The 57,671-nt window shown below is 32.9% G+C and carries 50 protein-coding genes, 1 pseudogene and 1 riboswitch (1 of these 52 running past the window's edge); of the genes and pseudogenes, 23 read left to right on the top strand and 28 right to left on the bottom strand.

All coding sequences use genetic code 11. The features are described 5' to 3' along the window. Nucleotides 1-51, top strand: partial view of a DsbA family oxidoreductase gene (locus tag AST99_RS03810; RefSeq protein WP_057779327.1) — the end only. Its footprint begins 597 nt before the window's first position; 51 of the gene's 648 nt are visible here — the last part of the coding sequence; its start codon lies off the left edge, out of view; the stop codon is at nucleotides 49-51. A gap of 71 nt (nucleotides 52-122) precedes the next feature. Here AST99_RS03810 and AST99_RS03805 read toward each other — a convergent pair whose 3' ends face one another. The 5 genes from AST99_RS03805 to AST99_RS03785 all read right to left on the bottom strand — a co-directional run bounded on the left by AST99_RS03805 (nucleotide 123) and on the right by AST99_RS03785 (nucleotide 5,846). After that, a complete protein-coding gene (locus AST99_RS03805) occupies nucleotides 123-791 on the bottom strand; it encodes a hypothetical protein (protein WP_057779325.1) in 669 nt (222 codons plus the stop codon). A gap of 94 nt (nucleotides 792-885) precedes the next feature. Beyond that, nucleotides 886-1,302 carry a thiol-disulfide oxidoreductase DCC family protein gene (locus AST99_RS03800; protein ID WP_057779323.1) on the bottom strand — a complete coding sequence of 139 codons (417 nt, stop codon included), beginning with the start codon at nucleotides 1,300-1,302 and terminating at the stop codon, nucleotides 886-888. Nucleotides 1,303-1,323: 21 nt separating this feature from the next. Then, the gene (locus tag AST99_RS03795) at nucleotides 1,324-2,067 is read right to left on the bottom strand and encodes a DUF3575 domain-containing protein (protein WP_057779321.1); all 744 of its coding nucleotides are present in this window, start codon (nucleotides 2,065-2,067) and stop codon (nucleotides 1,324-1,326) included. Between the two features lie 57 nt (nucleotides 2,068-2,124). Continuing rightward, nucleotides 2,125-4,290: an endonuclease MutS2 gene (locus AST99_RS03790; RefSeq protein ID WP_057779320.1), complete on the bottom strand. Its 2,166-nt coding sequence runs from the start codon at nucleotides 4,288-4,290 to the stop codon at nucleotides 2,125-2,127. Between the two features lie 59 nt (nucleotides 4,291-4,349). Next, nucleotides 4,350-5,846: a YfcC family protein gene (locus tag AST99_RS03785; RefSeq protein WP_057779664.1), complete on the bottom strand. Its 1,497-nt coding sequence runs from the start codon at nucleotides 5,844-5,846 to the stop codon at nucleotides 4,350-4,352. 74 nt (nucleotides 5,847-5,920) lie between these two features. Here AST99_RS03785 and ung point away from each other — a divergent pair, with 74 nt between their 5' ends. Continuing rightward, on the top strand, nucleotides 5,921-6,586 hold the full coding sequence (gene ung / locus AST99_RS03780; protein WP_057779318.1) for a uracil-DNA glycosylase: 666 nt from the start codon (nucleotides 5,921-5,923) through the stop codon (nucleotides 6,584-6,586). Between the two features lie 268 nt (nucleotides 6,587-6,854). Here ung and AST99_RS03770 read toward each other — a convergent pair whose 3' ends face one another. From AST99_RS03770 to AST99_RS03755, 4 genes are read right to left on the bottom strand one after another with little or no spacing between them, the layout of a single operon-like run. After that, entirely contained in the window at nucleotides 6,855-7,727 is an 873-nt protein-coding gene (locus tag AST99_RS03770; RefSeq protein ID WP_057779314.1) for a nucleoside phosphorylase, read from the bottom strand. After that, nucleotides 7,717-8,658, bottom strand: a complete 942-nt coding sequence (locus tag AST99_RS03765; RefSeq protein WP_057779312.1) for a DUF1835 domain-containing protein — start codon at nucleotides 8,656-8,658, stop codon at nucleotides 7,717-7,719. Before AST99_RS03765 ends, AST99_RS03770 begins: the two co-directional genes overlap by 11 nt. Before the next feature lie 2 nt (nucleotides 8,659-8,660). Next, complete coding sequence (locus AST99_RS03760) at nucleotides 8,661-8,987, bottom strand: translation initiation factor (RefSeq protein WP_057779310.1); 327 nt, start codon at nucleotides 8,985-8,987, stop codon at nucleotides 8,661-8,663. A 15-nt stretch (nucleotides 8,988-9,002) separates the two neighbouring features. After that, a complete protein-coding gene (locus AST99_RS03755) occupies nucleotides 9,003-9,953 on the bottom strand; it encodes an isopenicillin N synthase family dioxygenase (protein WP_057779308.1) in 951 nt (316 codons plus the stop codon). Between the two features lie 238 nt (nucleotides 9,954-10,191). On the opposite strand from AST99_RS03755, the gene AST99_RS03750 reads away from it, so the two are divergent. From AST99_RS03750 to AST99_RS03740, 3 genes are all read left to right on the top strand, one after another. Further along, nucleotides 10,192-12,351 (top strand): S9 family peptidase, encoded by a 2,160-nt coding sequence (locus AST99_RS03750; protein ID WP_057779307.1) that lies wholly within the window; start codon nucleotides 10,192-10,194, stop codon nucleotides 12,349-12,351. Between the two features lie 184 nt (nucleotides 12,352-12,535). Next, the gene (locus AST99_RS03745; RefSeq protein ID WP_057779305.1) at nucleotides 12,536-13,237 is read left to right on the top strand and encodes a hypothetical protein; all 702 of its coding nucleotides are present in this window, start codon (nucleotides 12,536-12,538) and stop codon (nucleotides 13,235-13,237) included. Between the two features lie 204 nt (nucleotides 13,238-13,441). After that, nucleotides 13,442-13,894, top strand: coding sequence for a cold-shock protein (locus AST99_RS03740; RefSeq protein ID WP_057779303.1), 453 nt, complete (start codon nucleotides 13,442-13,444; stop codon nucleotides 13,892-13,894). Between the two features lie 35 nt (nucleotides 13,895-13,929). Here the strand turns inward: AST99_RS03740 and bamG are convergent, their stop codons facing one another. Both bamG and AST99_RS03730 read right to left on the bottom strand, forming a co-directional pair. Next, nucleotides 13,930-15,168, bottom strand: coding sequence for a BamG family beta-barrel-assembly machinery protein (bamG, locus tag AST99_RS03735; protein WP_069727800.1), 1,239 nt, complete (start codon nucleotides 15,166-15,168; stop codon nucleotides 13,930-13,932). Further along, entirely contained in the window at nucleotides 15,158-16,483 is a 1,326-nt protein-coding gene (locus AST99_RS03730) for a DUF4270 family protein (RefSeq protein ID WP_057779299.1), read from the bottom strand. Before AST99_RS03730 ends, bamG begins: the two co-directional genes overlap by 11 nt. A 279-nt stretch (nucleotides 16,484-16,762) precedes the next feature. Between AST99_RS03730 and AST99_RS03725 the strand changes: the two genes are divergently transcribed. From AST99_RS03725 to AST99_RS03710, 4 genes are all read left to right on the top strand, one after another. After that, entirely contained in the window at nucleotides 16,763-17,746 is a 984-nt protein-coding gene (locus AST99_RS03725) for a Kelch repeat-containing protein (protein ID WP_057779296.1), read from the top strand. Nucleotides 17,747-17,857: 111 nt separating this feature from the next. After that, the gene (locus tag AST99_RS03720) at nucleotides 17,858-18,190 is read left to right on the top strand and encodes a DUF4907 domain-containing protein (protein ID WP_057779294.1); all 333 of its coding nucleotides are present in this window, start codon (nucleotides 17,858-17,860) and stop codon (nucleotides 18,188-18,190) included. A gap of 12 nt (nucleotides 18,191-18,202) precedes the next feature. Next, nucleotides 18,203-19,246: a sensor histidine kinase gene (locus tag AST99_RS03715; protein WP_057779292.1), complete on the top strand. Its 1,044-nt coding sequence runs from the start codon at nucleotides 18,203-18,205 to the stop codon at nucleotides 19,244-19,246. Then, a complete protein-coding gene (locus tag AST99_RS03710; RefSeq protein WP_057779290.1) occupies nucleotides 19,243-19,977 on the top strand; it encodes a LytR/AlgR family response regulator transcription factor in 735 nt (244 codons plus the stop codon). Before AST99_RS03715 ends, AST99_RS03710 begins: the two co-directional genes overlap by 4 nt. Here the strand turns inward: AST99_RS03710 and AST99_RS03705 are convergent. From AST99_RS03705 to recQ, 4 genes are all read right to left on the bottom strand, one after another. Further along, entirely contained in the window at nucleotides 19,966-20,556 is a 591-nt protein-coding gene (locus AST99_RS03705; RefSeq protein WP_057779288.1) for a pseudouridine synthase, read from the bottom strand. The genes AST99_RS03710 and AST99_RS03705 overlap by 12 nt on opposite strands. Nucleotides 20,557-20,560: 4 nt before the next feature. After that, nucleotides 20,561-22,864: a type IA DNA topoisomerase gene (locus tag AST99_RS03700; RefSeq protein WP_057779286.1), complete on the bottom strand. Its 2,304-nt coding sequence runs from the start codon at nucleotides 22,862-22,864 to the stop codon at nucleotides 20,561-20,563. A 104-nt stretch (nucleotides 22,865-22,968) separates the two neighbouring features. Then, nucleotides 22,969-24,198, bottom strand: a complete 1,230-nt coding sequence (locus tag AST99_RS03695; RefSeq protein ID WP_057779284.1) for a porin family protein — start codon at nucleotides 24,196-24,198, stop codon at nucleotides 22,969-22,971. 57 nt (nucleotides 24,199-24,255) lie between these two features. Then, nucleotides 24,256-26,382, bottom strand: coding sequence for a DNA helicase RecQ (gene recQ, locus AST99_RS03690; RefSeq protein ID WP_057779282.1), 2,127 nt, complete (start codon nucleotides 26,380-26,382; stop codon nucleotides 24,256-24,258). A 122-nt stretch (nucleotides 26,383-26,504) separates the two neighbouring features. Further along, nucleotides 26,505-26,598, top strand: a riboswitch (TPP riboswitch). A gap of 77 nt (nucleotides 26,599-26,675) precedes the next feature. Between recQ and thiS the strand changes: the two genes are divergently transcribed. From thiS to moeB, 8 genes are all read left to right on the top strand, one after another. After that, nucleotides 26,676-26,879 (top strand): sulfur carrier protein ThiS, encoded by a 204-nt coding sequence (gene thiS, locus AST99_RS03685; RefSeq protein ID WP_057779280.1) that lies wholly within the window; start codon nucleotides 26,676-26,678, stop codon nucleotides 26,877-26,879. A 92-nt stretch (nucleotides 26,880-26,971) separates the two neighbouring features. After that, nucleotides 26,972-28,828, top strand: coding sequence for a phosphomethylpyrimidine synthase ThiC (gene thiC, locus AST99_RS03680; protein WP_057779662.1), 1,857 nt, complete (start codon nucleotides 26,972-26,974; stop codon nucleotides 28,826-28,828). A gap of 134 nt (nucleotides 28,829-28,962) precedes the next feature. Then, entirely contained in the window at nucleotides 28,963-29,547 is a 585-nt protein-coding gene (locus AST99_RS03675; RefSeq protein WP_057779277.1) for a thiamine phosphate synthase, read from the top strand. A 216-nt stretch (nucleotides 29,548-29,763) separates the two neighbouring features. Beyond that, complete coding sequence (locus AST99_RS03670; RefSeq protein WP_083495594.1) at nucleotides 29,764-30,546, top strand: hydroxymethylpyrimidine/phosphomethylpyrimidine kinase; 783 nt, start codon at nucleotides 29,764-29,766, stop codon at nucleotides 30,544-30,546. Further along, complete coding sequence (gene thiE / locus AST99_RS03665; protein WP_057779275.1) at nucleotides 30,543-31,202, top strand: thiamine phosphate synthase; 660 nt, start codon at nucleotides 30,543-30,545, stop codon at nucleotides 31,200-31,202. The genes AST99_RS03670 and thiE overlap by 4 nt, the downstream gene beginning before the upstream one ends. Further along, on the top strand, nucleotides 31,195-31,968 hold the full coding sequence (locus AST99_RS03660; protein ID WP_057779658.1) for a thiazole synthase: 774 nt from the start codon (nucleotides 31,195-31,197) through the stop codon (nucleotides 31,966-31,968). The genes thiE and AST99_RS03660 overlap by 8 nt, the downstream gene beginning before the upstream one ends. A 3-nt stretch (nucleotides 31,969-31,971) precedes the next feature. After that, nucleotides 31,972-33,084, top strand: coding sequence for a 2-iminoacetate synthase ThiH (thiH, locus tag AST99_RS03655; protein WP_057779273.1), 1,113 nt, complete (start codon nucleotides 31,972-31,974; stop codon nucleotides 33,082-33,084). A gap of 16 nt (nucleotides 33,085-33,100) precedes the next feature. After that, a complete protein-coding gene (moeB, locus tag AST99_RS03650; protein ID WP_057779271.1) occupies nucleotides 33,101-34,156 on the top strand; it encodes a HesA/MoeB/ThiF family protein in 1,056 nt (351 codons plus the stop codon). Nucleotides 34,157-34,225: 69 nt separating this feature from the next. On the opposite strand, the gene AST99_RS03645 is transcribed toward moeB, so the two are convergent. Further along, nucleotides 34,226-35,029, bottom strand: coding sequence for a DUF1853 family protein (locus tag AST99_RS03645; protein ID WP_057779270.1), 804 nt, complete (start codon nucleotides 35,027-35,029; stop codon nucleotides 34,226-34,228). A gap of 321 nt (nucleotides 35,030-35,350) precedes the next feature. Between AST99_RS03645 and AST99_RS03640 the strand changes: the two genes are divergently transcribed. After that, nucleotides 35,351-36,904: a DEAD/DEAH box helicase gene (locus AST99_RS03640; RefSeq protein WP_057779267.1), complete on the top strand. Its 1,554-nt coding sequence runs from the start codon at nucleotides 35,351-35,353 to the stop codon at nucleotides 36,902-36,904. Nucleotides 36,905-37,014: 110 nt separating this feature from the next. On the opposite strand, the gene rlmF is transcribed toward AST99_RS03640, so the two are convergent. Next, nucleotides 37,015-37,884, bottom strand: a complete 870-nt coding sequence (rlmF, locus tag AST99_RS03635) for a 23S rRNA (adenine(1618)-N(6))-methyltransferase RlmF (protein WP_057779656.1) — start codon at nucleotides 37,882-37,884, stop codon at nucleotides 37,015-37,017. A gap of 111 nt (nucleotides 37,885-37,995) precedes the next feature. Here rlmF and AST99_RS03630 point away from each other — a divergent pair, with 111 nt between their 5' ends. Continuing rightward, on the top strand, nucleotides 37,996-39,114 hold the full coding sequence (locus tag AST99_RS03630) for a DEAD/DEAH box helicase (RefSeq protein ID WP_057779265.1): 1,119 nt from the start codon (nucleotides 37,996-37,998) through the stop codon (nucleotides 39,112-39,114). A 1,400-nt stretch (nucleotides 39,115-40,514) separates the two neighbouring features. Here the strand turns inward: AST99_RS03630 and AST99_RS03625 are convergent. The 6 genes from AST99_RS03625 to AST99_RS03600 all read right to left on the bottom strand — a co-directional run bounded on the left by AST99_RS03625 (nucleotide 40,515) and on the right by AST99_RS03600 (nucleotide 45,409). After that, nucleotides 40,515-41,207: a type 1 glutamine amidotransferase domain-containing protein gene (locus tag AST99_RS03625; protein WP_057779263.1), complete on the bottom strand. Its 693-nt coding sequence runs from the start codon at nucleotides 41,205-41,207 to the stop codon at nucleotides 40,515-40,517. Between the two features lie 39 nt (nucleotides 41,208-41,246). Then, nucleotides 41,247-42,407: an iron-containing alcohol dehydrogenase gene (locus AST99_RS03620; RefSeq protein WP_057779257.1), complete on the bottom strand. Its 1,161-nt coding sequence runs from the start codon at nucleotides 42,405-42,407 to the stop codon at nucleotides 41,247-41,249. Between the two features lie 85 nt (nucleotides 42,408-42,492). Next, nucleotides 42,493-43,143, bottom strand: coding sequence for a peroxiredoxin-like family protein (locus AST99_RS03615; RefSeq protein ID WP_057779256.1), 651 nt, complete (start codon nucleotides 43,141-43,143; stop codon nucleotides 42,493-42,495). 15 nt (nucleotides 43,144-43,158) lie between these two features. After that, nucleotides 43,159-44,157, bottom strand: a complete 999-nt coding sequence (locus tag AST99_RS03610; protein ID WP_057779254.1) for an NADP-dependent oxidoreductase — start codon at nucleotides 44,155-44,157, stop codon at nucleotides 43,159-43,161. Nucleotides 44,158-44,168: 11 nt separating this feature from the next. After that, nucleotides 44,169-44,801 (bottom strand): nitroreductase family protein, encoded by a 633-nt coding sequence (locus tag AST99_RS03605; RefSeq protein WP_057779251.1) that lies wholly within the window; start codon nucleotides 44,799-44,801, stop codon nucleotides 44,169-44,171. A 29-nt stretch (nucleotides 44,802-44,830) separates the two neighbouring features. After that, nucleotides 44,831-45,409, bottom strand: coding sequence for a TetR/AcrR family transcriptional regulator (locus AST99_RS03600; protein ID WP_057779654.1), 579 nt, complete (start codon nucleotides 45,407-45,409; stop codon nucleotides 44,831-44,833). 160 nt (nucleotides 45,410-45,569) lie between these two features. Between AST99_RS03600 and AST99_RS03595 the strand changes: the two genes are divergently transcribed. Together AST99_RS03595 and AST99_RS03590 are read left to right on the top strand one after the other, a co-directional pair. Continuing rightward, entirely contained in the window at nucleotides 45,570-46,574 is a 1,005-nt protein-coding gene (locus tag AST99_RS03595) for a sugar kinase (RefSeq protein WP_057779249.1), read from the top strand. Between the two features lie 1,333 nt (nucleotides 46,575-47,907). Continuing rightward, nucleotides 47,908-48,753, top strand: coding sequence for a transglutaminase family protein (locus AST99_RS03590; RefSeq protein ID WP_057779652.1), 846 nt, complete (start codon nucleotides 47,908-47,910; stop codon nucleotides 48,751-48,753). A 290-nt stretch (nucleotides 48,754-49,043) separates the two neighbouring features. Here the strand turns inward: AST99_RS03590 and AST99_RS03585 are convergent, their stop codons facing one another. Further along, entirely contained in the window at nucleotides 49,044-52,289 is a 3,246-nt protein-coding gene (locus AST99_RS03585) for an NACHT domain-containing protein (protein WP_057779247.1), read from the bottom strand. 10 nt (nucleotides 52,290-52,299) lie between these two features. Then, nucleotides 52,300-53,334: a hypothetical protein gene (locus tag AST99_RS03580; RefSeq protein WP_057779244.1), complete on the bottom strand. Its 1,035-nt coding sequence runs from the start codon at nucleotides 53,332-53,334 to the stop codon at nucleotides 52,300-52,302. A gap of 556 nt (nucleotides 53,335-53,890) precedes the next feature. Between AST99_RS03580 and AST99_RS03575 the strand changes: the two genes are divergently transcribed. After that, nucleotides 53,891-54,529, top strand: coding sequence for a DUF6266 family protein (locus AST99_RS03575; protein ID WP_057779241.1), 639 nt, complete (start codon nucleotides 53,891-53,893; stop codon nucleotides 54,527-54,529). A 301-nt stretch (nucleotides 54,530-54,830) separates the two neighbouring features. Here the strand turns inward: AST99_RS03575 and AST99_RS18415 are convergent. Together AST99_RS18415 and AST99_RS03570 are read right to left on the bottom strand one after the other, a co-directional pair. Further along, a pseudogene (locus AST99_RS18415) lies at nucleotides 54,831-55,187 on the bottom strand (glycerate kinase); the annotation flags it as partial. 192 nt (nucleotides 55,188-55,379) lie between these two features. Then, nucleotides 55,380-56,024, bottom strand: coding sequence for a hypothetical protein (locus AST99_RS03570; protein WP_057779237.1), 645 nt, complete (start codon nucleotides 56,022-56,024; stop codon nucleotides 55,380-55,382). A gap of 147 nt (nucleotides 56,025-56,171) precedes the next feature. Between AST99_RS03570 and AST99_RS03565 the strand changes: the two genes are divergently transcribed. Beyond that, a complete protein-coding gene (locus AST99_RS03565; protein ID WP_057779231.1) occupies nucleotides 56,172-56,978 on the top strand; it encodes a hypothetical protein in 807 nt (268 codons plus the stop codon). Nucleotides 56,979-57,048: 70 nt separating this feature from the next. Here the strand turns inward: AST99_RS03565 and AST99_RS03560 are convergent. Further along, nucleotides 57,049-57,671 (bottom strand): ATP-grasp domain-containing protein (locus tag AST99_RS03560; protein ID WP_157486294.1); only part of this gene is annotated, 623 nt, incomplete at its 5' end.

Genomic DNA, 57,671 nt, shown 5'->3' with positions numbered 1-57,671 from the left:
CCTATAAGTGTGTTTAAGGATGTTTTAAAAGACATGTTGCAAACCACCTAGTAACAAACGTTATATAAATAAAAAAGCCTCATATTTAGTATGAGGCTTTTTTTATGAGTTTTTAAAAAGGCTTAATTTTTTAAAGCTTTCTTGATCTTTTTAGCATATTCAGCAGCGTTACTACTAATATTTGTAGGGTTTTCAAGACTAGATGTTACAACTGCTACAAGTTGTTTTCCATCTTCTTCGTCTAAATTATAAGCCACTGTTTCTATTACATACGTTTTAACAGTTGTAGTCGTAGATGTCATAGGCATATAGCTTCCAGTACTTACATATGTCATTGGGTGACTGTAGTAACCGTAAAATCCACCGTAGTAACCAGGATAAAAAGCACCATAAGAAGCACCAGCGTAATAACCACCATCTGTAGAAGTTCTAGTTGCTTCAGAGTAATCTTTTACAACACTTAAAACAATACCATCAAAACCTTCTCTTTTAATCGTCTCAACTAGAGTTTTAGTTTGAGCTTCATCTAATTTTCTATCAGGATCTATATTTGGTAATTTTTTAAAACTTTCTGTCGCTTTAAAATCACTATCACGTAATTGGTTTGCTATTTCTTCTTCAAAGGCAATACGTGCTTGTTTATTGTCTGTACGAGCAATGACTAAAATATTTTTTTCTTTTAAAGAAGGTGCGTTGTCTCCTTTCCAAGAGTCTAATACTTTAACACTAGAACAACTACTTAAAACTAAAGCTACTGCAAGTATTAAAAATGAATAATTTGATGTTTTCATAAACGTTTTAAATTAAATAATTTGATTTATTATAATATTCAAATGTATAAGGTTCTAAGTTTATTTAAAAGAAAAAACTTAGAATAGTTATGCTTTAAGTTAAGAATTTAACTTTTAAGGCTTTAGTTGGTATCATACAGGCTTCTTTCTTTCCATACCAACGGTATCTGTTTTTAGCAATAAAATCGTAAACATAATCTCTAATAAATTTTGGAATTATTAAAAACACACTTAGTAAATTTATTGGAAACTGTAACTGAGCTGCGATTCGCAATGCTGCAGTAGATTTTGTATATAACCTACGTTTAGGGGTAAATAATAAGATAGAATCTGTCTTCTCTGTGTCTATCTTAAAGGATGATATTATAGGTTTGGCTGTTTCGCCTTGAAGTGTGGTAAACAAAAAGACGTTTTTCTTATCGTGTTTAATGATAAACTGTACAGAACTATCGCATAAATTACATACACCGTCAAAGAGGACAAGTTTTTGATTTGCGTTAAGAGTAGTCATAATATTATCATTAAGTTTTAATTAAAATATATAGCCTATAGCAATACCATATCTAAACGACAAAGCTGAAAATTTTGAACTCCGATTTACTTTAGAAAACTTAAAATCTGAATTTATCAAATCTAATAATGTATAATCCTCTAAGGCAGTATTTAAATGGTCATAAAACGCGTCTGGTAAATCCTTTTCGTTCTTAAATTTAAATTTATAATGACCTGTTCCCGGACCAGCAATCATAAAATCAATATTAAAGTGTTTAGAAATAGGTAATTTATAACCAAACATTAATCCTACAGAGGATACTGTAGCACTCATATCAAATTCGAAAGTGTAGTGTTCACCTTCACGGCTTATATAATCGCCATCAAAATCACTATTGTAATTAGAATATTTTAGATAGGCCCCAAAATAAAAACCTGTTAAAGGTTTACGAGCTGTATTTTTGATATAATATCTGATTTCCGGAATGATTTGAAATCCGGTATAAAAAATTTCATCGGTTTTAATATAATCACCATTAAGCCCAGAAATTTTTACAAGACCTTCTTTGCCTTTATAACCAACGCCTAAATTTGCACTGATGTTTTTCCAGATATAACGTTCATAAGAAAATTGATAAACACCATTAATAACCTGTGGAATTTCAAATGAGATTTCATTTTTATAATTAGGATACATGGTATTGGTATCATAATTCACATCTTGAGCTTGTAAATTATAACAACATAACCCTAAGGTAATTAAGAAATAAAATGCAGTTTTCATAATTTAATAATATGTACTTAAATTACAAAATAAATTTATAACAAGTACCGTATAGATTTACTTTTTAGCTTCTACAAGTTCTAATTGATCTAAATTGACATTCGTTGTAAAAATGCCATAATTTACAATGGCTTTATTTTTTTCAATAATATCAATACTTCCCACAGCTTTCCCATCTATTAAACGCACACGATCTCCAATCTTTAAAGCAACTTTAGGTTTTGGTTTTTCTATCGCTTTTTGTTTTGCAATTTTCTTTTTCTGACGAATAACTTCAACTTTCTTTTCTGCTTCTTGTACTACTTTTTGTGTCTTCGCTTTCTGAACCTTTTTTTCTTTGGCTGTTACACGTTTACGTTTAGAATTTTCAATCTGAACCACTTTAAATACTTCATCTAACATGGCTTTCTTGCGCTTGTTTTCAAAATATTTTTCTGAAATATCATTAAGTTTCTGTCCTAAATAAATCAAACGCTGATTACTATCATATAACTCTTGATAGCTTTCAAGCTTACGTTGAATTTTTGTATTAATTTCTTCTAATTTTTCGGCCTCAGATAATTTTTTCTGCTCGTTTACTTTAAGCGAACGTTCTGTTTTTTCTAATTTATTACGTTCCTTTTGAAGTTTAGCAATTGTAGCATCAAAACGCACTTTACTGCCCTCAATTTTCTTTTTAGCTTTATTGATTAAACTGTAAGGAATACCGTTTTTCTGAGCAACCTCAAATGTAAACGAACTTCCGGCTTGCCCTAAAACCAATTTAAATATAGGCTCTAACGTTTTATTATTGAATTGCATATTGGCATTTTGCATATGTGGCAATTCGTTGGCTAGAATTTTAAGGTTGGAGTAGTGGGTTGTAATAATACCATAAGCCTCCCGTTCATAAAACTCTTCTAAAAACGTTTCTGCTAGTGCACCACCTAATTCAGGATCACTTCCGGTACCAAATTCATCTATTAAAAACAACGTTCTGCTATTACACTTTTTCAAGAAATAGTTCATTTGTTTTAATCGGTAACTATAGGTACTTAAATGATTTTCTATAGATTGATTATCTCCAATATCACTTAATACACGATCGAAAACATAGGTTTTACTACGTTCGTGTACAGGTATTAACATTCCACTTTGTAGCATCACTTGTAATAAACCAACCGTTTTTAAGGTGATACTTTTACCACCTGCATTAGGTCCTGAGATGACAATAATTCTATTGTCTTCATTTAACGTAATGGTTTGTGGGTAAGTAGTTTTATTCTTTTTAGTATTTGTTAAATATAATAATGGGTGATAGGCATCTCTTAAAAACATATGACGCTCTTCTGTGATTTCAGGAAGAATGGCATTTAAAGATTTTGCATATTGCGATTTTGCAGCAATAAGATCTATATTGATTAAAAAAGATTGATAATCTTGAAGTAAGGTGATAAACGGACGAATAAAATTGGTTAAATCTTTAAGAATTTTTACAATTTCTTCTTTTTCTTCAAACTGTAAATTGTGTAATTCGCGCGTATATTTTAAAGTAGCTTCTGGTTCTATAAATACAATACTTCCGGTTTTACTACTTCCCATTATAGAGCCTTTAACTTTACGTCTATACATGGCTTTAACGGCTAAAACACGTTTGTTTTCTACAACAGATTCACGAATATCATCCAGATAATCAAATCCCTGATACATATTTAAAGCGGAAGTAAAACTTTGATTGATCTGCCCTTTTAACTTGTTCATAGATTGCCTTAACTCGTACAATAAAGGGGAAGCATTATTTTTTATTTCGCCAAAACGATCTACAATAGCATTAATTTTTTCAATAATTACTTTTGTAATCTCTATATGTGAAGCACTCTGATATAGATTAGGATAATACTCCTCAAACTTTTTTAAAAAGACGATGATTTCGTTTGTTGTTTGAGAAATGGTCACAATCTTTTTGAGACTATGGACTTCTAAATAGGTGTTTTCAATTTTTAGAAGTTTTAATTCTTTAGTGATTTCATCAAACCCATGATTAGGTATACGGTTATCGTTATAAAAGGACGATACATATTCATGAGTTAATTGAAGCTCGTGTATGACGTCTTCTTTGTGTTTAAAAGGAGAAATTTCTAAAGCAGCCTGATGACCTAAAGCAGTGATACAATATTCACTAACTTGTTCTAAAACAGTTTGAAATTCTAAATCTTGTAAGGTTTTTTTATGAATGTTTATCATCCTAAATTTTGAGACTTTTAAAAAGAAGCAAATTTAAGGAAATAAATAGGTTATCGTGACTAAATATAGACTGAAATTGTTAATACTATCATGATGAAAATTAATAGCATTCCAAATAATGGCATAACAAAACGTAACCATTTATTGAAACCAATTTTTACTATGGCTAGAGAAGCTAAAATTAATCCTGTTGGATTTATAAAAGCAAATAATCCCATTCCAAATTGATAAGCATTAACTACTAAATCTCTGCCAATACCAACACCATCTGCTAAAGGCGCCATAATGGGCATGGTTAAAACTGCCATTCCTGAAGATGAAGGAATAAAAAACGATAATGCACTATAAATGTAGAGCATAGCATTAATAAATATCCCTTTGTTCATGCCTTCTGTTAGCGAACTTGCATAAAACAATAAAGAATCACTAATTAGGCCATCTTCCATTAAAACTGTTACACCACGAGCAATGCCAATAATAAAAGCTACACCTAATAAATCATTGGCTCCTTTTATAAAGGTATCTACAAAGACAGCTTCTTTAATACGTGCAATTATACCAATAATAACAGCGCCTACAAGGAACACGGTTGTCATTTCTAAAAACCACCAATCTAATTGAGACACCCCATAAATCATGACCACAAAACACATTAAAAACAGCACTAAAATAATTTTATATTTAAGTGTTAAACGTAGCGCATTATCTAAACTTGTTATCGGAAATTGATTTTCAATCTCTGTCTTCTGATCGTAAATAATAGATTTAGTAGGATCGGTTTTTACTTGTTGCGCATATCTAATAATATATATTAAACAAATAATTAAACCTAAACCCAAAACAACTAATCGTGTAGTAAGTCCTGTTGTCCAATTTATCCCAGCAGCATCAGATGCTATAATGGTACAAAACGGATTTACAGTTGAAGCTAACGTACCAATACATGATCCAATATAAATAGAGGCCAATGCCACCATAGCATCATATTTAGCCGCTAAAAATACAGGGATTAAAATAGGGTAGAAGGCTATGGTTTCTTCGGCCAGACCAAATGTTGTACCTCCAATAGCAATGAGTGATGTTATAACAATAATAAGAATATATTCTCGACCTTTTAAGGTTTGCGCTAAAGCAGAAATTCCCGCTTCAAATGCTCCACTAAAATTCATAATTCCAATAAATCCTCCTATAATTAATACAAAGAGTATAACGTCTATGGCTTCCATAATACCTTTAATAGGCGATTGAATAAAAGCCATGACACCTTGTGGTTGAGCATCTAAAGTATGGTATGTATTTGGTATGCTAATGGGTTTCCAAATATCTCCATTTTTAAATTTTTCTATCGGAATCTTAATATCAAAATGCTCTAAGGTTTCTTGAGTGGCCGCTAATTCTACGGTTTCAGTCTTTTTAACTTGTGTAAATGTATCTGAATCTTTGTTATAGCTTAATCTATCGTATTTACCGGCAGGAATAATATAAGTTAATAAAGCAACAACGGCTGCTATTAGAAGTAAAACAGTTAAAGCTGTTGGGAATTGAATGGCTTTCATAAAAGACATTTTTAATTTTTTATAAGTGGAAAGGTAACACTATTTTTACGTTTGAACTTTCAAGATTATAAATTATGCAGAAAAATATAAACCCAGATTGGCTTTCTCTTTTACAAGAAGAATTTGACAAACCTTACTTTATTGACTTATGGCGTTTTGTAGAAGAAGAATATGCTGCTCATGTATGTTATCCGCCAAAAATCGAAATTTTTAATGCGTTTAATGCTTGTGCTCTTAAAGATGTTAAAGTTGTTATTTTGGGGCAAGACCCATATCATGGTCCTGGACAAGCCAATGGTTTGTGTTTCTCTGTGGCAGATGGTATCTCACATCCGCCTTCACTGAAAAATATATTTAAAGAAATTGAATCGGATATAGGAAAATCTTATCCTGAAAGTGGAAACTTAGAACGTTGGGCTAAACAAGGTGTATTACTTTTAAATGCTACTTTAACGGTAAGGGAACATGAAGCCGGTAGTCATCAGAAAAAAGGTTGGGAAACATTCACAAACCGTGTCATATCTCTTATAAATTCTAAAACGGAAGGCGTTGTGTTTTTATTATGGGGTGGGTATGCAAAGCAAAAATCTAAATTAATAGATTCAGAAAAACATCACATTTTAACGTCCGGACATCCATCACCTTTAAGTGCGAATAGAGGATATTGGTTTGGTAATAAACATTTTAGTAAAACTAACTCCCTGTTGCAGCGTAATACACAGTCTCAGGTGAATTGGTAGCTGATTTTTCTGGAGTAATGTTTTTAACAGAATCTATTTTCTTTGTTTTTAAAACGGCACTTGTTTTATTACAACTGAAAATTAATAACAATACATTTATTATTATTAATCCGCATATAATTGTAGAAATGGTTAGTATCATGTATAAAGTAGTTGGGATAATAAAATTAAGAATTACTTTTTAAATGACCTAATTTTTAAATGTTAATTGATGTAATCGATTTAATTTTGAACGCTTTTAAATTCAAAAAATGAATAGAATTTTAAACTATAAGCTTAAAATTCTATTCAGTGTATATGAAATCAATCGTTCTACTAATAGTCCTGGATTTTCACTAAACTGTCCAGTAGCACGATTAGCGATAATGGCATTTAACGATAACGCATTATGACCTAAAAGTGCAGACAAGCCATAAATAGCTGCCGTTTCCATTTCAAAATTCACCACTTTTAATCCGTCATAATCAAAATCGTGTAAGCGGTCGTTAAGAATAGGATCTTCTGTAGTTAATCTCAATACTCTGCCTTGCGGACCATAAAAACCACTTGCTGTAGCTGTTACGCCAGAATTTGTCTCTTCAGAAGCAAAAATAGCTTCTAAAGTTTTACTATTTTGAATTAAAACGGGATGAGATTTATTTGAATTCCATTTTGTAAATGCTACAAAAGCATCTTCAAAAGGTTTATGTCTTATACGTTCAATATCATAAAAATGAAGCATTCCAGAAAAATCTAAGCCGTAAGCACTTAATGCAAAAGAATCTACAGGGACTTCTTTTTGCAAAGAACCAGACGTTCCTACACGAATAATATTTAACGATGTTAAGTCTGTTTTTAATGTACGTGTTTCAAAATCGATATTTACTAGGGCATCTAATTCGTTTAATACAATATCTATATTATCGCAACCAATTCCTGTAGATACCACACTAAGGCGTTTGCCTTTATATACGCCTGTTTCTGTTTTAAATTCTCTTTTTTGTATGGAGTATTCAACCGTATCAAAATGTTTAGAAATTTTACTCACACGATCTTGATCTCCAACCAATATAATGGTATTGGCAATATGTTCAGGTCTTAAATTTAAATGATAAACACTACCATCTGGATTTAAAATTAATTCAGAGTCTTTAATTGGCATAATCTGTAGCTTTTACTAGTTTATTTAATTTGGTATCAAAATTAAAGTCTTTTTTATGTACACCGCCATAAACCATTTGGTCAGAAATCTCTGCTTCATAATTTTTTTCATTATTTAGAGCTTTCAGTCCATCTTCATTTAACGCTAAATATTCATCAGTTTCTGAGAAAAACATAGACAGTCTATCAATAATACGTTCAAATTGTAAATCACCATAACCATAATAGCCTTGGTAATTTAAGGCATAGCCTAATAAATGATTTCTAGAATGAATTTCTCTGCAATTAATAATTTTAAGAATATTAAGTTCTAATTCACTTAAACCATTTAAAGAATTAGGAAAACGTTGCAAGTGTGCTTTTAAACAATTACTTAAATAATCGAAAGATGAGTGTTTAACAATATAAGGTTTTAATAAATTATGATCTTTGCCATTGTAAAGTTGCCATAAGGTTCTTGCTAAATCGATATCGTCTGCAGTTAATCTTACGCGAGCTTCATAATGATCTGTAAGTTGAGAAGAACTTAATTCTGAAAGGCCTTTTAAATCCTTTACACCATGAACACGACCACTACAGACTAAAAAAACAGGTAATTTAATTTTTTTCTGAACTAGTAAACTAATTACAGCAATGAGGTTAATATGACAAAATAAATCGTATTCAAACCACAGTATAATTTCGTTATAACACTCGGCACAATCTAGCTTATCTAAGTCTTGTTTAACTTTTATTATATCTGCCTCGATGTCGTAAAATTCTTGTAAGAACTGTTGCCTGACTTGAATAAATTTACTCGAGTTAATATCTTCTATAGTTGGACCTTCGCATAGCATTTCGTGCCATGTTAGAATATCGCCTTCAAATTCTAGTTCGTTTAGGTAGGTAGTAAGCGAGCTACCATTTGTAATGTGTAAAGTTTTAGCTCCCATAATTAACCTCCAACGCGTTTAACATTAAACCCTTTTTCTTTTAAGATTGCCATAATTTTATCACGGTAATCGCCTTGGATGATTATTTTATCGTCTTTAAAACTTCCCCCAACACTTAATTCTTTTTTAAGGTCTTTTGCCAGTGTTTTAAAATCTTCTGTAGCACCTGTATACCCTTCAAGTATCGTTATAGGTTTCCCTTTTCTCTTTTCGTATTTACAACTAATAGGATCGTCTTGAATCCATAAATTAGATTCGACATTAGTAGTATCTTGTGGTGTTTCTTCGTGTTCGGGAAACAGGTTTTTAAGTTGATCTTTTAAATCCATAGCAAGGACAATATATTACTTTTTTATTAAACCCAATTCTACTAAGCGTTCATGTAAAAATGCGCCTGCAGTAATATCTTCAAATTGTTTCGGATTTTCATCATCAATACACTTATCTAAAACATCTAATTTCATGTCACTTATAGGGTGCATAAAAAATGGAATTGAATAACGAGACGTGCCCCACAATTCTTTAGGTGGATTAATAACACGGTGAATGGTAGATTTTAATTTGTTATTGGTATGTCTAGATAACATATCTCCAACATTTATCATTAATTCGTCTGCTTGTGCAATGGCATCTATCCATTCGCCTTCATGGTTTTGTACTTGTAAGCCACGACCTTGAGCTCCCATTAATAAAGTAATTAAATTAATGTCTCCATGTGCTGCTGCACGAACAGCTTCTTTAGGTTCTGTATGGATAGGAGGATAGTGAATTGGACGTAAAATAGAATTACCATTTTTAATATAGCCATCAAAATAAGTTTCTTCTAGGCCTAAGTATAATGCTAATGCTCTTAATACATATTGTGCGGTTTTTTCAAGCATTTTAAAAGCTTCTTCACCAACAGCATTAAATTTTTCAAGTTCAGAAACCATCACATTATCTGGGTATTCCTGAGCTAATTTGTCATCGTCTTCTACATATTGTCCAAAGTGCCAAAATTCTTTTAAATCGCCTTCTTTTTTCCCTTTAGCATGTTCTTTTCCAAAAGAGGTATATCCACGTTGACCACCAATACCTTCAATTTCGTATTTCGCTTTTACATCTTCAGATAAATCAAAAAAGGATTTTACTTCAGAATATAAATCTGACACCAATTGCTCATCTAAAAAATGACCTTTTAAAGCTACAAAACCTATGTCTTCATAAGCTTTACCTATTTGGTCTACAAATTGTTGTTTCTTAATGGGATTATTAGAAATAAAATCGTTTAAATCTACACTAGGGATACTATTCATATATATCAGTTTTACTACGCTATTTCTACAAATGTACAAAAACAATAGTAGTATTTTAAAAACAATTTTGTGATGGTATTAGGATTACAGTACAACTAGAATCTCATTTACTTTTACATGTATTTAAATAGAACGCCATCTATTTTAAAGTATTCTTATTTTTAACTAATTAAAATAAAGCATACTATATTGTTTAACAAATAGTTATATTTAGTGTCTAACCAAAAAGTTAATTGCTATGAAACTGTATTTTAAACTCATTATTCCTCTTTTATTAGGCTTTATAAGTTGTAAAGAGGAAAGTAACATGCCGCCAGATCTGGCTCTAAAACCACCTATGGCGAGTATTAAACCCGATACTTTAATCACTCATGGCGATGTGCGTATAGATAATTATTTTTGGATGCGTTTGTCTGATAAACAGAAAAATGCAGATACTTTAGACCAGCAAACACAAGATGTTGTATCGTATTTAAATGCAGAAAACGACTATCTGAAAGCAGTAATGAGTGATACAGATTCCTTGCAGACTGTATTGTTTGAGGAAATTAAAAACAGGATTAAGAAAGATGATGCTTCTGTTCCCGTTACTAATAATGGCTATTCTTATTACACCCGCTATGAAGCCGGAAATGATTATGCTTATTATTGTAGAAAAAAACTAGGAGAAACTAAAGAAGACATTATTTTAAATGGTCCAGAATTATCAAAAGATCATGCGTATTTCGGACTTGGAAGTCAAGATGTAAGTATCAATAATGAATTAATGGCTTATGCTATAGATACAATTTCAAGACGGCAGTACACCATTTATTTTAAAGATTTAAAAACCGGTAAGCTGCTAAAAGATAAATTAGATAACACCACAGGAAGTGCAGTTTGGGCTAATGATAATAAAACAGTCTTCTACACCACTAAAGATCCTGAAACTTTACGCTCTAATAAAATATTTAAACATGTTTTAGGAACAACTCAAGCCGATGATGTTTTGGTTTACGAAGAAAAAGACGACACCTTTAGAAGTTTTGTTTTTAAATCGAAATCTAATGCTTACATATTTATAGGAAGCTTTCATACTTTATATACAGAATATCGATTTTTAGATGCCAATACACCAAATGATACGTGGAAGGTGGTGCAACCAAGAACAGAAAACTTAGAGTATTATGTCGATCATTATGCCAATCATTTTTACATTCGTACTAATGACGATGGCGCTAAAAACTTTAAATTGGTAGAAACGCCAATTCATGCCACAGAAAAATCGAATTGGGTAGATGTTATTCCACATCGAGACGACGTGCTTATTGAAGATTTCGATTTATTTAAAAATCATTTAGTTGTTAGCGAACGAAAAGCAGGTTTACCAACTATTAGAGTGATGAAGTGGAGTGGAGGCGAGCACTATATTTCCTTTAACGACCCAACATATTTAGCTTATACCACGTCTAATTTAGAGTTTGACACCAATATATTAAGATATGGGTATACATCTTTAACGACTCCTAATAGTACTTTCGATTATAATATGGATAGTAAGGAGCAGGTCTTATTAAAACAAGAAGAAGTATTGGACTCTAATTTTTCTCCAGATCATTATATTTCAGAACGGCTTTATGCTACAGCTACAGATGGTACACAAGTGCCGATTTCTATAGTCTATAAAAAAGGAATCACTAAAGATGGTTCTAATCCGTTGCTTTTGTATGCATACGGCTCTTACGGCTCTAATTCCGATCCGTATTTTAGTTCCAGTAACTTAAGTTTATTAGATCGTGGATTTGTATATGCTATTGCTCATGTTCGTGGCGGACAAGAATTAGGACGTGATTGGTATGAGGATGGAAAATTATTAAAAAAGAAAAATACATTTACAGATTTTATTAATTGTGGAGAATTTTTAATAGCCGAAGGTTTTACAAGTGCAGACCATTTATATGCCTATGGCGGAAGTGCTGGAGGTCTATTAATGGGTGCTATTGTGAATATGAAACCAGAGTTATGGAACGGTGTGATTGCTGCCGTACCATTTGTGGATATTGTATCTACCATGCTCGATGAAAGTATTCCCTTAACAACTTTTGAATTTGATGAGTGGGGAAATCCAAAAAATAAAACATATTACGATTATATGAAATCATATTCCCCTTACGATAATGTTGAAGCAAAAGCCTATCCAAACCTATTAATTACAACAGGATATTGGGATAGCCAAGTGCAATATTGGGAACCAGCAAAATGGATAGCAAAATTACGAGCACTTAAAACAGATGATAATCTATTAATTATGGACTGTAATATGGAGGTTGGTCATGGAGGTGCATCCGGACGTTTTGAACGCTTTAAACAAAAAGCACTTCAATTTGCATTTCTACTTAAAGCAGAAAATCAAACTTAATTGCGTTTACACATACAGTAGTAAATAGATATAATAATCGTATTAAAAGTCTGAATGTATGTTCAGACTTTTAATCTTTTAAGGCATTAGGTTTTAATTAACATTAAATATTAACACTTTTTAGGAATGATTGTTGTTAGGTTTAGAATTAAAAAATTATTTTTGGATAGATTAATTCACCCTAATGAAACACGTTTTTATACCTCTTACTTTTTTATGCATCTCAACATCTGTTTGGTCTCAGATAGATGACAAGCCACAATTATCTTTAAGCATACCTGCTATTGAGAGTGAAAATGGTAAAGCGACAGAAACAAATAGTTTAAACATTGAGCCATTAGAAGCTCCAACTGTAAACGAACTAGATGCTTCAAACAAAGTTAATGGGTTAACAGTCTCTAAACGTGATAATTTAAATGTAGAAGAAGAATTTTCTATGTTTAATAAGAAGAAATTTGCCAATCCTGCAGAATTATTTCAAGATAATTTATCTAAACAACTAGAAATGCCAAACACTGAAGCGGTGAATCCTAATGCCGTTGGTAGTTTAGTCGATCAGTATTTTGGAGATTTCGAAACAAAATCGGGGAAAGTCAATATCATTTATCGAGATCATCAAGCATTTGATGGTGATAGAGTGATGGTGTATGTTAACGACGATATTATTAAATCTAACGTTTTACTTACAAGTGGCTTTAGTGGTATTACCGTAGACTTGCAACCAGGACTAAATAAAATAGAGTTTCAAGCTTTAAACACAGGGAGTTCTGGACCAAATACAGCCGAATTTAGAATTTTAGATGACGATGGTAATTTCATTGCAGGAAACACTTGGAACTTAGCCAAAGGCGTAAAAGGTTCCATTATTATTGTAAAACAACAGTAATTTTTAGACTCTTCCAGACCGCTTTAACATACAAAAACTAATTTTTACTTAACTATTTAATAAAATAGTTTTTTGTCTTGTGTTAATCAAATCCAAATACTTACATTATATTTGTAAAAATATGATTTACTTTAATTTATTTTCTTTAAGTTAAAGTACTCATTTCAAATAACATAATCTTCAATTTAAAACAAGTAGTAATTTATGGCTAAGTCTCAACAGACGTACAATAAAATCGAAAAAGAAAAAGCACGTCAAAAAAAGCGTGAAGAAAAATTAAAGAAAAAAGAAGCTCGTAAGGCCGAATCTAAAGACAGTCAAGGTATTCAATTTGCCTATGTAGATCAATATGGTAATTTAACAGATACGCCACCAGATCCATCTGAAAAAATTAAAGTAGAAGCAGAAGATATCGTTTTAGGAATTCCTAAGAAGGATGATAGTGATATTGAAGAAGTAGATCCAATACGTAAAGGGAAGGTTTCCTTTTTTGATAGCTCTAAAGGCTTTGGATTTATTATTGATGCAGAAAATTCTGAAAAATATTTCTGTCACGTAAGCGGATTATTGGATACTATCATTGAAAATGATAAAGTTCAATTTGAATTAGAACGTGGAATGAAAGGAATGAATGCGGTGCGAGTTAAGAAAATTTAACCTTAACCGCATTCATTTATTTTTTATTATTATCTCTATTGTATCTTTCTCTTAACAAACCATTGCCCAGCTAAACTAATGTTTAGTGTAAGCATGTGATAATTTTCTTGAATAAGGCCATCATAAACTTGGCCTTTTTTGCCGTATGTATAGGCTACGTTAAGCATTGAAAACCCATCGTATCTTAACGGAATACCCAATCCTAAGTTAAGACCGTAATTATGAATTTTCTTATCGCTAATTTCTAGGTTACCTGAGTCGTAATTAAATCCAGCACGGTATTCTACTGTATTCCAAAATTTCAATTGATTTCCATTAGGGTCAAATTCTACTCCTAATCCAAAAATGTTTTGATCTACAAACGTTCCTAGTTGATCTGTTTGGTCTGTATCATTCCAAAACTTCTTAGTATAGTCTACAGAAACACTAACTTGTTCTTTAAATTTTGTTTGTACACCAAAGCCTACTTCTAAAGGCAATTTAAAATCGTCTAAGTCTTTTTCATATTCAATATCACTATCGTAAAATTGAGATACTGTACGGTTTTGAGTCCCGTCTAATAAGCTTGGAAAAGTAACCACGGTACCTACAGTAACATTACTTACGGGTTGGTATTGTATACCAGCTCCAAATTGAAATCCAGAATAGCTGTTCGTATCGTAAATAGTTAAGGTATTAGAACCTATATAGTCTATTTCATTTTCTATAATCTGACCAAATAATACAGATCCAGTAGCACCAACATTAAGATTGTCTAATAATTTATAACCGTAGTTTAATTTTAAGTTATTTAAACCTCCAGAACCTTCTATATTACTTATAAAATATCCAGTAGAACCTTCAATATCTGTTTCAATATTCGAAAGGCTATACCCAACACTAGTGTAAGGAATTAACGTAAGACTTACTCCAGATTTTTTTGTTACAGGAAAAGCAAATGCCATGTTGGAAAAGTTTGCTACATTTTTAGTGTCTTTATTTCCTCCTTCTATTTGTACACCATATTCCGATTTTAAGCCCACATCAAAGAAAAATGTTTTTAAAGGAATAGTCGCCATAGAAGCAGGGTTTAAGTTGTTTATAAACGTGCTTGAACTATTTGCTATACCTGTATTACCTAATCCTGAAGTTTTCCCTGTGTTAGACGTATTAAAAGTTCCCATTCCAAATAACGAATAAGGAGAACTTGATAATGAATTACTTTGTGAAAAAACAGCAGTAGATATAAAAAGGCAAAGTGCAGTTATTAATTTTGATATATTATTAATATTCATATTCATCGTCGTATAATGCATAGTTTAATTCTAATGTTGCTTTTAAATCCGATTCGTCTGAATCTTCTCCTTCTAAAATATATCTATCTACAGATTCATTGAATCCTTGACATGTAAATCCTAGAATTAAATTTTGTGGGTTTACTTCATTTAATTTTAAATCCAGAAAGTATTTTATAGATATGACATAGGTAACATAGTCATTATTTAATTCATCTTCTACCTGAAGTCCGTAAACAACACTTCCTGTATAATCTACCAGTTGTGTAGATGTATCATTAAACTGATCTATAATATATACATTCAACGAATCTCTTACAGATAAGTTGTCTGTATTAGAATTATGCTTTAAAGATATTCTCAAGTTCGCATCCATAATAGATCCAGAACCATTTAGCGTGTTTATGGTTTCTATATAAGGAATATCTACTCGAGTCGCTAAACCGCTACCGCCTTGTATGTAGGTAAGGTTATCTGTTTCTGTGCTTGAAATTTCGTCAGATTGATCGACTAAACTACTTAAATCTGGATTGGTTGTAGTTTGCGTTATGTTATGGAAACTCGCGGAAGAGTTAAACGTTAAGTCGTAATAATACTCATCGTCTTCAACCACATCTGGTATAGAATAATAAATACGTAATTTAGAATCTGTTGCAATTCCTAAAACAGCAGAGTTACTAGCATCAGATACTATAGAGATACCATAATATTTTTGAGTAAACTCGTCTGTATTATTAATTTCGTTATCCTGAATATCTTCAAAAATTTCTTTACCAAATGCATTGTTTAAGGTAAAGTGAATAGAATCTTCACGAATAGGAGTAGGTAAGAAGTCTATACTACCAATAGAAGTAGTCTCTGTTTTAAATGTTGTGGTATTATAAAAATAACTCGCATCATCGTCTGGAGTAATTTCTTCTAAAACCTTATACACATTAAATTTTTGTCTTGATAATGTATCGTTGTAATAATAATCTGTATAGTTTAATAGTAAAGCTACAGAGTCAAAAACAGCATCTTCATCAATATCAAAATCATCTGTGTAGAGTTCAAAATACGGTGTAGCTTCTATACGTCCTAAAATAGGATCTGTATAGGCTCCCATAATGTATCTGCTATTTCCTGTAATAGCTAAAGAGTCAAATTTATAAGTAGATGTTTCTACAGAAAATGTGTCTATGTAAAACACTTTTGTGCCATTATTAATCCAATCTTCACCTACATCAGAAACAGATGTGGTATCTGCTTCACAAGACGCTAAAAGGGTTATAAAACAACACGCGCAGAAGAGCGCTCTAAAAAAAATAGAATTCATATTTCAATTTTAAAATCTTGCGAACTTAACATCTTATAATTTAGATGTGAAAATTGTTAGACAAAACCCTATAATATATCTTCAAACTGTTACATTTACACTATTATATAGTATAACCCTATTCATCGAGTGTGAAACAGTGTTTGTATAGACAAATGCTTAGCCTATCTACTTTATTTTTTAGCACCTTGTATAGCGTGTAAATTTGAAGATCTAATTTAATACAAAGTTGACAACTAAAATTAAGTCGACAATAAATTATAATAAATGATTCTAAATATGATTAAAAATTCAACAAAAGTTTTAGTGTTGTGTGCACTAGCATTAAGTCTGTTTAACTGTTCTAGTGATGATGATAACGATAGAGGAAACTGGATAGAACGCTCTGTATTCGATGGTGTACCACGTAGTAATGTCGTTGGTTTTGTTATAGATGAATTAGGTTATATGGGTACTGGATACGACGGAGATGATTATTTAGTTGATTTCTGGCAATATAATATCGCTGGTGACTACTGGGTACAAAAAGCAGATTTCCCTGGTACAGAAAGAAGTTCTGCTACAGGATTTGCACTTGATGGTTTAGGTTACTTAGGTACTGGATATGATGGTGTAGACGAATTAACAGATTTCTGGTCTTACAATCCAGGTTCAAACTCTTGGACACAAAAAGCAGATTTCTTAGGAGGTGTGAGACAAGCAGCTATCGGATTCGGAATTAGCGGTACAGGTTATATTGGTACGGGTTACGATGGAGATAACGATAGAAAAGATTTTTACAAATACGATCCAACTTCAGATACTTGGTCTGAGTTAGTAGGATTTGGAGGTGAAAAACGTCGTTTTGGAACAACGTTCACAATTGGAGATAAAGTATACATCGGAACAGGTGTAAGTAATGGTTTATATAAAACTGATTTCTGGGAATTTGATCCTAGCACAGAAGTGTTTACTAGTAAATTAGACTTAGATGAAGAAGATGACTATAGCATTACAAGATCTAACGCTGTTGGATTTACTGTAGATGGTTTAGGATATATTGTTTCTGGATATAATGGTGGTGTTTTAAACAGTACTTGGGAATACGATCCAGGAACAGACGAGTGGGAAGACATTACAGGACTTGAAGGATATTCTCGTCAAGATGCTTTAGCATTCTCTACTGGTACAAGAGCTTTCGTCCTTTTAGGAAGAAGTGGAAGTTTATACTTAGATGATAACTATGAGTTGTTTCCTCAAGAGGATTACGACGACGAAGATTAATTATTGTTAACCTGTAATAATAAGGTTACTATTAATTGTTTGTTTTTTAATTTGTTTATTTTAAATCCCAAGATATAGTGATGCATATCTTGGGATTAAATTAATAATTATATGAAGAATGTTTTAAAATTTGCTTTCGGGATTGGTTTAATAGCTATTATAGTTGTTATATTTTTCCAAACAAATGAAAGTTCATCTTCAGATTATACTACACGAGTTTACCCTGTAAATTCTGGTTTTGGATACGAAATTAGCATTCACAATAAAGTTTTAATTAAACAGGATAATATTCCTGCTATCCAAAATGAAATTCCTTTTTGCAACGAAGACAATGCAAATACTATTGCCTCTTTAGTAGTTAGTAAACTTGAAAACAAGATTGCTCCTACAATTTCTAAAGCTGAATTAAAAGAAAATAAGATTATTTTAAATTGTTTAAATTAGCCATAATCCAGAATGAGTAAATCAATAAATCTATTGAGAAACTTAAAGAAAGAAGGCTTAATGCATATTGTAATATGGGCAATTTTTTTGTTTTTATTCTTTCTGCAAGTCTATTTTAATACAGGTAATTTCCCCATTACGTTTTTAAATTTCTTAGTGGTTGGGATTATAGTATTCTATGTAAACTATTTATTTTTAGTTCCTAAATTTCTGCTTAACAAAAAGAAATCATACTATTTAACTTCTGTAATTGCTTTAGTACTTTTTGGTGTAATTCTTTTAGAATTTATTCTTCCAAAACCGTCTACACTTCACCACTTAGCAGATCTAAATGGTTATGATAAGCCAAATTTTAAATTTTTTAGGTTTGGTTTACCTTTATTTTTCAACCTCATTTTAGTGGTTATTGGTACAGCCATTAAAATGTATTCTGAATGGGATAAGAATATACAACTTCAAAAAGAAATCGAATCTCAGAAATCTTCAGCAGAATTACATTTCTTAAAAAATCAATTGAGTCCGCACTTTCTATTTAATTCGTTAAATAGTATTTACTCCTTAACTAGCAAAAAATCTAACGATGCGCCAGAAGCCGTTATTACTCTTTCAGAGTTGATGCGTTATATGCTATATCAAGCAGATAATGATTTTGTGAAGCTTAGTGACGAATTAGATTATATTCAGAATTATTTAAAATTACAGCGATTAAGAATTGCTCGTAATCAAGATGTCACACTAAACATTAGAGGAAGTGTGTTACAACAAAAAATTAGACCTTTATTATTAATTTCGTTTATAGAAAATGCCTTTAAATACGGTACAGATTTTAAAGGAAATACATTTGTATGTATAGAAATTAATGTTAATGGTAACGATTTAAATTTTAAAAGTATTAACTTAATAGGCAATAGAAAACAAGATCCAGAAAACTCTGGCATCGGGTTGCAAAACACCAAAGAACGTTTACAATTGCTATATCCTAATCAACATAAACTAGAAATAGAAGAAGTCAGTAATCAATTTATAGTACATTTAAACTTAAATTTAACGGTATGAAATGTATAATTATAGATGATGAACCTTTAGCGATAGATATTGTTGAATCGTATTTAAATCAAATAGGTGGTATAGATATTATAGCCAAATGCACCAATCCTTTAGAAGCCATTACACAGCTTAATAAGCAACATGTAGACTTGGTCTTTTTGGATATTGAAATGCCAAACCTTAGCGGTATAGATTTAGTAAAATCTATTGAAAATTTACCTCAATTTATATTTACTACAGCTTACCCGCAATATGCCTTAGATGGTTTTAATTTAAATGCTACAGATTATTTAGTAAAACCCATCCCGTTTCATCGCTTTATAAAAGCGGTTGCACGTGCAAAAGAAAAGTATGAGTTATTAAATCTAAAACCCGCTATTGCTACACCTAATGCTGAAACAAACATTTTAAAACCAGAAAATGATTTTATTTTTGTGAAATCGGAATACGAGAATATAAAAATAAAGACTGAAGAAATTACTTATATTCAAGGTTTAAAAGATTATATTAAAATACATATTGAAGGTACCAATAAAGCTGTAATTACATTATTAAGCTTTAAAGATATGTTGGAAAAATTACCTCGAAACAATCATTTTTTACGTGTACATAAGTCCTTTATCGTAAATGTAAATGCTATAAGAGCATTACAAAAAACCAAGATTGTTCTTCAAAACGATATGAGAATTCCGATTGGAGAAACGTTTAAAAAAGAGGTTTTAGAACGTTTAGGTGTTTAAACCTAGTTCTGCTTTTATATCTAGTATTGGTAGAGATTCACCTGGTTCTAATCCGTTTAAATGAATATCTCCAACGCGAACACGAACTAAACGTAAAGTAGGAAACCCAACTGCAGCTGTCATTTTACGAACTTGCCTAAACTTACCTTCATTTAAAGTAATGGAAACCCAAGACGTAGGTCCATGTCTATCATCTCTTAATTTTTTGCCACGTTCCGGAAAATTAGGAATGGTATTTAACTTAAAAGCAGGACAGGGTTTGGTTATATATTTCTTCCCATTAATACCTATTTCGACACCTTGTTTTAAAGCTTCTAAAGCCGTTTCTGTAATATCTCCATCAACTTGTGCATAATATTCTTTATCGATTTTAGAGCTGTTTATTAGGTAACTTATTTTCCCATCTGTGGTCAATAACAATAACCCTTCAGACGCTTCATCTAAACGACCAATAGACATGGTGCCTTCAGGAAAATCTCCTAATTCACCAAGGAGCTTTTTGCTATTTTTTTTCTTCCCATTAATAATAAACTGACTTAAATAACCATAAGGTTTAAATATTTTGTAGTGATGATCCATAACTTTAAACAGAAGCTTTTAAAATTTTAAATACTAGATCTTTAGTTAGTTTTTCTCCGGCAGATTTTTCTCTAATAACATCAAAAGACACTCTAAAATCACAACCCGATTTAAAAGCGCTACAACCGTAAGCTGTTTTTCCTTTCACAACGTTTCCTTGATTACATTTTGGACAGGTTAAGGTGTCCGGAATTTCCTTTTTTGGTTCCTTTTTTACCCCTAACTTAGGTTCTAAAACCAATTTAAAATCATCATCAAAACGTAATAAGCCTTCAACTTTTCCAGCTTCAGTTTTAAAGCCTTTTAGATTTACAGTCGATCCTTTTTGAAGTAATCGAATATATTGTTTTTCGGATATTTTTTTATCATTAAAAGCAAAGGGTAATACAAATTTACAACCCGATTTAAAAGCACTACAGCCGTAAGCTGATTTTCCTTTAATTAAATGTCCTTGTTTACATTTCGGACAAGTTTCTGCTAAAATCCCTGCATTTTGATTGGCTTCAACTTTTGCAGCTTTCTTTTTAACCGTGGCTTCATAAGAAATATTGGCACGCTTGGTTTCACTTCTCACCTCGTAAACCAATTCGTCCACCATGCGTTTCATGTTATTTATAAATGTTCCTGCATTGTATTTGCCTTTCTCTATATCTTTCAACTGTTTTTCCCACAGTCCCGTAAGTTCTGCCGATTTTAATAATTCATTTTGAATAATATCAATCAATTGTACACCTGTAGTAGTGGGTAAAATTTGCTTTTTATTACGGACTATATATTTACGTCGAAATAATGTTTCAATAATATTGGCACGTGTAGACGGTCTTCCAATACCATTTTCTTTCATGAGTTCACGCAAATCATCATCATCTACTTGTTTGCCTGCTGTTTCCATGGCACGTAGGAGGGAAGCCTCTGTAAACTGATTGGGTGGTTTGGTTTGCTTTTCTAAAAACGACGGTTCGTGAGGGCCTTTTTCTCCTTTTACAAACGTGGGTAAAATACCGGTTTCTTTCTTTTCTTTATCGGGAGATTCAAAAACAACGCGCCAACCTTTTTTTAGGATTTCTTTACCAGTGGTTTTAAAATTAACTTCTGCAGCTTTACCTATAACGGTGGTGTTAGAGACCGAACAGTCGTCGTAAAACACAGCAATAAATCGTTTTACAATAATATCGTAAACCTGTTGCTGATTGTATTGTAAATTAATCTGAATTCCCGTAGGAATAATAGCGTGGTGATCGGTAACTTTTTTATCGTTGAATACTTTAGCCGACTTCTTAATTTTTTTCCCTAAGAGCGTTTCGGTTAAAGTATTATATTTTGTTAATTTCTGAAGAATACCGTGGACTTTAGGGTACACATCATTTGGTAAGAATGTCGTATCTACTCTAGGATACGTCACTACTTTTTGTTCGTATAGTTTCTGAACAATCTTCAAGGTTTCATCTGCCGAAAACCCGAACTTCGTATTGCAATACACCTGTAAACCCGTTAAATCAAATAATTTAGGGGCATATTCTGTACCTTTCTTTTTTGTAATTGATACAATTTCAAAATCGTCTTCTTTAACCTTATTGGCAAGAACTTCTCCGTCTTCCATTTTAAGGAAACGACCTTCTTCATAACTAAACAGCGTATCGCGATACATGGTTTGTAATTCCCAATACGGTTGTGGTTTAAAGTTTTCAATGTCTTTAAAACGATTAACCACCATCGCTAAAGTTGGTGTTTGTACACGTCCGATAGACAAAACTTGCTTATATCCGCCATGTTTAACGGTATATAATCGGGTGGCATTCATACCTAATAACCAATCTCCAATCGCTCTAGAAAATCCGGCATAATATAAATTATCGTATTGTTCAGAGGGTTTTAAATGCTCAAAACCTTCTTTTATGGCTTCTGTAGTTAATGAAGAAATCCATAAACGCTCTACTTTACCTTTATATTCCGCTTGATCTAAAACCCAACGTTGTATTAATTCTCCTTCCTGACCCGCATCCCCGCAGTTTATAACCACTTCGGCTTTATCAAATAATCCTTTAACAATATTAAATTGTTTTTGTATTCCTGAATCTGAAGTCACCTTAGTTTTAAACTTTTCAGGAAGCATGGGTAAATTGTTTAAATCCCAACTTTTCCAATGTGGTTTATAATCGTTAGGTTCAAACAAAGTACATAAATGTCCAAATGTATAGGTTACCGCATAACCATTACCTTCGTAATATCCATCACGCTTAGTATTAGCACCTAAAACAGAGGCGATTTCACGAGCTACACTTGGCTTTTCAGCGATACATACTTTCAAAATAGTAATAATTTAAGGAGTTTAAAAGGTGGCGAAAAATACTAATTTTTACGGACATATTACTGCCATTTCGCGCTTTGATTCGTGTTGAAAATATTTAAGTTTTAAAAGGAAATATCCCATTGTACTCTAAAACGTAATCCGTTATCATAATTAACTCCCAAGGGATCTTGAAAATTGAAATACGTCACCTCAGAAGTTAATTTATTTCGATGCCCTTTAAAAAACCAGTTAAACGCCAAAACAAATTCTTCTTCTAAATTATTGGATAAATCTGTATTTGGAATGTAATACGCATAACGTCCTGCAATTTCTAATGGTTTTGGAAACTTAGGCCAGATATTATGAAAAAAGTATCCTGTTTGAAAATACGCACCTTTTAAAGTTGTAGTTTCATTATTCACAAAATCGTGAATTTCTTTAGAATGAAATTCATTTTGCCAAGACAAACCTTTATACATAAATGCAGTTTCTAATAAATATTGATTTGCTTTGTATTGTCCGTCTACACCGTCTTCAAACCCTTCTAATTGTCCGCCGCCTGCTTGCGAAAACCGTGTGTATGGACTTCTATTTGTAGCTGCTGCTACAGCAATTAAACCGGTGAAGTTATCATGATAAGCCAAGTCTGATCCTGTAAAACTTAACTCACGCCCTAATAAATTATATTGCAAACGCCCAACATACATTAAATGATTATCGTCGTTTTCTGAAGCTCCACGTCCAGTTCCTGTTAATACCGAAGCGTTGTATGTAAAATCTGTATATTTACTAGGTGCTATTCTACCATAAAATTCAACACCCTGTTGTCTATCAAGCGTAAAAGGGCGTGTTAAAATAGAACGGTCTGCCATTTGTTGTTTTCCAGAAGAAATTACACGTTCTCTATTATAATACGTTTTCCATTGTCCTACTTTAATGTTAAAAAATGAATACTTTTCAATCATCACTCTAAAATCCATCAGATTACTAGCAGATAATTCGTATTCCCAATAGTATTTTAACCAAGATTGAAACGCATGACCGCCCACTTTTAAACGTGCTCTATTAATTTTAAAAACAGTTTCCTTATCCGAGTAAATCTCATCGTAAGTTACGGGGTTTAAATCACTAGGCGTGGAGAATCTAAACTGTAAACGTGATTCGATATGAAGTGCAAATTTTTCGTCGGCAGTTTTAAATTCAAATCCTTCGTCTGTATATTCAATGTTAATATTTTGTTCTTTTACAGCCGATGAATCATTAGTTTGAATATTGTCTTCCTGTCCGTAACTGAAAGTAGTGAACAAAAGGAATATGAATGAATAAAAAGTTGGTTTGATAAGCTTTTTCATATATGATTAATAGGCATTACGAATTTAATAAACTCTTTTTTAAAAGAATACACATTTTTAATTATCTATAACACTTAGTGCTAAACGAATTTTAAAGTAATCCAACTGTTCATCAAAGTAGTCGTAATATGCTTTTAATGAAGTCGATCCTTCAATAGTTGCTTTAGCTTTTTTAACATCTTCAACTTCGCGTTTAGATACAAAATCGTAAATATTTATATCTTTCCCATCACTATGAAGCTTGGCAATATGGGAATAAATAGTAGTATCTCTTAGTTTACGTTGCATGGAAATTTCTTCTATAGACAAGCCTTTTTTATACAAGTCGTAGGTCACTAAATGTGTCGCACGTTTTTTCTCTTTCTTGGGTTTCGAACCCAAGAATTTCATAATTTCTTCTATAAATTCATCTCCATAGGTTTCCGCTTTATGTTGACCAACACCACTAACATCCATTAAATCCATGATGCTCATTGGGCGATCGCGTTCCATTTCTATCAACGTTTTATCACTAAAAATAAGATAGGCCGGAATATTTTCTTCCTTAGAAATCTTATAACGCAATTGGCGTAAACGCTCAAATAGTGAGTCTGCGGCAGCTTTAGAAGCACCACGCTTCACTTTAGTACGTTTTGGTTTTTCTGCAACTTTAGGTTCTGCAATATGTACAGGTCGTGTTAAAGAGACTTTTGCGCCTTTAAATAATACATTTTTAGAGAATTCGGTGAGATGTAAGGCATTATTTTTATGGAAGGCAATCTCACAATACCCTTGATTTATAAGTTGAATGATAAAATGCTGCCAATCTTTCCAAGCGATATCTTTACCAATACCAAAAGTTTTTAATTTGTCGTAACCTTTCTCTAAAACATTAGCATTATGCGAACCGCGAAGCACATCTAAAATGGTTCCTATCGCTTCTTGTTCTTTTAAACGATACACTGCAGATAGTATTTTCTGAGCAATGATAGTACCATCGAAAATTTGTGGCGGATTTTTACAAACATCACAATTCCCGCAATTGGTTTCTAACAATTCCCCGAAGTAACTCAGTAAAATTTTTCGTCTACAAGTTGTGGCTTCACTAAACTGCTTCATACGTTCTAATTTTGCAATTTGAACATCTTCATTAGCAGCTCCTGAAGCAAATCGTCTTAGCTGAATCACATCAGCATAACTATGAAAAAGTAGGGCATGAGCCTGTAAACCATCACGGCCACCACGACCAATTTCTTGATAATAGCCTTCAATGTTTTTAGGCATATTATGATGAATTACCCAGCGGACATTTGATTTGTCAATTCCCATTCCAAACGCTACAGTGGCGCAAACCACTTGAGTAGTATCGTACACAAAATCTTCTTGAACTTTACTGCGTTCATCAAAGCTAAGTCCTGCATGATAAGCCGTAGCTGGAACACCATTACTATTTAATTTTTTAGCTAGTTCTTCGGTGTTTTTTCTACTTAAGCAATAAATAATCCCAGATTCATTAGGGTGTTTTTTGACGAAACTGATAATCTGTTTCACTTTTTCTGTTCCCGAACGTACTTCTAAAGAAATATTTTGCCTATCGAAAGACGAAATAAATTGTTGTGCATTTGGAATTTGAAGCTGATCTAAAATATCCTGACGCGTGGCTTTATCTGCCGTAGCCGTTAGCGCAATAATTGGAATATTGGGTAAAGATTTTTTTAGAAATCCGAGTTGTTGGTACGACGGACGAAAATCGTGTCCCCAAGACGATATACAATGCGCTTCGTCTATAGCAATACAACTTACATAACGGGCATTTAAAATATTAGAGAGCCCCGATAGACTTTCTGGTGCGACATACAGTAATTTTAATTCTGCCTTTACTACTTGCTCTAAAATGGCTTCTTGTTCTACTGCAGACTGGCTGCTATTGTAAAAATTAGCAGCAATACCATTGGCTTTTAGTCCGTCTACTTGATCTTTCATTAATGCAATTAACGGAGAAACAACTATAGTTAATCCCTCAAAAAGCAAGGCTGGGACTTGAAAACACATTGATTTTCCGCCTCCAGTTGGCATAATAACCAAGGCATCATTACCTTCAAGAACATATTCAATAATATCTTGCTGTTGAGCACGAAAACCATCGTAACCAAAGTGTTTTTTTAAAGTGGGAAGTAAAAGATTTTTATAATTGGGTATGGGCATGCGTTTTATTTTCGAAACGCAAAATTACGGGAAACAACTTATAAAACAACAAAACATTTTTTTTAATTTCTACTGAAATAATTTGTTTCATTCCATTTAATTCCTTTAAATTTGAAGTATAAAATAAACTTTAGGAGTAACTATTTAATAGTTTGAGAAATATCCTTTGAACCTGAAGCTGTTGATACAGCCGGAGGAAAAAGTTAAGTCTTTTCAAAATCATTTCATTAAAACCGATATTCAATTTCGGTTTATCCTTTAAAAGTTTATGGAAAATTATCTAAATCAAGATTATGATATCTATAAACGTAAACAATGCTATTCACCAAGTTGCCGAACATAGTGTTCTAGCAACCATCATTTCTAAACTTAGTCCAATACAAAACGGTATAGCTGTAGCTGTAAACAACACCGTTATACCAAAATCTAATTGGGACAATGTCAAGGTTTCTAATAATGATAACATCCTGATTATACAAGCGACTCAGGGCGGATAGACACGTTTATTTTTTACATATCACATACTTAATGTACTGTAATTAATTCGGTGCAATCGCTTTACCGATTGCATCTTAATGTAATGAATACCATGAAGAAAAAAGACACTGCACCAAAAAACGGAGTCACGAGACAGCCATTCCCAAGTTCGAAAAAAGTGTACGTTCAAGGCACATTATTTCCTGAACTACAAGTTGCTATGCGAGAAATCACGCTAAGTGACACGGTTGACTCAATGACAAAACAAAAAACACCAAATCAGCCTGTAACGGTTTATGATACTTCCGGACCATATACAGATCCTGCAAAAAATATTAATGTACATAAAGGGATTGAACGCATTCGAGAACCTTGGGTATTACAACGTGGAGATGTAGAACAATTAGAATCGTTTTCATCGCAATATTGTAACGAAAGGTTGGCCGATACGAGTTTAGATCACTTACGGTTTTCTGATCTTAAAAAACCGTTACGTGCCAAACCTGGTAAAAATGTATCGCAAATGCATTATGCCAGACAAGGGATAATCACACCAGAAATGGAATATGTAGCCATTCGTGAAAATCAGAAAATTGATGAAGCAATCCGCTTATCTAAACAGCATGGCGGACAAGATTTTGGAGCATCTATTCCAGAAAAAATCACACCAGAATTTGTGAGAGAAGAAATTGCTCGTGGTCGTGCAGTATTACCTTCTAATATTAATCACTCTGAAAGTGAACCGATGATTTTAGGTCGAAATTTTTTAGTGAAAATTAATGCCAATATTGGGAATTCTGCTACGACATCTAGTATAGAAGAAGAAGTTGAAAAAGCGGTTTGGGCGTGTCGTTGGGGCGCCGATAATATTATGGATTTATCAACTGGTGAAAATATTCATGAAACGCGTGAATGGATCATTCGTAATTCACCTGTACCTATCGGAACCGTACCCATTTATCAAGCTTTAGAAAAAGTAAATGGTAAAGCCGAAGATTTAACATGGGAGATTTTTAGAGACACGCTAATAGAACAAGCTGAGCAAGGTGTCGATTATTTTACCATTCACGCGGGTGTCCGTTTGCGTTATGTGCCTATGACAGCAAAACGCATTACAGGAATTGTGTCTCGTGGTGGATCAATCATGGCAAAATGGTGTTTGGCTCATCATAAAGAAAGTTTTTTATACACCCATTTTGAAGAGATTTGCGAAATCATGAAAGCTTACGATGTAGCCTTTTCTTTAGGAGATGGCCTACGCCCAGGTTGTATTGCCGATGCGAATGACGAAGCGCAATTTGCAGAATTAGAAACACTGGGAGAACTGACAAAAATTGCATGGAAACATGATGTACAAACCTTTATTGAAGGTCCTGGCCACGTACCAATGCATATGATAAAAGCGAATATGGACAAGCAGTTAGAGGCTTGCGAAGAAGCACCTTTTTATACTTTAGGTCCGTTAACCACAGATATCGCACCGGGTTATGATCATATAACTTCAGGAATTGGAGCGGCTATGATTGGCTGGTTTGGTTGTGCCATGTTATGTTACGTGACACCTAAAGAGCATTTAGGTCTGCCTAATAAAGACGATGTCCGTACAGGCGTAGTCACTTATAAACTAGCAGCTCATGCGGCGGATTTAGCTAAAGGTCATCCTGGAGCTCAACATCGCGACGATGCCTTAAGTAAAGCGCGTTTTGAATTTAGATGGGAAGATCAGTTTAATTTGGCTCTCGATCCAGAATTGGCACGCGAATATCATGATGAAACATTGCCTGCAGAAGGTGCTAAAATTGCCCATTTTTGTTCGATGTGCGGACCAAAATTCTGTTCGATGAAAATTTCACAAGAAGTCCGTGATTTTGCTGCGGTAAACGAGGTGAAAGGTGATGAAGTGTTTGCAAAAGGGATGGAAGAAAAAGCACAAGAATTTAAAGACAAAGGAAGCGAAGTGTATCTTTAAAACCGAATCTGTGATGCTGAACTCGATTCAGCATCACATTAAGAAAAAGAACAATATATCAAAACAACCTAAACTTGTGAGATTCTGAGTCAAACTCAGAAAAACAAAACCTTTATAATAGAAAATATCTTAATATGATTGTACTTATAGCGCCAGAAACAGATGTTCCAAACGAAATTGAAATTCTACATCAGTTATTTAAAGCGGGTTTAGAATATTACCATCTAAGAAAGCCTAACAAAACTTTTGATGAACATGTAACTTATTTAAATCAGATAGATGCTCAATATCACAACAGAATTGTAGTGCATTATTATCATGAATTGGTAAATACATATCCTTTAAAAGGCATTCATTTTCAAGAGCAAAAGCGCATAGATCATATCGATAATCCTGGTCAGTATTTTAAAAATCTGAACATGTTTGGTAAAACTATAAGTTCATCCTTTCATGAACCAGACCAACTTGAGACGTGTTATTTCGAATTCGATTATCATTTATTAAGCCCAGTGTTTTCATCTATATCAAAACAAGGTTATGAAGGTCGCGGCTTCGATGTGAATCATATTGATAAAACAATCATTGGTATGGGCGGCGTTACCGATTCAAACATTGAAACATTTAAACATTTAGGCTATAAAGGTGTAGGTGTTTTGGGTGGTATTTGGAATAATGAAAGTCCTGTAGACGTATTTAGAAAAATGCAGAAACAGTTTTGAAATTAAATTTCAAAATAATGAGACCCTGAACAACTTTCAGGGTGACGGTATATTCAACTTTTAGAAATAGAATGTTGTTTTCGTCGTCATGCTGAACGCGTTTCAGCATCACATAAAGTGAAATATTATTGTGAATTGAAACGAATTCAAGTTCACAACACAGAAAGAATATAATATTAAAACAGAGCATATTATTCCAACTAAAGCTAAAAACACATGATAAAAAACAATACCATGCAACCCATTAACAATTGTATTCTAACTATAGCCGGGCTCGATCCTTCCAGCGGTGCCGGTATTACGTCAGATATTAAAACATTTGAAGCTCATGGGTTGTATGGCTTATCGGTGTGTACTGCGGTAACAGTTCAAAATGATATTAATTTTAAAGATTGTGTTTGGATTGAATCGCATATTATTATCAAACAAATTGAAACCTTGTTTGAGCGCTTTTCAATTGGAGTCGTTAAAATTGGTATTATTGAATCTTGGTCTGTATTATCTAAGGTTACAGAGACCGTGGTTAGGTTAAATCCAAATATCAAGATTATTTTAGATCCTATTTTAAAAGCGAGTTCAGGCTTTGAGTTTCATGAGTCAACAGACATAGATGTGTTTAGCGCTATTTTAGAAAAGTGTTATTTTATAACACCCAATTATAACGAAATCCAGAATTTGTTTCCTCGTAAAACCATTTCAGAAACTATTGCTTTTATTTCTGCACAAACCAATATTTATTTAAAAGGAGGGCATAGAAACGATAAAAAAGGCTGGGATGAAATTTACCACAGTGGTATTGTACAAATCAATTTTAAACCAGGACCACACGCCGTTCATGATAAACACGGGAGTGGTTGTGTATTATCTGCAGCATTAGCCTCTTATGTTGCAAAACAATTACCTTTAGAAGATGCTTGCAAATTAGCAAAACAGTATGCAGAGTATTTTTTAAGTTCTAACAATTCCTTATTAGGAACGCATAATTACAATAATTTATGATTAGCAAATTACATTATATTACACAAGGAGATACAGCAGAACAACACCTAGAATACATACAAAACGCTTGTAGTTCTGGAGCAGATTGGATTCAGCTACGTATGAAGAATTTTGATGAAGCTGTAGTATTAGAGACGGCAAAAAAAGCGAGAGAAATCACCATGCATTTTCAAACCCGCTTAATTATAAACGACTTTTATAAAATTGCTAAAGCTGTAAATGCAGATGGTGTGCATTTAGGGAAAGATGATGGTTGCCCACTAGAAGTTCGCGAGTATCTAGGAAAATGGTATCGCATAGGTGGTACTGCCAATACACTAGAAGATTGCAAAACCCTTATTGATAAAAAAGTAGATTATATTGGTTTAGGACCGTTTAGATTTACCACTACAAAATCTAATTTGGGACCAATATTGGGTGTTAATGCGTATCAAGACATTGTGAATAAACTAGATTCCGACATGCCAATTATTGCCGTTGGAGGGATTACATTAAGTGATATACCAGAACTTATATCTACCGGTATTCATGGTGTTGCGGTATCTACAGACATCACAAAAAACTTCAATACCATCTCTCAATTTAATACTGGTTTAAACGGTCCGAGTACACAAGAACAAGTTTATAAAATGAATAAAACAGACGATGATGCATGATAATTTAACCATTGCAGACAAAACCTTTAGTTCTCGATTATTCACAGGAACAGGTAAATTCAGTAATTCTGAATTGATGAGATCTGCCATTTTAGCTTCAGAAAGTGAACTAGTAACGGTGGCTTTAAAACGTGTTGATACTACTGATAATAAAGATGATATCTTAACTCATTTAAATCATTCATCTATACATTTATTACCTAATACCTCTGGAGTAAGAACAGCTGAAGAAGCTGTGTTTGCTGCTAATTTATCTCGAGAAGCTTTAAATACAAATTGGATAAAATTGGAGATTCATCCAGATCCAAAATATTTATTACCGGATCCTATTGAAACATTAAAAGCTGCTGAAATACTTGTTAAGGAAGGTTTCGTAGTTATGCCATATATTCATGCCGATCCGGTATTGTGCAAACGTTTAGAAGATGTGGGTGTGCAATGCGTGATGCCTTTAGGAGCGCCTATTGGAAGTAATAAAGGTTTAAAAACTTTAGAGTTTCTAGAAATTATTATTGCCCAAAGTAATGTCCCTGTAATTGTAGATGCAGGAATAGGGAGTCCGTCGCATGCTGCTCATGCCATGGAATTAGGTGCAGATGCTGTGCTTGTTAATACAGCTATTGCAGTATCTCAAAACCCAGTTGACATGGGAATATCGTTCAAATTGGCAGTTCAAGCTGGACGTATGGCTTTTAATGCTAAACTAGCTCCATCCAGACAAACCGCAGAAGCTAGTAGTCCGCTAACAAGTTTTCTAAATATCTAAACCATGTCTACTTTTAAAACCATTTTAGATACTTATAACTGGGAAGATACTTTAGGTAGCATTAATGCTAAAACCGAACAAAATGTCTTAACAGCATTAGCTAAAACGACTCGTGATTTAGAAGATTTTAAAGCTTTAATTTCTCCGGCGGCTCAACCGCATTTAGAAACCATGGCGCGACTCAGTCAGCAGATTACTAAAAAACGTTTTGGCAATACCATACAAATGTATGCACCTATGTATCTGAGTAACGAATGTCAAAACATTTGTACGTATTGCGGATTTAGTATGACCAATAAGATTCCGAGAAGAACCTTAACAGATGCTGAAATTTTAAAAGAAACGGCCTATTTAAAGTCGAAAGGTTATGATCATATCCTATTAGTTACAGGAGAAGCCAACCGTACCGTAGGTGTTGAATATTTGAAACATGCCATTCAATTAATACGGTCTCAATTTTCAAATATTACCATTGAAGTTCAACCTCTAGATCAAGATGAGTACGAATTACTCATTGAGCATGGATTGTATGCCGTATTAGTATATCAAGAAACTTACCATCGTGACGAATACAGAAAGCATCACCCTAAAGGTAAAAAATCTAATTTCGATTATCGCTTAGCCACTCCTGATCGCTTAGGGAAAGCTGGAATTCATAAAATAGGATTAGGCAGCTTGTATGGTTTGGAAGATTGGAGAGCAGATAGTTTTTTTACAGCACTTCATTTTAAATACCTTCAGAAAACCTATTGGAAAACAAAATATTCTATGTCATTTCCGCGTTTACGTCCGTTTTCAGGCGGATTAGAACCTAAAGTTGAAATGACAGACCGCGATTTGGTTCAACTTATTTGTGCGTTTAGATTATTAGATGAAGATTTAGAATTATCGATGTCGACTCGCGAAAGCGAACTGTTTAGAGATCATATTGTACACTTAGGCATAACCTCTATTAGTGCCGAATCCAAAACCAATCCTGGAGGCTATGTCGTTGAAAAACAATCGTTAGAACAATTTGAAATTTCAGACGAACGCTCTACAGAATCGTTTACAAACATGTTAAAATCACAAGGTTTAGAAGTTGTTTGGAAAGATTGGGAGAACAATTGGCAATAATTATTAAATTTACAGCATGTTATATAAAGAAGAACATTTACAATATAAACGTCATTTAGCTTTAGAGGATATTGGCGTAGAGGGTCAGAATAAATTAAAAGCTTCCAAAGTTTTAGTGGTAGGCGCTGGCGGACTTGGATGTCCAATTTTACAATATTTAACTGCTGCAGGTGTGGGTACTATTGGTGTGATAGACCATGATAGCGTAGATCAAACCAATTTACAACGTCAAGTATTATACGGTTATAATGACATAGGAAAATTTAAAGTGTCCTGTGCTATTTCTAAGTTAGAACAGCTGAATAAATTTGTAAAATTCAAATCTTATATTGAACGTTTAAGCAAGTCTAATGCTATTAAACTGTTTAAACAATACGATATTATTGTAGACGGAACAGACAATTTTAACACACGTTATTTGGTAAATGATGCCGCCGTTCTTGCAGAAAAACCTGTAGTTTTTGGATCTATTTTTAAGTTTGAAGGTCAGGTTACGGTTTATAATTATAAAAACGGACCAACATATAGATGTTTATTTCCTAAAGCATCAGAAGATAGTTTAAATTGTGAAGAAGCTGGTGTTCTGGGAGTTTTGCCAGGTATAGTAGGTTTATTACAATCTAACGAAGTCATTAAAATGATATGCGAAATCGGGGAGGTCCTTTCTGGAAAACTATTGGTTTTTAATGCCCTAAGCATGAGTCAGAATATGTTGACTTACGAAAAAACGGTACATTCTCATGTCACCTATATTGCAGATGTCGAAGAAGATTACAACGTAAATACGTCTATGAAATCGCTAACCTTCTCTGAATATTTAAAGCATAAAGACAATTTATTTGTTTTAGATGTCCGTACAGAAAAGGAGCATAATATGTTTCATTTGTCTCACGATTATCATATTCCACTTAAAGAATTAAGTCAACGGTATTTCGAAATCGACACTAAAAAATCCATTTTGGTTTACTGCCAATCTGGGAAACGTAGTACTCAAGCGATTGAGATTTTAAAGTCTTTAAAAATTAAAAATAAGTTGTATAATTTAAAAGATGGATTACAGCAGCCTATCTAATTTTACTAGCACAGCATCAGTATATTTTATACTATAAATCGTAAAGTTGAATAGCGTAAAGTATGGGAGTTACCACCAGACTATGAAGCATTTTTTAGTTAAACCATTAGGTTGTTTTACCCAACATAAAGGTGATGTTTTATTGCGCATTACAGATTCTATAAGCTCTAAAAAGCGTGAATACGTAAGCCATGCTATTTGTGTTTCGATAGCGCACAACCAATTTACTTTTTCTGGGATATAAAATTTACAATCTGCAAAGTGATGTAAGTCACCATAATGAACATAAAATCCAGCTATGCATGCAGGATTTAAGGCTTTACACACGTCTTTAGTCTGCATATAAGGCACAAACAATTGAGCTTTAAAATAGACCTGCTGCGACACCGTATCAGTATTTAATTGTAGCGTATTTAAATAATTTAACGTTTCAGGACGATACAGTAAAGGAAGTTGTTTATCTTTTAATTTACTTAATTTATCAACTAAACAATCTTTTCTATTAGGGCCTATCCAATGTTCGTATTCGGTTGTGCCAACTTCCGGATCGTATAAATAGAATTTATACACGATTTCAAGATGTTTGTATGTATTTCCGTGTTTTAAAATACAGTCTAGCTCACCTAAAGTACGTTTCTCTTGCTGTATTTGAATATTCTCTACTATTATTTCAACATCAGGTAATTGGTTTAATTCAAAACTTACAAAACGCTCTACACGTTTTCCTAAACGTAAATTTTCATCTATAATATCATCAAAATTACCATCTTGGATTATAGGCATCTTAAATTGCTCCAAACCTTGCTCAGACATACCTTCCCAAAGTTGCGGTGTATCACGATATCCTAAATATTGTTTGTAAACAGATTTCATACTCTTGTATTTTGAAATATAAATGTAAGGGTTTATATGTAGTCACATGCAACTTTTTCTGCTAACACTTACAAATAATTTCTAAGATTTACCCCGATAATTTATGAACTTTTTCATGACTCTTTGTTAATATAATTACATAAGTGTAAAGCCTTTAAATACATTAATTTGTATGCCATTAACTTTTTATTTACAAACTTTTAGTGAGTGATTTTCAAATAATTAAGTCGTTAATAGTCTCAATTCAAATAATTTCTAGTGAATCATGCATAAAAACCCTAGAAAAGGCCTTATTTTTGCATTCCTTAAAACCTATTATAAATGTCAGTTACAGCTACAGATTTAGCAGAAAGAAACGCCGGAAAAGATTTATATAGTTATCAACGTGGAGCCATAAACAAGATATTTCAATGTTTTGAAGAAGCCGCGGAAGATTACCATTTATTATATCAATTACCTACAGGTGGTGGAAAGACTGTAATCTTTTCTGAAATTGTGAGGCAATACCTAAAGCATCATAATAAAAAGGTGCTTGTAATGACGCACCGTATAGAATTATGTAAGCAAACGTCGGGAATGTTAACCGAGTTTGGTGTCTCTAATAAAGTGATTCATAGTAAAGCAAATTTAGAAGACCAAGCCGACTTTAGTTGTTTTGTAGCGATGGTTGAAACGCTTAATAACAGATTAAATGATGGTAAATTAGATATTTCTGATATTGGTTTAGTGATTATTGATGAAGCGCATTACAACTCTTTCACTAAATTATTTAAGTTCTTCGAAAAATCATTTATTCTAGGGGTAACAGCTACGCCTTTAAGTTCGAATATTAAATTACCAATGAATGATAATTACAACGAATTAATCGTTGGAGAATCTATTCAATCCCTAATTGAAAACGAATTTTTAGCCCGTGCAGAAGTATACTCTTATAATGTTGGACTAACCTCTTTAGTTGTAGGAGCCAATGGAGACTATACTGTAAAATCGTCTGAAGACCTGTACACCAATAGCGATATGCTTGGTAAATTAATTCAGGCTTACGAAGAACGTTCTAAACACAAGAAAACGCTAATCTTTAATAATGGTATTAACACCTCGCTTCATGTATACGATACGTTTAGAGCTGCAGGTTACAATGTCGCACATTTAGACAATACCAATACTAAAAAAGAGCGTAAAAAAATATTAAAGTGGTTTAAAGAAACGCCAGATGCAATTCTAACATCGGTAAGTATTTTAACTACAGGTTTTGATGAGCCTACAGTTGATTCAATTATCTTGAATCGTGCAACAAAATCATTAACATTATACTACCAAATGATTGGTCGTGGATCTCGTATTCTGAAGAACAAATCGAAATTTAACGTGATCGATTTAGGTAATAACTTCCATCGTTTCGGACCTTGGGGAGCAGATTTAGATTGGCAAAAGATATTTAGATCTCCTAATTTCTATTTAGATGGAATTATGAGTGATGAAGAATTAGAAGAGAATTTTAGATACGAAATGCCAGACGAATTACGTGCTGAGTTTGGAAAATCTAACTCAGTCTATTTCGATGTCAAGAAAACGTACATTGATTCTATTAGAAAAGGGGAATCGTCTAAAGTAGTTTTAGAGCGTTCTATTCGTCATCATGCTTATATATGTACTGAAAACAGTGAAGACATGTATGATGCCTTAGATTTAGCTAAAAAACTAGGAGACGATATTGATTATCGTATTCAGCGTTATACCAAATGTATTAGTAAAAGTACATTTAACTTTGTTGAATGGTTACGCGACGATTACCGTAAAAAACTAAGAGCTTATATTCGTGAGAATTTTGATGATTTATTTGAAGAAATTAACGGATTCCCTCCAGAAGAATAATAAAACATAATAAAGGGGTTTAGTAACAAACTAAAACCAATTAACATAAAAAAGGTCATTCCGTTTATTACTGAATGACCTTTTTTTTATGTGTTATAAAAACTTAACACTTATTCTACTGTCGGAAACGACCAAGCTAAAATTCTACTTTTTTTATTACCCTGTTCCATAGCTATGGTTTTATGGGTTGCTTTTAGTTTATCTAACTGCTTTTTCAACTTGCTTAAGTTTTCTTGTTTAGAGACTAAAGTCGTAAACCAATGCACTTGCGATTTAAAAACTACACTTTGCTTAATCATGCGTTTTATAAATAAAGCTTCGCCACCATTACACCACAATTCGTGTGCTTGACCACCAAAATTTAATTCTGCAGGACCGGATTTTTTAAGATTCTTAAGCTTTTGCTTAGTAGTACGTGTTGCTTCTTCTTCAGATCCGAAAAATGGCGGATTACACATGGTAAACGTAAATGTTTCATCAGCTTTAATCACGCCTTCAAAAATATGTGCCGGATCGGGTTGTAAACGTATCTCTATCTTTTTAAGTAATTCTGGTGTTAAGCCTACATTGTGTTTCGCACTTTCTACAGCACTCAAACTCGTATCACAACCCACCATTTTCCAATCGTAAATCTGAGCTCCTAAAATAGGGTAGATGGTATTGGCACCAACACCAATATCTAAACCTTTCACATTTTCAGAATCTTTTTCAACCTCTAAAAGATCGTGTATATGATGAATATAATCTGCACGTCCAGGAATGGGCGGACATAAATATCCCTTAGGAATCCTCCAATCGGTTAAACCGTAATCGGCAATAAGAAGGGCTTTATTTAAATGAAAAACCGCATCACTTTTATCGAAATGAATGGTTTTTTGTTGGGTTAACGGACTAGTAAAAACAAACGATTTTAGTTTAGGATACGCTTGTATTAATGCATCAAAATCGTATGATTTTTTATGCTTATTATTAGAGTGCATAGATATAATTTGCGACAAAGATAAACTAAAATTAAGCAACATTTTAGAATTCGAAAATTGTATTAGAATGCACTTTAAATTAGTATACCTTTGCAAACAGAAATAATTATTATGGCAACATTTAAACACTTAGGTGTAGAACACGAATATATACAAGCTTTAAAAGAACTGGGGATTAAATACCCATCCGATATTCAAGAAAAAGCAATCCCTGTTTTATTAAAATCTAAAACAGATTTTGTTGGATTAGCTCAAACAGGAACTGGAAAAACAGCTGCATTTGGTTTGCCAATGCTTCAAAATATAGATCCAAATTCTAAACATGTACAGGCTTTAATATTAGCACCAACACGCGAACTTGTACAGCAAATAAAAAAGCAGCTCTTTAAATTCACTAAATACTGTGAAGCAAAAATATTTGTTGAAGGCGTTTATGGAGGAGAAAAAATAGACATTCAAATTCAGAATTTAAAACGTACCACACATGTTATTGTAGCTACGCCTGGACGTTTAAACGATTTACTAGACCGTAAAGTCATCGATCTTAGAAAAGTAAACACCGTGATTTTAGATGAAGCCGACGAAATGCTAAGTATGGGCTTTAAAGATGCCCTAACAAAAATACTAGATCATACACCTACGTCTAAAAATACGTGGTTGTTTTCTGCAACTATTCCATCTGGTATACAACACATTATCGATCATTATATGTCCCCAAAAGCGGTTCGTGTGGTGATTAATAAAAATGAACTTGTAAACGCGAATATTTCTCACACCTATATTACTACAACTATAGACCAAAAGCAAAACGTTATTCTTGGACTTTTAGAAGCCAGACCAGACGATCGTGGTATTATTTTCTGTAGAACAAAGGCAGGAACAAACACCTTAACCGAGTTTTTAAAAGAAGAAGGGTTTTCTGTTGAAGCTTTAGAAGGCGATATGCAACAACGTGATCGTGAAAAAGTAATGCGTGCCTTTAAAAAAGGAAATTTACAAGTTCTAATTTCTACAGATGTTTCAGCTCGTGGTATCGATGTAAATGATTTGGCTTTTGTCTTACACCATCAGTTACCAGAACATATAGAATATTATACTCACCGTAGCGGACGTACAGCACGTGCAGGAAAAACAGGACAATCTATTGCCTTAATTTTAGGTAGTGAATTAAAACGCATTCATGAAATGAATAAAGAATTAGGTATTAAATTTAAAGAGATTTCTATATAATATAGAAGGGGCTCGAGCAGAGTCAAGAGCTTTTAAATCTCCATCTCGACTCCGCTCGATGACCTTTATTTTGAAGTTTAATACTGAACTTATTTTTGGGTTATGTTATGAACTCATATGTATTCAGTATATTAAAAGGGTGCTCGAGCGGAGTCGAGAGCTTTAAATCTCCATATCGACTCCGCTCGATGACCTTTATTTTGAAAGTTACATACTCAAAAGCGCTTTTAGTTACACTTAATTACTTAAACACTCTTCGTCATGCTGAACTCGTTTCAGCATCACACTAGTACTGTATTCTAATAAATACTGAATAATATCGGTGTGCCCCTAAACTTAATTTAGGTTAAGAATACTAATATCCATGTACATAATATACTCAAAGGGTGCTCGAGCGGAGTCGAGAGCTTTAAATCTCCATCTCGACTCCGCTCGATGACCTTTATTTTTAAAGCTTTATACTCAAAAGCGCTTTTAGTTATACTTAATTACATAAACACCTCTTCGTCATGCTGAACTCGTTTCAGCATCGCACTAATAATGCATTCTAATAAAATTTGAATTATATCGGTATGACCTTATACTTAATTCAAGGTGATAATATGAATATCCATATAAACAATATACTTAAAGGGTGCTCGAGCGGAGTCGAGAGCTTTACATCTCTATCTCGACTCCGCTCGATGACCATTAATTTGAAAGTTTCATACTCAAAAGCGCTATTAGTTACACTTGTTTAAATAATCACCTCTTCGTCATGCTGAACTCGTTTCAGCATCGCACTAGTACTGCATTCTAATAAAATTTGAATTATATCGGTATGACCTTATACTTAATTCAAGGTGATAATATGAATATCCATATAAACAATATACTTAAAGGGTGCTCGAGCGGAGTCGAGAGCTTTCAAGTCTACATCTCGACTCCGCTCGATGACCTTTAATTTGAAAGCTTTATACTAAAAGCGCTTTTAGTTTCACTTAATTATATAAACACCTCTTCGTCATGCTGAACTCGTTTCAGCATCACACTAATAATGCCTTCTAATAAATACTGAATTATATCGGTATGACCCTAAACTTAGTTTAGGGTAAAAATATTAATATCCAGATACACAATATACTCAAAGGGTGCTCGAGCGGAGTCGAGAGCTTTAAATCTCCATCTCGACTCCGCTCGATGACCTTTAATTTTGAAACTTTATACTGAACTTATTTTTGGGTTATGTTATGAACTTATATGTATACAGTATATTAAAAGGATGCTCGAGCGGAGTCGAGAGCTATTAAATCTACATCTCACTCCGCACGATGCCCATTAATATTCAAGTATAAAATATAAAAGCCTTCAATCTGTAAAAGAATGAAGGCTTTTTAATTAATTATTGGGTACTAAATAAACTATGCGTTTTGTAAAGGCTTAATTATCTTCAATAACGTCTCGGCTACCAATTCAGACGATGCTGGATTTTGTCCGGTAATTAAATTACCATCAGTAATCACATGCACGCCCCAATCATCTCCTTTAGAGTAGGTTGCTCCATTTTCTTTAAGCATGTCTTCAACTAAAAATGGCACGACATCTGTTAATTGTACAGCCTCTTCTTCAGTATTAGAAAATCCTGTCACCTCTTTTCCTTGTACTAAAGGTGTTCCATCTACATTTTTCACGCTTTTTAAAGCAGCTGGAGCATGACATACAAATCCGATAGGTTTATCGGCAGCATTAAAGCTTTCTATTAATTTAATAGACGTTTCGTCATTGGCTAAATCCCAAAGTGGACCATGACCTCCTGGATAAAATACAGCATCATAATCTGCAGCATTTATCGTTGATAATGGCACTGTATTGGCAATGCGATCCTGAGTAACAGCATCTGTTTCAAAACGTTTTGTCGCTGCAGTTGCTGCATCTTCAGTATCACTACTTGGATCTATCGGCGCTTGTCCACCTTTAGGCGTAGCAATTGTAATTTGCGCACCATTATCTAGTAAGGCATAATACGGACTTGCGAATTCTTCAATCCAAAAGCCTGTTTTTTTGCCTGTATTTCCTAAGGTATCGTGAGATGTTAATACAAATAAAATATTCATAATATTTCTGTTTTAAGTTAATAAATAGATGCCTGACTTTTAATAGGCCATGTGGACTATATGCTCGACATCTTCTGGTTTTAGAGATTTGTGTTCTCCTAAACCTAGCCAACCACGTTCTGTAAAACGTTTGGCAATAATTTCTGCAGTACCGTCAAAATCATCAGTGTATTTAGAGAGTTTGGTCTCAATACCCATCTGATTAAAAAAGGATTCTGTTTTTTCGATTGCAGCATAGGCTTTATCATCTATAGAGCCTTCAGTAATGTTCCAAACACGTTCTGCATACTGTGCTAATTTTTCTTTCTTAGCTTCAAAGTTGTATTGATAATGACTTGGTGCAATTATCGCTAAAGTTCTTGCATGATCTATACCATAAAGCGCAGTTAATTCGTGCCCCATCGCATGCACTGCCCAATCTGTCGGCACTCCTTTTTGGATTAATCCGTTTAAGGCCATAGTACAACTCCACATAAAATTAGAAGCCGCATTATAATCTGTCGAATCTTTCAAAATAGTTGGTGCGACTTCTAAAAGCGTTTGCATGATACTTTCAGCAAATCGATCTTGGAGTAGGGCAGCAGCCGGATAAGTCATATACTGTTCTAAAACATGAGTAAAAGCATCGGTTATTCCGTTTACCAATTGGCGTTGTGGAATAGATTGTATCACTTGCGGATCTAGAATAGAGAACTGCGGAAATAATCCCGGTCCGCCCATACCTAGTTTTTCCTTGGTTTCAGCATTGGTAATTACTGCTCCAGAATTCATTTCAGATCCCGTTGCAGGTAAGGTTAAAACGGTTCCAAAAGGCATTCCAACTTCAGTGCGTTTGCTGTCTTTTAAAATATCCCAAGGTGAATCTCCTTCATATAAAGCAGCTGACGATAGGAATTTTGTACCATCAATAACAGAACCACCACCTACAGCTAATAAATACGTGATACTTTCTTCTTTGATCACTTTTAGAGCCTTCATCAAAACCGAATACTCTGGATTGGCAGGAATTCCACCAAACTCTACATGACTGATATCTTTTAAGGCTGTCTTAACTTGATCGTAAATACCATTCTTTTTGATACTTCCACCACCATACAGAATTAATACTCTTGCATCTGTTGGTAATTCTTCGGATAATTTTGAAATTGTATCTTTTCCGAAAATTATTTTTGTTGGATTCTTAAACTCAAAATTGTTCATGATTTTAAATTTTTTATATGTTATTAATCCTACTTGATTTATGCACTACATCGATTCTTTAAGAAAATATAATCTCTAGAATACGTTAGAATAAACGCTTTAACGCATCTATAATATCACTTGGTTCTGAACGTTTTCTATAATCTACATCTACAAAACTCCATTTTACCACACCTTCACGATTTAAAACAAAGGTTGCTGGGATTGGTAACATTGTAGAATTACCATTATTAATTTGTTCTAAATCTAATCCGCGATCTACACGCATATGTTCGGCTAAAAACTCAGGAACTTCCCAAGCCACACCATATTGAAAAGCAACTTTCGCATCCTGATCAGACAATACTCCAAAATCCATAGCACTAATTTCATCTGCGGTCAAACTCTGATCTGGTACTTGCGGACTAATAGCGACTAAGTTGGCACCCAACTCATGGATTTCGCCTAAAATTTCTTGTAATGCTCTAATTTGTAAGCTGCAATACGGACACCAATCACCACGATAAAAGGTAATGACTACAGGACCGTTTTCTAATAAGTTATCTAACGACACCGATTTCCCTCGGGCGTTTGGTAACTTGAATCTTGGTGCTTTTTCTCCAACCTTTATGGCATTATCACCTTGTTCAAAAGATTTAGCCTCTTCAATGGCAGCATCTACGCCTTTCATGAAGTCTGGATTTTTTAATCGGCCTTCTGCTATTTTAGCTTCCGTTTGTTCTCTTAAGTTTTTCATTTTCTAGATATACTGTTATATTTTTACAATCATTTTACCTTTATTCTTTCCGCTGAATAAATCGATAAATGCTTGTGGTGTGTTTTCGAAACCTTCAACTATGGTTTCTGTATATTTTAATTTATCTTCTCCTAACCATTCTGATAATTGCGTCATGGCTTCTGGGAATTTATCGGCATAATTAGAGACGATAAACCCTTGCATTAAAGCACTGTTTTTCACTAAAAACGGCTGTACACTAAGTCCTGTTGGCGCTTCTGTTTTGTTATATACCGAAATGGCACCACATATAATAATACGAGCAAAACGGTTGATGCTAAATAATGCGGCATCAGAAATAGGACCTCCAACATTATCAAAATACACATCTATGCCATCTGGACATGTTTCTTTAATAGCTGCTGCCATATCAGAAGTAGTGTTGTAATTAATTACGTCGTCAAATCCAAAGTCCGCTTTTAACATCTCAACTTTTTCATCTGTACCTGCAATACCAACTACGCGAAGTCCGAGTATTTTTCCTATTTGTCCAACAACACTTCCTACAGCTCCAGCAGCACCAGAGACTAATAAGGTTTCGCCAGCTTTGGGTTTACCAATTTCGTGTAATCCTAAAAAGGCTGTCAATCCAGTCATTCCAATCACGCCTAAATACGCACTCAAAGGAGCACGCTCTGGACTGATTTTATTTAAACCTTCACCGTTAGAAATCTGTGTTGTTTTCCAATCTAACATTCCAGACACATAATCGCCTTCTTTAAAGTTATCATGTTTAGAAGCTTTAACTTGTGCAACAACACCCGAAGCAATCGGTTCGTTTAATTTAAATGGTGGTACATAAGATTTAGCATCGCTCATTCGACCTCTTAAATACGGGTCTACAGATATATATTTAGTCTCTAATAAAATTTCACCTTCAGAAATGTTTAATGTACTATCGTCTTTTTGAAATTCGAAATCTGATAATTTTGGAGCGCCTTCTGGTCTGCTTTTTAATAAAATAGTCTGATTCATAATTTTCTGTTTTAATCTATTGTTTTAAATAATTGTTCAGTGCTTTTTCTCACTTTTACTTGATTTGCTAACCAATCATTAGCTTCATCTCTGTAACCTAGTGGTAATAAAATTGAACTTCGTAATCCTTGTGCTTTTAATCCTAGAATTTTGTCTACGGCTTCTGGATCAAAACCTTCCATTGGTGTAGCATCTACACCTTCGTAAGCTGCCGCTGCAATCGCGTATCCAAATGCAATGTAAGCTTGTTTAGAAGCGTGAATAAAATTCTCTTCTGCGTCTTTTTGCGGATACGTATTTAATAACATCTGTCTGTAATTTTCAAATCCTTCGTTTTCATAACCACGTACGGTATTTGTTAAATCGAAGACTTCGTTAATACGATCGGCTGTATATGTATCCCAAGCAGCAAACACTAATAAATGAGAACAATCTGTAACTACCGATTGGTTCCATGCAACAGGTTTAATTTGTGCTTTAATCTCTGGATTGGTTATTACTAAAACCTCAAAAGGTTGTAAACCACTAGACGTTGGTGCTAAACGAACCGCTTCTAAAATACGGTCTAATTTATCTTGTGGGATGACTTCACCATTCATGGCTTTAGTTGCGTATCTCCAATTTAATTTATCTAATAATTCCATCTGTTATTAATTTGTATAGTTTAAGTTATTTATTGTGTAATACTTGCCCAAGCGGCTTGGTAAGCTTCGTTTAAATGTGCTGTTGTAATTTTAAGATCACCTCGTTTTTCTGCATTAAGCAAAAAGGCTAGGGGGTAAATACTAAAGGCATATAATAATTGATGCGATAAAGGTTTAATAATTCCTTCTGTAATTCCGCGATCCCACAAGTCGAGTAGGGGCTTTAGGTTTTTAATACCATCTTGGCGGCTACTCGTATCAATCATAGGTGTGTTTTCACATTGCGATAAGAAAAACCCTTTTTCAATATCCTTTAATTTATATTCGGCCATACGTCTCCAAACCAATTCAAATCCTTCTGCAATAGATGCATCTGCATTAAATGTTTCAAAAGCATACTGCATGTATTCTGCCTTAACTTCTTTATAGACTTGATTTACCAAATCTTGTTTGTTTTCAAAATATATATAAATTGTCGCCGGAGATACATTCGCCATTTTGGCTATTTTAGACATAGGTGCCGCGTGAAATCCTTGGTTATTCACCAAATGTATGGTGGCTTTAACCAAAGCTGCTCGTTTAATTTCACTTTTCTTTAAAACTGGCATAATTTCTAATTTATGAGTCAAAGGTATAAAAAAAGAATAAACATTCATTTTTTACAGTTGCCTTTAAGATGAGTTTAACGTAATTAATAGCGGCAAACATTTTAAATCTTTAAACTAAAGCATATATTTATCTGTTAAAAAACAAAACAAACTTTTAGAAATGAACAGAATAGTAACCTTTGGCGAAGTATTAATGCGCCTTTCCCCATTGGGAAATAAAAAGATGAAGCAAACCAATTTATTAGAATATTATTTTGGAGGTACAGAGATAAATGTGTCTATTTCCTTAGCTAATTTTGGAAATAAAGTGAAGCATATTTCATGTATTTCAGACGATTTTATAGGCGAAACTGCCATAGGCTATTTAAGACAATACAATGTAGATACCCGCGATATATACAGAACCAGCAGACCTTTAGGGATGTATTTCTTAGAAGTTGGCGCTGTTATGCGTCCGAGTACCATTACATATAACCGTTCAAATTCTGCGTTTTCGGGAGTAACTCCAGATATGGTAGATTGGGATAAAGCCTTAGCCAAAGGGAACTGGTTTCATTGGACGGGCATTACACCAGGATTATCTCGTGGTGCGTACGAAACCTTAAAAGAAGGCTTAAAACATGCCAAAGCAAAAGGATTCACCATTTCATCAGACCCAACATACCGCAGCGGATTATGGAAATACGGCGTAGATCCGAAAGATGCCATACAAGATTTAATGCAATACGTGACGATCTTTATTGGAGGTGTAAATGAAATTAATGAAATTCTAGGTACGGAATACGGTTACGAGAACGACGATTTTATAGCAGCCAGTAAAGCACTGATAGAAAAATATCCAAACGTTGAAAAGGTATTCGATAAGATTAGAATCGCCATAAACGCATCTTGGCAGAAAATAAAAGCTAGAATGTGGAATGGTAAAGAATTTAAAGAAACCGAAGCCATAGAAATTACACATATTGTAGACCGTATTGGAACCGGAGATGCTTTTGCTGCAGGGATTATTTACGGATTATTAAACTACGACGATTTTAAAGCTATGGAATTTGCAAGCGCAGCTTGTGCCTTAAAACACACATTTCCTGGCGATATTAATTATGCCACCGTTAAAGATGTAGAACATTTGCTATCTGGAAATACTGGCGGACGCGTTAATCGCTAAAGGTGTATATTTTAATTCATGGTGTTCGAGCGGAGTCGAGAACAAGAATAACATTTAATATTTCCAAAGTGTTCAAACAAAAAGGTGTTCGAGCGCAGTCGAGAACCTAAAAGACTGTATCACGAAACATCGGTGTTCGAGCGCAGTCAAGAACTGAAATGTTTTTATGAGATACTATTATAATTCATGGTGTTCGAGCAGAGTCAAGAACAAGAATAACGTTTTATATTTCCAAAGTGTTCAACCGAAGTCGAAAACAAAAGTGTTTAAGAATAAAAAGAGTGCGAGAGCATTCTTAATTTTCTATTTTACATAATATAAATTATAGAACACATTATAACAATTCACACAATAATAGCGCTATTTCAGAGCTATTTGACATAATCGCAGATATAACAACACCTGAGTGTTTTATATCGATAGTAATTATGTCAAGTGCATTGTGGATTTTTTCGTGAAGTTACTTATACGATTATAACGGTGTTCGAGCGTAGTCGAGAACAAATAAACTATCCAAAACTATTAAGGAATAGCGCATTTCAGCGGTATTTGAAATAATTGCAGATATAACTACACGCATTGTTTTATATCGATAGTAATTATATCAAGTGCATTGTGTATTTTTTCGTGAAGTTACTTATACGATTATAACGGTGTTCGAGCGTAGTCGAGAACAAATAAACTATCCAAAACTATTAAGGAATAGCGCATTTCAGCGCTATTTGATATAATCGCAGATATAACAACACCTAAGTGTTTTATATCGATAGTGATTATGTCAAGTACATTGTGTATTTTTCCGTGAAGTTAGTTATACGATTATAACGGTGTTCGAGCGTAGTCGAGAACAAATAAACTATCCCAAACCATTCTTGATATTGTACTTAATTGTGAATTCTTTATCTAGAATAATTTAAACGATTACAACACGATAATTCTTATGGATTATAAATCGCGTATTCGATAAAAGATACAGTAAACCTTATTTTATGCGATTCTTGTGAATTGCCATAATAGTTTATGAAATCGGCTTTTAAAAGATTAATGAATTTATTATAAGTTTCTACTACTAATTACGATTTGAGGTAGAAGTTTTTTAAATGCATAGCCTAAAATATGAACGCTCCACTCACCCACTATTTTAACCAAAATTTTATGAGGTCGTTTTACATACTAATAGTATAACAACCTAATTATAATTTAAAAGTTGTAAATTCATTTAGTGAAACCAAGTTTCGGACTATTAACATATCCCCGTTATAATTACAATTCTTGTTTTACCATTGCTAGTATAAATAAAGGAGTATGTCTTGCTCTGTATAAAACACCTTGGATGCACATAAAAATTAGTCACGACACCACGTATAGTTTTACAAAAGCTGTTTTTTTAGAACCCCACTATCTCAGGTTTAAACCCAAGGCCATGCCGTTTCTCGAGGTCAAATCATATAATCTACAGCTTTCCGTAACGCCTTCAGGTATTTCAGAACAGTTGGATGCAGAAGGGAACGTGGTCCATTTTTGTTGGTTCGATGGGATGCATGATAGCATTATAATTAAATCAGAAGCTATACTAGACATCGCGCCTTTCTTAGCGTTTAACTTTTTAGTACACCCAACATCTTGTAATCTCATTCCGTTTCAGTACCCTGAACAACAACGCCCTATGTTGTCACTATATATGGAAGCTACACCAATTAGTAATGCATTATTTGAATATGGACAGCGCATTCTTAAATCGGTCCAATCTAACACCATTTCATTTTTATTACAACTCACCAAACAAATACATATAGATTTCAGTTTAGAAATTAGGGAAGTGGGTATCCCCTTTCATGCCAATGACACCTTTCAAGGTAAAACAGGTTCTTGTCGAGATTTAAGTTGGATGCAAATACAACTGTTGCGTAACCTAGGTTTAGCGGCACGATTTGTAAGCGGGTATTATTATATTGAAATTGAATTTCCACACTACGAATTACATGCCTGGGTAGAAGTCTTTATTCCCGGTGCGGGTTGGATAGGTTTCGACCCTAGTAATGGTATCGCGACAGCCAATATGCATATCCCTGTGTGTTCCAGTGTACATTACGAAAATACAATGCCCGTTTCTGGGTCTATTCGAGGCGATGCACATGCCACTCTGAGTACCAATTTACATATGGAAATGATGTATTAAATAGATTGCGGTTTTTTTAGTTTATTTTTAAATATGCTACTTTACAGTAGCTATTTAAACGATTAACACGCGATAGTTTTTACTTATATTATTGAAGTTTCTATTGTTTAGTACTTTTGATATCATGTTAAATAGACAATAACATTTTTAATATTAACCTTTTAGCATTTTCTTTTTTCCTTGATAACATTGCTTTGAAGTTCTTGTATATTATTCTCAACTCTTAATAATCTTTATTACTAAAGCCCTAAAATATGGACGCTCCACTCACCTATTGTTTTGCCAAAATTCTATGAGGTCTGGTTGCGTTCATTTAAAAGTGATAGTTCTATAAAAGTATTAAAACTTTCGTATAACTCACTAATATTTGAAACATCATCGTAATCGCCAGTTAATTTGGGTAAGTTCCCAACAAAATAGTACAAGTTTCCAAACATATTTATACTATTAATTTTGCCTAAAATAGCGTTATAGAAAACAGCTTTTAAATTCTTTTTAACATCATTTTTATTGAAAATTTTATAAATATCTAGTTCAGCTAATGCAGAATAATTACCATCTAAATAACCTGATACATCGCATACAGATAATTTATTTTCATGTATATAACTTTTATCTTTTATCCCCAAAATACCGTTATTATATCGATAAGAACTATCATAAAAGTTATCCTTTTCCTCTTCTTTAAAAATGTTAAGAGTAATTTTTATTTTTTTTAGTTCTTTTAGCTCTTTACTTTTTTCATTTATTCTAATTTTATATCTATGAAACTTTAATTCATTTAATATTTTACTCCATTTTTTTGAATGAAAAACATTTATAATTTTATCAAAATCAATTTCTGTTCGATGTCCATTATATTCTAACAAACGATACATTGAGTAATTAAACACTTTATCTGGTAAAGCATTAATATACTCTGACGGTAAATCTAACCATGATATGTTTAGTTCTTTAAAATGATACTGCTTTAAAATTTTGTCAATAATATCTGGAGAATGAATTTTGATATAACTTGATAAAAGATGTCTAATACCTTTGTCTGACATTGATTGTGTGAAGACCACTTTTCTTATAGATTCTTCTTCCGTTATAAAACCTTTTTCCTCAAAAACTTTCAATGCAACATCTATATTAATTACAGAATAATCTTTGTGTTTATGATACATTGTCCAAAAATCACCAATACTAGAAATATCTGTTTTTCTTGTTTGGTGTAATGTTAATCTGATATAACTTAAAATATTAGTACAAATATCAAACGAACCTAAATGAGCATTTTTGATTATATATTTTTTTAAGCTTAGATTAATGAAATCGTTATGAGAAGTGATTAGACCAAGTGATAATAATATTTTTTTTGAATCATTTAAAATCCATCTACCATGGTAACTTTTCCATTCATACTCCTCTAGAATTTCATCTATAATAGAAATACCTTCGTTTTCATTAGAATCTATGAATGTTTTAATACTTTTATATAAGTTTTCTAATGATTCTTCAACTGTGCCATGTATATAAAGATTAACTAAAATATTGATAACATCCTCTCTTCTTTTATATTCATCTTCAAGATAATACCCTATATCTTTTTTTAATATAAATGGATTCTTATACTTTTCAAAAAAATACTCTTCAGAAAAAACATCGTTTTCTAAACTAGTTAAAAAGTAATTTGTACTATAATTATCATTACTAGTTATATTATAAAGAATTGTAGAATCATTCTCTAATACATAATGAAACATTCCAAACAAATATTCAGAGCTTGTGATATTTTCAATTTCATAACCATTATAAATCAATGATTTAGTATAGGTATACAGAAATGTATTATAAGTTGCAATATGGTCTCTACCTACAATATTTAGTATTAAAGTTAATTCATAATAATTATTAATGCTCAGTTCTTTATACAAAATATCATTAAGCGATTCTCTTATTTGAAAATAGAATGACCTTATAGCTTCAAAATCTATACAATCTTTTACTACTTCCTTAAATATCTTAATAGAGGAGAATTTTTTAATAATACTTAGCTTTTTTTTAGCTTCTAAATCAAAATATGAAAACCTAGACATGAATCTTTTTTTGCAATCATAAATAGATTGATAAACTATATTGTCTACTTTGTTTTTTCTTTCAGAATAGTCAATATTTAACTCTCTTAAGTATTTATTAAAACTATCATGAAACAGAGAAACTCTATTTAATCTTATTTCAAACAAATATGGATATGCGTTAATAAATTCATTTATGTAACTTAAGAATTCTCCAGATAAAAACAGACTTAATTCCGATTTCATAAAAAAACTTCTACTAGTTAAGAATAATGTTAAAGCAGTTTTAGTTTTTACGTCTTTTAATATTTGGCTATAATAATCTTCAATACCTTTTAATTTCTCAAGAATTGGAATAATCTTATAAGCTTTATAATGTTCACTTATAAATCTAACTAATATTGGATAACCATTTGTTAGATTGTAAATCTGACTTCCAATAGAATAATCATCGATATGGTATAGTTCAATTAATACTTTTCTAGTTTCCCTTTCATTCCAATTTGTTAAAATCTGTTTATTCCAGTTTGTATTATATTTTAATGGCCTAGACAGAACTATGGTCTTGCATTCTAATGAAAGTTTATTAATGAATTGAACAAATTTCCCTAAATCCTCATTATTATAGTTTTCTACATGGTCTAAACCATCTATAATAAATACACGTTTGGATTTTTTTATTTCATTAATTATTTCTACTTCACTTTTAAAAGAATAATCATGAAATAGTTTTTTTGAAATATCAGATATAAAATTAACATATTCTAATCTCGCATTTTTTTCTTTGTCTTGTTCAGATATCCAAAAACGATAAACAATATTTTGGTTATATATCTTTGATAGCGTAATGACATAATGACTCTTACCAATTCCAGGCTTTCCTTCTAAATGCAGTATATTAGAAAATTCTAAATGTTTTTTACCAATGTTAATTGTCTCTTCAAGTAATTTTGTGTCGAATACTTTTATAATAGGTAAATCATCTTTATTGATTTTTAATATTCTTTTATCTAGATGATTTTTAAAGAATCTATCAATAGTAATTTTCCTTTTCTGATTAAATGCATACAATTTATTTATCATATTATCAGCCTCAAGTCTGGATAATGAAATGATATATACATTATTTTGTTTAAGTGCTGGCAACCCATAATATTTACAATTGGTGGCAACATCAATATTTTTGAAAATAAGTACATTGGCACTATCACTTGCTAATAGATGTTTTTTTCCTTTAATGGAAACTTCTTTCGCATTAAATTGCAAATCCTCTAAAGTAATTTCATCATAGTCTTTAATTTGGAAAAACATTGAATTCTCACCATTTTGAATTTTAATATCATCAAGGTTATTTTCAACATCAGCTTCTATCTCTAATGAATTAAATTTTCTTTGAACATCCATCATTACCAAAAACAAAAAGGTTATTTGTTCTTGATATGTGTATCCAATAAATGCATTTCTTGATGGTCTCATTAAATTATAATTATCGTTTAGGCAATTTGTTCAATTCTTCCATTAAAATAGTTAAAACCCTTGTTCTATCATATTTATCAGCTATATGAGTGTCATCTGACAATATTCTATCAATAAAAGCTTTTATATGTTCACCATTAAAAGCTAGTTCATAATGATTAGCAACGAAAGTGAACATACTTACAAATCTTTCATGTTTAATACGAGCAAATAACAAGAAAATGCTTTCTTTAATTTTTTCGAAAGTTTTATTTTTTATAATTCCAATTTTGAAACCATTATAGTTGAAATTAATTAATTCTTTATAACTAAAAGATTCTTCTAATCCATAAAAACTATGTGCCATTCCATTAATTTGGGTTGATTTGAAATATAATATAATTATATATTCATTAAAAAAAAGTAAGTAAGGGTTTTTATAATTGGGCATGCCAACTACAGTATTGCTTGAAATCCTTTTGATTTGATTAGAATTAAAAAAAACACCAATTGGGTAAGGAACATTATTTTTAATACATTCTTGTATTTGAGTTTTCAATTCTTCTTGTGTATCTTTTAAATTATCATTTAAATAACATCTTAACTTTTTCAAATCTTTATCTTTAAGATTAAAAGGATTATTTGAATTAATTGAATATCTCCATATTACGCTATACCAAAACAAGGAAATTAAACCTCCATTTTTCTTTGAATCTACTACTTCATCACTTTTACATTCATTATCATTTATCTTTTGATGTATTTTGGAGGCATAAATAGATTCTATATGTCCAAATCTATTTTCACAATTAGTACAGATTATATAGTCTTCTATAAAAGGAATTTGGTTTTGGTCAATTTCCTCATCTGTTAAATCTCTTCCCATAAATTCCTGAATTTTTTCAGGTGTCAAATCTCTACCAACATGATTTTCAACAACTTGTTGTCCTATTGATACTACAAATTCTTTATTTCTCTCAAATAAAGTTTTTAATATAAAAGCAGGTACAATATGAGACCCTTTTTTATTTGCATCGTTTACTAAACATAATTTGCATTTACTCATTTTAAAACTAATTATACAACCTAATATATAAGATTATTTCATCTAATTAATAAATTAAATAACATAATTACCATTCCACACACATTCCATTTCTCTCCTACGTCATTTTGTAAAAGGAGTGTTCCATTAACATTGTAGAAGAAACTTTTGAGAATAATTTTTTTTAAGAAACTGAAGTAACAACTTTCGTTTTTTCCAAAGCTCAAGTTACATAACGCAGAACATTATAGAACATATTATAATAAATCATACAATAGCGCATTTCAGAGCTATTTGAAATAATTTCAGAATTAAAAACCCACAAATACTTTATATTATATCTAAAAATTTACAAAAAAAACACCCCCTACCTCCTCCCACTCCCCTCCCACATTCCTTCGAGGAACCTCCCTAAAAACCCTTGTTTTACGGAGGATTGTCGAAGCATCCCCGAAGGATTATCGAATGAGGTCTTTAAAAATATTCGATTTTAAGCCTTGAAAACCAGTAGTATATATAATTTTTGTTGTTTTTTTTTATTATATTAGGATGATATAACACGTTAAACATCAAGTATATGGCAACATTACATCAAGGTATTTTGGGTGGGTTTTCGGGGAAAGTTGGCCCTGTAATAGGAAGCAAATACCGTGGTAAAAACATATTGCGGTCTGTCCCCACTAAATCTACCAAACCCATAAGTGCCGCACAGCAACGGCAACGGGACAAGTTTAAAATGGTACTCCAGTTTTTAACACCCATAAAAGAACTCCTTAACGACACCTTTGGCAAGCAAGTAGGCAGTAAATCGCCCTATAATCAAGCCATGTCGTACCATATGCGGGAGGCTATAAAACAAACCCCTACTGGTTTTACTATGGATTATGCTAAAGTATTGGTGGGAATGGGCGGTTTATGCGGGGTAGAACAGCCTACAGTACAAACGACTCCTGCACATACGCTACACATTACTTGGGACGATAACAGCACCCAAGGTATGGCCTACCCAACCGATGCCTTTTTAGCGGTGGTGTATGCGCCTAGGCTACAGCAATTCGATTATGTTATAGGTCAAAGTTCGCGTGAAAACGGACAGGAGGTGCTCGCTATTCCAGAGCGTTTTTATGGCGAAACCGTACATGTCTGGGCAACCTTTACCAATAGTGACTTAGCGCTTACGGCTACCAGCAAGTATTTGGGGGATTATGTGGTGTGATAGGTGTTTATTGTTCTCGACTCCGCTCGAACACCATAGAAAATGAAATATGATTTAAACGGTCTTCGAGCAGCCTGTACTGAGCAGAGTCGAAGTAGAGTCGAGAAGTTATTAAATCACTTTAAAGCTTAATTATATTGTTTATAGATATTTATCACTTTAAATGAATCATACTATTTATGAGTAACCTTGTTCTCGACTCCGCTCGAGCACCTTGGAAGCTCAAGGTTTTAATAGTATGGTCTTCGAGCAGCCTGTACTGAGCAAAGTCGAAGTAGAGTCGAGAAGTTATTAAATCAATTTAAAGCTTAATTATATGATCCACAATGGCTTTCGTTATAAGGTCTAAATAGTGCTTTACACGCCATATGGCATCATTTAAATCTTCTGGATGATTCGTAATCGCATCTGCATACATAATACCTAAGTCTTGAAAGTTATGCTGTTCCAAATCGATATGTCCACAAAACGCAGCGACGTTTATATGCTGTTTTTTAGCAGACGATAAAACACCTTGTAATGTTTTTTCAGAGAGGGTTTGGGGATCTAAATGTCCTTCACCCGTGATAATCCAATCGGCATCTTGGATAAACGTATCAAACTGAGCGATGTCTTGAATCAGTTGGATGCCGGGTACTAAGGCTCCTTGTAAAAAAACGACTGCTCCTGCTCTCTTCCCACATTCCTTTGAGGATTCTCCCTTAAAAAACCCTTGTTTTACATAGGATTCTCAAAGAATCCCCGAATGATTATCGAATGAAGTCTTTAAAAAATATTCGGTTTTATATTCTAAAAATCAGTTATGTATATCATTCAAGTAGGCAGTAAATCGCCATAGAAACATTTCGCGCTATTTGACAAACTTAGTTATTAGGCCAAAAACAATATTTGCTTTATCATCGTTAGAAACATTAGCTTTATATAAATATGTAGTATCATTTAAAACTTCAATAATCTCGACATCAATGACATTACCTTCTTTATGTTTATCTTTCTTTAAAGACATTTTTACAGTCTCTAATTGATATTTGTAATCATTAGTCCACTTTATTTTATAAACCTGTTTTCCACCTACACCTCCTTTTTCGATTTGTCTTTTTTTACGTCTTTTTATTATAGTCTCACTATAAGCAGGACTTTCATATTTAAACTTCCCAAGATGAAATACTTTACATTTTTCCCAATCTTCCTGTGGTAGATCGTAAGTTTTATATTTTGCATTCACAAAATAGTAAACCGATTGCCAACAATTATTTATCATTTTCATTGGATATATTAAATCTCCTTTTTTAAAATGCTCTAAACAACCTTGTTGCCAACTCTCATTTTTATAACTGCTTTTTTCTAGGTTAATATTAATATCATATCGTTTACCATTTTCATCTACGCAATAATCAATAACAACAACTGCTACCCTATCTACATCATCAACAAAGGTTTGAGAATAGGAACAAAAAGAAATAATTATAAATCCAAAACATATTAGTGTTTTCATACTGTAGAGTTTATTACTAAACTAATTTATAATTTATATATTCATATAAAAAATTGAGGAAACTTAAAATCCCGCAGAACCCAAAAACACTAAGGCTGTTCTCTTCGTTTTTCATATCTTCAGTGATTCTAAAAAAAATATCCTCTCATGAAACACCTAAGCATTAACGTCTATTTGGTAATCCTTCTCCTTTTTGCAAGTTCAAGCTGTAAGCAAGCCGAGACTAAAAGTGACACCACAGACACTTCAGCACCATTAAAAAATGAAGTCGTAGTGTTAGGAACCATCCATGGAGGGCATCTAACCGATAGTGTGTACAATGTTGAGTATTTAAAACGGTTAATTCGTGAGATCAATCCAGATTACATACTCACCGAAATTCCTCCAAAACACTTTAAAATAGCGATGGACGGATTTAAAAAAGACGATAGTATTTCTGAACCACGTACCAGACAGTTTCCGGAATATGTAGATGTGGTGTTTCCATTATCTAAAGAGATGGATTTTGAGATTATTCCAACTGCGGGATGGACACGAACGATGGCTGTAGAACGCGGACAAAAACTAAGAGCTATTCGTCAAGATTCGTCTAGAGCTAACGATTGGGCCACATATGTAAAAGGCAATAAACGTTCAGATTCATTATATAAAGCGAGCGGAAAAGTAAACGATCCGTATTTTATACATACTAACACCTATGATAGTATTCAAGATATTAGACTACAACCCTATAACACATTGTTTAATGATGAGCTTGGTTTAGGTGGCTGGGAAAATATTAATATTGCGCATTATTGGAACATTGAAAAAGCTTTAGAAACACACCGCTATCAAGGTAAGCGCATCCTCATTACCTATGGTGCTGGACATAAAGGTTGGTTTTTAAGAGAATTGCGCAAACGTGATGATATAGAATTATTAGACATGAAACCCTTTCTTGACGCTATTAACTAAGTCTTAGGCTGAGTTACAAGGTTGTGCAACATGTTTGCAACCTATCTCATGTAGTATTACAATTTAAATATCATTCATCAAAATTATGTACAGCATTCACATTCCCGAATCGTAATGCAAAGAATTTGTAAAGTATGGGCACCGGATCTTTTAAGAAAAACTGAATGGCCGTATCTGTTTTTAAGAATTTCCAACGGAATAAAACACTTTTGCCTTGTTTAACTTTTAATTTGACACCCGTTAAACTGTAATAAGTAGATTCGTTACATTCTGGTGCTGTAAATGTTTCTCCAATACTGAGTTTATGGTGTAAATCTGGAAAATTAATGCCTGCATGTAAAGACGCTTCTAAGGACAACCAATACCTCGGATTAATTTCTATTACTTTAAAATCTTGGGTGTTCACATCAAATCTTAAATCTATGTGGGCAATACCCGACCAACCAAGGGTTTGTATTAACTTTTGTACCACCGCAAATAATTTGGGTTTTTGCAAAAATACATGCGCATAGGCAGGTGCAAAATCAGACGAATTATTCACAACTCCTTTTTGGATGGTGTAAGCTAACACCTCGCCTGCCTTACACAACACGCTACAATCTATATCATAGCCCTCGATATATTCCTGGACAATGTGTGTCCCCAAAAAACTGTTGGTTTTAAAATGGGTTTTAAAAGCCGCCATATCTTTAA

Source organism: Formosa algae (assembly GCF_001439665.1).
Taxonomy (GTDB): domain Bacteria; phylum Bacteroidota; class Bacteroidia; order Flavobacteriales; family Flavobacteriaceae; genus Formosa; species Formosa algae.
Note: the sequence above shows the minus strand (reverse complement) of the source record. Positions and strands in the feature narration are given on the sequence as shown.

Coding starts and splice junctions, on each gene's coding strand:
- AST99_RS03805 (WP_057779325.1), bottom strand. CDS start 791: ATGAAAACATCAAATTATTCATTTTTAATACTTGCAGTAGCTTTAGTT.
- AST99_RS03800 (WP_057779323.1), bottom strand. CDS start 1,302: ATGACTACTCTTAACGCAAATCAAAAACTTGTCCTCTTTGACGGTGTA.
- AST99_RS03795 (WP_057779321.1), bottom strand. CDS start 2,067: ATGAAAACTGCATTTTATTTCTTAATTACCTTAGGGTTATGTTGTTAT.
- AST99_RS03790 (WP_057779320.1), bottom strand. CDS start 4,290: ATGATAAACATTCATAAAAAAACCTTACAAGATTTAGAATTTCAAACT.
- AST99_RS03785 (WP_057779664.1), bottom strand. CDS start 5,846: ATGAAAGCCATTCAATTCCCAACAGCTTTAACTGTTTTACTTCTAATA.
- ung (WP_057779318.1), top strand. CDS start 5,921: ATGCAGAAAAATATAAACCCAGATTGGCTTTCTCTTTTACAAGAAGAA.
- AST99_RS03770 (WP_057779314.1), bottom strand. CDS start 7,727: ATGCCAATTAAAGACTCTGAATTAATTTTAAATCCAGATGGTAGTGTT.
- AST99_RS03765 (WP_057779312.1), bottom strand. CDS start 8,658: ATGGGAGCTAAAACTTTACACATTACAAATGGTAGCTCGCTTACTACC.
- AST99_RS03760 (WP_057779310.1), bottom strand. CDS start 8,987: ATGGATTTAAAAGATCAACTTAAAAACCTGTTTCCCGAACACGAAGAA.
- AST99_RS03755 (WP_057779308.1), bottom strand. CDS start 9,953: ATGAATAGTATCCCTAGTGTAGATTTAAACGATTTTATTTCTAATAAT.
- AST99_RS03750 (WP_057779307.1), top strand. CDS start 10,192: ATGAAACTGTATTTTAAACTCATTATTCCTCTTTTATTAGGCTTTATA.
- AST99_RS03745 (WP_057779305.1), top strand. CDS start 12,536: ATGAAACACGTTTTTATACCTCTTACTTTTTTATGCATCTCAACATCT.
- AST99_RS03740 (WP_057779303.1), top strand. CDS start 13,442: ATGGCTAAGTCTCAACAGACGTACAATAAAATCGAAAAAGAAAAAGCA.
- bamG (WP_069727800.1), bottom strand. CDS start 15,168: ATGAATATTAATAATATATCAAAATTAATAACTGCACTTTGCCTTTTT.
- AST99_RS03730 (WP_057779299.1), bottom strand. CDS start 16,483: ATGAATTCTATTTTTTTTAGAGCGCTCTTCTGCGCGTGTTGTTTTATA.
- AST99_RS03725 (WP_057779296.1), top strand. CDS start 16,763: ATGATTAAAAATTCAACAAAAGTTTTAGTGTTGTGTGCACTAGCATTA.
- AST99_RS03720 (WP_057779294.1), top strand. CDS start 17,858: ATGAAGAATGTTTTAAAATTTGCTTTCGGGATTGGTTTAATAGCTATT.
- AST99_RS03715 (WP_057779292.1), top strand. CDS start 18,203: ATGAGTAAATCAATAAATCTATTGAGAAACTTAAAGAAAGAAGGCTTA.
- AST99_RS03710 (WP_057779290.1), top strand. CDS start 19,243: ATGAAATGTATAATTATAGATGATGAACCTTTAGCGATAGATATTGTT.
- AST99_RS03705 (WP_057779288.1), bottom strand. CDS start 20,556: ATGGATCATCACTACAAAATATTTAAACCTTATGGTTATTTAAGTCAG.
- AST99_RS03695 (WP_057779284.1), bottom strand. CDS start 24,198: ATGAAAAAGCTTATCAAACCAACTTTTTATTCATTCATATTCCTTTTG.
- recQ (WP_057779282.1), bottom strand. CDS start 26,382: ATGCCCATACCCAATTATAAAAATCTTTTACTTCCCACTTTAAAAAAA.
- thiS (WP_057779280.1), top strand. CDS start 26,676: ATGATATCTATAAACGTAAACAATGCTATTCACCAAGTTGCCGAACAT.
- thiC (WP_057779662.1), top strand. CDS start 26,972: ATGAAGAAAAAAGACACTGCACCAAAAAACGGAGTCACGAGACAGCCA.
- AST99_RS03675 (WP_057779277.1), top strand. CDS start 28,963: ATGATTGTACTTATAGCGCCAGAAACAGATGTTCCAAACGAAATTGAA.
- AST99_RS03670 (WP_083495594.1), top strand. CDS start 29,764: ATGATAAAAAACAATACCATGCAACCCATTAACAATTGTATTCTAACT.
- thiE (WP_057779275.1), top strand. CDS start 30,543: ATGATTAGCAAATTACATTATATTACACAAGGAGATACAGCAGAACAA.
- AST99_RS03660 (WP_057779658.1), top strand. CDS start 31,195: ATGCATGATAATTTAACCATTGCAGACAAAACCTTTAGTTCTCGATTA.
- thiH (WP_057779273.1), top strand. CDS start 31,972: ATGTCTACTTTTAAAACCATTTTAGATACTTATAACTGGGAAGATACT.
- moeB (WP_057779271.1), top strand. CDS start 33,101: ATGTTATATAAAGAAGAACATTTACAATATAAACGTCATTTAGCTTTA.
- AST99_RS03645 (WP_057779270.1), bottom strand. CDS start 35,029: ATGAAATCTGTTTACAAACAATATTTAGGATATCGTGATACACCGCAA.
- AST99_RS03640 (WP_057779267.1), top strand. CDS start 35,351: ATGTCAGTTACAGCTACAGATTTAGCAGAAAGAAACGCCGGAAAAGAT.
- rlmF (WP_057779656.1), bottom strand. CDS start 37,884: ATGCACTCTAATAATAAGCATAAAAAATCATACGATTTTGATGCATTA.
- AST99_RS03630 (WP_057779265.1), top strand. CDS start 37,996: ATGGCAACATTTAAACACTTAGGTGTAGAACACGAATATATACAAGCT.
- AST99_RS03625 (WP_057779263.1), bottom strand. CDS start 41,207: ATGAATATTTTATTTGTATTAACATCTCACGATACCTTAGGAAATACA.
- AST99_RS03620 (WP_057779257.1), bottom strand. CDS start 42,407: ATGAACAATTTTGAGTTTAAGAATCCAACAAAAATAATTTTCGGAAAA.
- AST99_RS03615 (WP_057779256.1), bottom strand. CDS start 43,143: ATGAAAAACTTAAGAGAACAAACGGAAGCTAAAATAGCAGAAGGCCGA.
- AST99_RS03610 (WP_057779254.1), bottom strand. CDS start 44,157: ATGAATCAGACTATTTTATTAAAAAGCAGACCAGAAGGCGCTCCAAAA.
- AST99_RS03605 (WP_057779251.1), bottom strand. CDS start 44,801: ATGGAATTATTAGATAAATTAAATTGGAGATACGCAACTAAAGCCATG.
- AST99_RS03600 (WP_057779654.1), bottom strand. CDS start 45,409: ATGCCAGTTTTAAAGAAAAGTGAAATTAAACGAGCAGCTTTGGTTAAA.
- AST99_RS03595 (WP_057779249.1), top strand. CDS start 45,570: ATGAACAGAATAGTAACCTTTGGCGAAGTATTAATGCGCCTTTCCCCA.
- AST99_RS03590 (WP_057779652.1), top strand. CDS start 47,908: ATGCACATAAAAATTAGTCACGACACCACGTATAGTTTTACAAAAGCT.
- AST99_RS03585 (WP_057779247.1), bottom strand. CDS start 52,289: ATGAGACCATCAAGAAATGCATTTATTGGATACACATATCAAGAACAA.
- AST99_RS03580 (WP_057779244.1), bottom strand. CDS start 53,334: ATGAGTAAATGCAAATTATGTTTAGTAAACGATGCAAATAAAAAAGGG.
- AST99_RS03575 (WP_057779241.1), top strand. CDS start 53,891: ATGGCAACATTACATCAAGGTATTTTGGGTGGGTTTTCGGGGAAAGTT.
- AST99_RS03570 (WP_057779237.1), bottom strand. CDS start 56,024: ATGAAAACACTAATATGTTTTGGATTTATAATTATTTCTTTTTGTTCC.
- AST99_RS03565 (WP_057779231.1), top strand. CDS start 56,172: ATGAAACACCTAAGCATTAACGTCTATTTGGTAATCCTTCTCCTTTTT.